We start from the raw sequence: 57,671 nt of genomic DNA on the forward strand, positions 1-57,671 counted from the left end.
CCGGCCGCAGAAGAGCGGGGTTCGGGCCAGACGTAACCAATCACCAGGACTTTGGTTGCGCGGGGCTGACTCATTGACGGGTATTCCTTGAAGCGGGTAGAGGGCGCAGAGAATCGGCGTGCGAGAAAATTCAGGCCTGGACGAGTATGCCTTTGACCTTGTCCCGCAACTGATCGATAGAGAATGGCTTGCCGATGAGATACATGCCGTCTGGCACCTCGATGCTTTCGGCATAGCCGCTGGCGAACAGGATCGGCAACTCGGGACGCAGCATGCGTGCCTGCTTGGCCAATTCCCGACCGTCCATGACCGGCAACCCTACATCCGTCATCATCAAGTCGATGTACTGGTCTTCATCGTTGATGAACTCCAGCGCCGCTTCACAGCCATCCGCTGCAAGCACCTTGAATTCGAGCTCCTCCAACACATCGACGATCAGCGTGCGCACGATGGCATCGTCTTCGACGACTAGAATGGTGGAGGGATCAGTGGACATAGTGGGGCTCTCAAAGGTTGAATTCGCGGTTGCCGGACGATCGAAACCGCCGGGTTCTTGCGTGAATAAGTGACGAATCACGACAGGTTCCCGACGCGCTACAAAAACAATAGCCGCACAAGAGCCACAGAGAATAACCGCTCCTTTGTCCCAGAGCAGCTAAATGCAGGTTTTTGCCGCAAAACATGTCAGAAAAATGGATGGCCCCGGCCGTTTTGGGGCAGACTCGATGCTTTTCAACAGTACGACAAGGCTTCCCCATGACCTCTGCGTCCTCGGTTGATGAGCAACGATTCCGTAAACTCCTGAGCCGCAACGTCAGCCTGCCGTTGGGTGTCGGCGTCATCAGCGCGGTTTTCTTCGTTTCGCTGATTACCTACCTGCTGTCGGTGATCCAGTGGGTCCAACACACCGACCGGGTGATCAATAATGCCAATGAAGCGATAAAGCTGACCGTCGATCTGGAAACCGGTATGCGTGGGTTCCTGCTTAGCGGCGACGAACATTTCCTTGATCCCTACGAGACGGCCAAGCCGAGAATCGCCGTCGCTCTCAATACCTTGCTCGAATTGACCGCCGACAATCCGGTCCAGACCGATCGTCTGCGCCGGCTCCAGGCCTTGCAGACAGAATGGGCCAATTACGCGCAATCGATGATCGATTTGCAGCGCGCCAGCGGTGACTACCGTGGCGCCGTCAAGGCCGGACGCGGCAAACGGCTGACCGATGAGATCCGCAAGCAATTCGAAGACGTTATCGACATGGAGCAGCAGTTGCGTGGCACACGCAACGAAGAAGTGCGCCGCACCACGATCTGGACCATCGCCCTTTATCTGCTGTTCGTAGCCGGTATCAGCGGGTTGCTGGCCTACATTGGCCGTCAGGACTTGCTCAAACTGTCCCAAAGCTACAGCGCCAACCTCGCCGGACAACAGGCCAGTGCCCACCGCCTTGAACAGCAAGCCTGGTTACGCAACGGCCAGACCGAACTGGCCGAGCAAGTCCTGGGGCAGCTATCGCTCAATCTGTTGGGGCGCAACATCCTGCAGTTCTGCGCCCAATACTTAGGGACGGCTGTCGCGGCGATCTATGTCCGTGAAGATCATGGTGGCTTGAAACGCATCGCGTCTTACGGTTTCTCCCGGGAACAGGAAGCGCTTGAACAGCAGATTTACAGTGGCGAAGGGATTGTCGGTCAGGTGGCGCAGCAGGCGCGCTTGATCCGTCTCGATGACGTCCCTGGTGGCTACTTCAAAGTCAGCTCCGGCCTGGGCGAAGGTTTACCGCACAGTGTGCTGGTGGTGCCGACCAGCGACGACGATCGGGTCAATGGTGTGATCGAACTGGGGTTCCTGCGCACGCTGACGGATCGCGATGTTGAACTGCTCGAATTGATTGCCGGCAACATCGGCACCTCGATCGAGGCCGCCCGCTATCGCCAGCGCTTGCAGGAAGTGCTGGCCGAAGCCCAGCAACTCAACGAAGAGCTGCAAGTTCAGCAAGAAGAACTCAAGACCGCCAACGAGGAGCTGGAAGAGCAGTCGCGGATTCTCAAGGAGTCCCAGACTCACCTGGAAATCCAGCAGGTAGCGCTGGAGCAAACCAATAAACAACTCGCCGAGCAGGGGCAGATCCTGGCCGCGCAACGCGATGCCATGGACCTGAAGAACACCGAGCTGAATCTGGCTCAAGTTGAGCTCGAAGCGCGCGCCGAAGAATTGCAGCGCTCAAGCAAATACAAGTCCGAATTCCTCGCCAACATGTCCCACGAGCTGCGCACGCCGCTGAACAGTTCATTGATTCTGGCCAAACTGCTGGCGGAAAACCCGCAGGAAAACCTCAGCGGCGAGCAGGTCAAGTTCGCCGAGTCGATCTATTCCGCTGGCAATGACTTGCTTAACCTGATCAACGACATTCTCGACATTTCCAAGGTCGAGGCCGGCAAGCTTGAGGTCCGTCCGGAGAACACCAGTGTTGCGCGTCTGGTGGAAGGTCTGCGAGGCATGTTCCAGCCGTTGGCTGCGCAAAAGAACCTGGATTTGCAGATCCAGTTGCAGGCCGATGCACCGCTGATGCTGTTCACTGACCGCCAGCGGCTGGAGCAAGTGATCAAGAATCTGCTGTCCAACGCGGTGAAGTTCACCGAAAAGGGCACCGTCAACCTGAGCGTCGCTGCTCAGCCGGGCAACGGCATCGCTTTTATTGTCGGCGATTCCGGCATCGGTATTGCGCCGGACCAGCAGGAAAGCATTTTCGAAGCCTTCCGTCAGGCCGATGGCACCATCAATCGTCGTTACGGCGGCACTGGCCTGGGCTTGTCGATTTCTCGTGATCTGGCCACCTTGTTGGGCGGCTCGATCAGTGTGACCAGTACGGCTGGGCAGGGCAGTGTGTTCACCCTGGTGCTGCCGCAGCACTACGTCGAGCCGGGCGACGCACCTGTCGAGACGATGAAAGCCACGCCGGTTGTCATGCCCCAAAGCACCATGGTTGCTGCGCCTGTGCCGCTGATTGGCGCCGTCGATATTCCGCGTTTCGACGATGATCGCAACAAGGCGCCATTCGCCACTCGCTGCATTCTGGTGGTGGAAGATGAGCCGAACTTTGCGCTCATTCTCTACGACCTGGCCCATGAACTGGGTTATCAATGCCTGGTGGCCCACGGCGCAGACGAAGGCTACGACTTGGCCAGACAATTCGTCCCCGATGCGATTCTGCTGGACATGCGCCTGCCGGATCATTCCGGTCTGACGGTATTGCAGCGACTGAAAGAACAGGCCGAAACCCGGCACATCCCGGTGCATGTGATTTCGGTCGAAGACCGCGTCGAGGCCGCCATGCATATGGGCGCCATCGGTTATGCGGTCAAGCCCACCACGCGTGAGGAACTCAAGGATGTATTCGCCCGTCTCGAAGCCAAACTGACGCAGAAGGTCAAACGCGTATTGCTGGTTGAAGACGACGATGTGCAACGCGACAGCATCGCCCGGCTGATCGGCGACGAGGACATTGAAATCACCGCCGTCGGCCTGGCGCAGGATGCACTCGACTTGCTGCGCACCACGATTTTCGACTGCATGATCATCGACCTGAAGCTGCCGGACATGCTCGGCAACGACTTGCTCAAACGCATGTCCACCGAGGATATCTGCTCGTTCCCGCCGGTGATCGTCTATACCGGACGTAACCTGACCCGGGACGAAGAGGCCGAGCTGCGCAAGTATTCGCGCTCGATCATCATCAAGGGCGCGCGCTCGCCCGAGCGGTTGCTGGACGAAGTGACACTCTTTCTGCACAAGGTCGAATCGCGCTTGTCCCATGAGCGCCAGACGATGCTCAAGACCGCCCGCAGCCGCGACAAGGTTTTCGAGGGGCGTAAAGTGCTGCTGGTGGACGACGATGTACGCAACATCTTCGCCCTCACCAGCGCGCTGGAGCAAAAAGGCGCAATCGTGGTCATTGGTCGCAACGGCCGTGAAGCGATCGAGAGATTGAATGAAGTCGAGGACATTGACCTGGTGCTGATGGACGTGATGATGCCGGAAATGGACGGTTTCGAAGCCACCCTCGAAATCCGCAAGGACTCGCGCTGGCGCAAGTTGCCGATCATTGCGGTGACGGCCAAGGCCATGAAGGACGATCAGGAGCGCTGCTTGCACGCCGGCGCCAACGACTACCTGGCCAAGCCCATCGACCTGGATCGCCTGTTTTCGTTGATCCGTGTGTGGTTACCGAAGATGGAACGCATTTAGTGGAGCTCAGTACCGAAATCGAGTTGCGCTTGTTGATAGAGGCGATCTACCTCAAGTACAGCTACGATTTTCGCGATTACTCCGGCGCGTCGATCAAGCGCCGGGTTAATCACGCCTTGAATCAGTTCGAGTGCAAGACCGTCTCGGCGCTGCAAGAGAAGGTTCTGCACGATCCGGTCGCGTTCATGCAACTGCTGCAATTGCTGACGATCCCGGTCAGCGAAATGTTCCGCGACCCTTCGCACTTCCTGGCGCTGCGTCGGGAAGTGGTGCCATTGCTCAAGACCTATCCGTCGATCAAGGTCTGGATCGCTGGTTGCAGCACCGGCGAAGAGGTCTATTCGATGGCGATTCTGCTGCGCGAAGAAGGCCTGCTGGATCGCACCATCCTCTATGCCACCGACATCAATCCGCGCTCGCTGGATAAAGCCAGGCAGGGGATTTTCTCCCTGGAGAATGTCCGGGCCTACACTCACAACTACCAGCAGGCTGGTGGTCAGCGTTCATTTGCCGATTACTACACGGCGGCCTATGGTTACGCCATTTTCGACAAGAGCCTGTGCGACAACGTGACCTTCGCCGATCACAGCCTGGCCACCGACAGCGTGTTCTCGGAAACTCAGTTGATTTCGTGCCGTAATGTATTGATTTATTTCAATAAAAAACTACAGGGTCGCGCGTTTGGCTTGTTTCACGAATCCCTGTGTCATCGGGGCTTTCTGGCACTGGGCAGTAAGGAAACCCTGGATTTTTCGGCCTATGGCAATCAGTTTGAAGCATTGGTCAAATCAGAACGGATATACCGCAAATCATGAACAGGGCAATGCTGGAAGGAGTCGCATGTTAGGAAACATCCAGGCCAAACTGCTGATCGTCGACGACCTGCCGGAAAACCTTCTGGCGCTGGAAGCATTGATCAGGCGTGAAGATCGTATTGTCTACAAGGCCCTGTCCGCCGACGAAGCCTTATCGCTGTTGCTGCAACACGAATTCGCCATGGCCATTCTCGATGTGCAGATGCCCGGCATGAACGGCTTCGAGCTGGCCGAGTTGATGCGCGGCACGGAAAAAACCAAAAACATCCCGATTGTGTTCGTCAGTGCCGCCGGGCGTGAGCTTAATTACGCGTTCAAGGGCTACGAAAGCGGTGCGGTAGACTTCCTGCACAAGCCGCTGGATGTTCACGCCGTCAAGAGCAAGGTCAATGTCTTCGTCGACCTGTATCGCCAGAGCAAAGCGATGAAGCATCAGGTCGAAGCGCTGGAGCAAAGTCGCCGGGAGCAGGAGGCGCTGCTCAAACAGTTGCAGAACACCCAGAATGAGCTGGAGCAAGCGGTGCGCATGCGTGATGACTTCATGTCCATCGTTGCTCACGAAGTCCGTACGCCGCTCAATGGCCTGATTCTCGAAACCCAATTGCGCAAAATGCACCTGGCCCGCAATAACGCCGCGGCATTCACGCTGGACAAGATGCACGCCATGGTCGATCGCGACGAGCGGCAGATCAAAAGCCTGATCCGCCTGATCGAAGACATGCTCGATGTGTCGCGGATCCGCACTGGCAAACTGTCGATCCGCCCCAGTCGGCTTGACCTTGTACAACTGGTGAACAACCTTCTGCAAAACTTCGCGCCGCAGGTCGAGGCCGCCGAGTCGTCGGTGACCTTGACGGCCTTGCAGCCCGTGGTGGGCCACTGGGACGAATTCCGTATCGAACAAGTGATTTCCAATTTGTTGACCAATGCGCTGCGTTATGGCGCCAAGAGCCAGATCGACGTACGCGTGTACAATCAGGACGGGCAAGCGCAGGTTGAGATTCAGGATCGCGGTATCGGGATCAGTGAAGAGGATCAGCAGCGCATTTTTCAGCAGTTCGAACGGGTTTCCGCCAAGGCCGTTGTAGCGGGGCTGGGCCTGGGGCTGTTTATTTCGGAGCAGATTGTCGCCGCCCATGGTGGCTCCATCACCGTCGAGAGCCGGATTGGCGAAGGCGCCTTGTTTCGCGTTTGTCTGCCGCTGCAGGAAAACAGCCCGATAAACGCAACCTCTGAGTGACCGCACGGTCGTATCAGCAGCTATTGACCGAACAAAGGCTTTCCATGAGTGAAGATGCACAAGATGTGGTACTGATCGTCGAGGATGACCCTTCGATCTTGATGGTGCTGTCTGCTTACTTGTCGGGTGAGGGTTACCGGGTGCTGCAAGCCGAAAACGGCGAGCAGGCCTTTGAAATTCTGGCGAGCAAACCGCATCTGGACATGATGATCACCGACTTCCGCTTACCGGGGGGAATCTCTGGCGTGCAGATCGCCGAACCCGCCGTGAAGCTGCGACCGGAGCTCAAGGTGATTTTCATCAGCGGCTATCCGCAGGAAATTCGCGAGACCGACAGCCCGATCACCCGCAAAGCACCGATCCTGGGCAAGCCGTTCGATCTGGATGTTTTGCAACAGATCATGCAGGACATGTTGTCCTGAAGTTGCGTCGGCAAATGTGCCGACGCACTGCAAAGTCACCGCGAGGGGCGTTACTTGACCTGATCCGCCACGCTGTAGATGAACTGCGCGTCTGCCGAAGTGGTACGCGGCAAGATGATTTTGATGATGGGGATCCGCCGTCCACCCGTCTTGTTGTAGAAGTCCCGTTGATCATGTTGCGCACTCGACAAACCGTCATCGAGGTAAAAGAACGCTTCAATGGGCAGTTCATTGGGAATATTTTGTGGCCAGGTTTTAAGGATCAGCTCGATGTAGTCATAAGCGCGCTGAGGGTCGTTATTGCGGGGAAAGAAGCCCGCTTCGTTGTGGGAAAGAATAGTCCGGTGAAACGACGGAGCCCCCAGATGGTTCATGGCATCGCTGACGTCGTAGCCGCACATTCTGTAGCCCATCTTGTATTGATTCCAGCGCGTTACCCATTGAGCGGAAAAGTTTATTCCCACCGTATGGCAAGGGCCGCTGCCTGCGGGGTCCAGATAGTGTGCGCCGCAGCCGGCCTTGTCACGGTTACCGGTGCCGCCATCCATGGGAAAGGCACAAAGCACTTCGATTTGCCGGGTGCCAACAGGCCGATTCAGAACTGGATAAAGGATAAAACCGTTCTTCTGTCCATAAACAAGTTCGGAAAATTTCGCGTCACGGCTTAGATACGAAAAAGATACGCCCCCACTTCTGACTGAGCCCGGGCTTGGGTTCCAGCTGGAATAGGCGTCCGATGCCACGGTGGACCGCAACATTACCCCGCGGCACAAAAAGGCCGGCATTGAGTCCGTACCGCATGTGAGACGAGTATCGTTGTATTGCGCGGTCAGATTGGCCGCCACCGTTGCGCCACTCTGCGCCGTGCTGTTGGTTGTGCTGGCGATACCGGACTCAGCTTGCACGGCCATGGGTGCCTGTTCCACCGGGGCCGATTGTTGTTGTTGTTGTTGTTGTTGTTGTTGTTGTTGTTGTTCGCGAACCTGACAGCCCGCCAAAACAACCATCAACATTAGCGCGATGATTTTTTTCATTGCCTGTTCATCCCTTGATGTGACCTGCGCGTGGCAGGCGAGCGCAGAGCGACCGATCAGAGGCCATGCCGCGGACTTCAGAGGAGAGTTAATCAAGGAGGAAGCGCACTGAATAGCTGTCAGAGTTGGCAGGTGACAGCCCTCGAACTGTCATATACCGTTGTCGGTTGGTTCGATGCGGAAAAAGCGTTTTGAGCGGTCTGCCAGCTATCGCGGTCAGACACGGGGCGAAGTTGATGACAGCACCTGTTAGTTCTGACAGTTGACCGAAGAGGCTGAAAAGCGAATAAATGTCTCTCGCATTTCTCTGGCTTGCTTGCGCACAGCCGATGCCGAGACTGAACGCCATGCACCGAGACACACCGACACTTGCAGTGATTGAACCGCGTGGCGTTTTGGTGCGGAGTGTCGCTTATCATCGGCGGTCGAGCACGCAGACTCCCCGGGCCCACATCACTCAGCACACTCTCGACCTCGCGGGACGTACCAGCCACAGCCGTGATCCACGGCTGTTTGCTCTCCATCAAGACGACGAATCGACACGCGCCAATCAAACCACGCTCACCAGCCTGTCGGGCCGCGCGTTGCTGTCCAACAATGTGGATGCCGGTTGGCGACTGAGCCTGACCGGTGCAGCCGATCAGGCGCTGGAGAGTTGGGATGAGCAACTCAACCACCAGCGGTTTGTCTACGATTCACTGATGCGTCCGCTGTTCGGTTTCGAGCAGGTGGTGGGTGAAGAGCAACGACGCACCCTTTGTTTTACCTACGCCGACGCCAGCACCGAATCCGCCCGGCATAACCGCTGCGGCCAGTTGATCCGCCATGACGACAGCGCCGGCACTCAGCACTTCAGCGAGTTCAGTGTCCTCGGCGTGTCGCTTGAGCAGTCCCGCCGCTTTCTTGAAAGTCCCGAAATCCCCGATTGGCCAGCGCCCGAAGCTGAACGCGATCAACTGCTGGAACTTCAGGAGGCGGTCACGCGCGCAGGCTGCAACGCCGTCGGCGAGTTGATCGAACACATCGATGCCTTGGGCAGCGTGCAGTCCTTGCGTCAGACCGTGGCCGGAGAGTTGTACGAAACCTGCGTGACACTGGCCGGTGACGTGACGCCAACCACTCTGGTCAGTCAGATTCAATACAACGCCTTCGGACAAATCGAGCATCAAACAGCCGGCAACGGTGTGGTCACCTTCGCGACATTCGATCCGGCTGACGGGCGCTTGAAAACCCTGCTTGCACAAGTGCCGGGGGCGGCGCCGCTGCAGAATCTGAACTACACCTACGATCCGGTGGGCAATCCGGTGCGCATCAGTGACGATGCCCAGCCCATTCGCTATTTCCGTAATCAACGGATCGCCGCCATCAACACCTACGGGTATGACACCCTCTATCGACTCATCGAGGCTCGCGGCCGGCAGCGGATCAACGCATCAAGCGGGCCTGGGTTGCCCGAGTTCGTCTCGTTGCCCGATGCGAATCAGGTGGAAAACTACCGGCAGACTTTTGACTACGACCCCGGTGGCAACCTGGAAATCCTGTATCACAGCGCCGACAGCGGCAGCCGCACCGAATGCACCGCAGTGGCGGCGTTGAGCAATCGCAGCCTGCCTTGGATCGACGGTAGCGAACGTCCAACCGACGCTGAAATCGAAGCCGGTTACGACGCCAACGGCAACCTCAAGACGCTGCAACGCGGCCAGGCATTGCAGTGGGATGCGCTCAACTGCCTGCGCCAGGTCGATCAGGTCGTCCGTGACGACGGGCCCAATGATGCAGAGTGCTACGTGTATGACGGCAGTGGCCAACGCCTGCGAAAAATCCGTACCGCCTATACCGGAACCCTGACCCGAACCCACGAAACCCGCTACCTGCCGGGCGTGGAGATTCGCACAAGTCCTGAGGAAACCCTGCATGTGATCAGTGTCCAGGCCGGACGCTGCCGCGTGCAGATCCTGCATTGGGCAAAGGGTCAGCCAACGGGTATCGCAGCCAATCAGCAGCGCTACACCCTGACCGACCATTTGGGCTCGAGCACGCTGGAACTGGACAAATACGCCGATTTCATCAGCGAGGAAAGTTATTACCCCTATGGCGGTACGGCGTGGTGGGCCGGTCGGGACAAAGTGGAGGCGAGCTACAAGACCATTCGTTACTCGGGGCAGGAGCGCGATGCGACGGGGCTGTATTACTACGGATTTCGGTACTACATGCCATGGCGCCAGCGTTGGTTGAGTACGGACCCAGCGGGGGTGGCGGAAGGATTGAATTTGTATGGGATGGTCGCCTGCAATCCGATGAAGTACGTGGACTCTGCAGGACTCTCGCGAGAGGAAAGTGGCAAGGCGATGCTCGCAGCGGCGACGCAGGATTTTGGGGCAAAGCTTGTGGGGGCGGGAATGAGATATGGACTGTCACTCGCATTGGGCAGTTTTAACCCGGTGAACTGGCTTGTAACAGGTGTGGGTGGAGCGTCGGCCGCTGCGAATGGCGCAATCGTGGGCATTTCATGGGTTCGATCTCTTCAAGATGATGACATCGGTGATTTTCGTCGGTATGCCGAGCTGGCAGCCGGAGCCGCTGGAGGAGCCTTATTTACCGCTGCACCCGTCATCATTGGACATTTCACAAATCCGGGAATGAATCTTGAGGCGCTGAAAGAAGTGCCCTCACTGATCGGCAATCTAGGGTTTGAGGTCACTGCTCAAAGTATTGAGAAGGCGTTTCCAGGTAACTCCTGGGCAGGAAAGCCTCCGAAGTCGGGAATTGTTGCCGAAACCGCCGCCACCATCACGGTCAAAGGGGCGATGGCAATCGCAGCCTACAATCTGTTCGAAACACCTGAATTGTTAAGTGCTGAAGGGTTTACCCAAGAAGTTGTCTTTTCCGCGGCGACCAAGGGATCGGTCGTGGCGACCAATAGCGGCGTGCGGACTTTTTATCCCGAACTGGCTCCCTATCAAACGGCTCAAGGGGGAGAGCCCGAGATAGCTGGGGTAAAACTGGCCAGTGACGTGGCGACGCGGGCCTTCTTTAATACCATTCCGAGGCTGGTTGATCTGGCGTTGCAATCAAACCCGGTAACTGCCGTCGTGGGTGATGGAAAACTGAGCAGCACTCTGAGTTTTGCGGCTAAGTCGACCTTTCAGGTGGCACGCAATCAATACAAGCGTGATATCAAATCCGGCCTCGACAGGTTGGTAGCCAACCCTCAGCGACTGTTGGAAACAAAGGGTAAAAATTACGGCAGCACAGGGGTCTAGACCTTTCTGCTTCGAAACTATTGCGCAATCATCTCCCGCACCTTCTCCGTCAACAAATCGAAGGTGAACGGCTTGGTGATCATCTGCATGCCAGGGTCAAGAAAGCCACCTCGCACGGCGGCGTGTTCGGCATACCCGGTGATGAACAATACCTTGAGGTCAGGCCGATACTGCCGGCCGATTTCCGCCAGTTGCCGGCCGTTCATGCCCGGCAGCCCCACGTCGCTGATCAACAGGTCGATTCGCTGGCCGGAGTCGAGAATCGGCACGGCGCTGTCGGCGTCGCCCGCTTCAACGAAGGCGTAGCCCAATTCACTCAATACGGCGCTGACCAGGACTCGCACGGCGGGATCGTCCTCGACGATCAGCACGGTTTCGCCGTCCCGGGCGTAAGGAGCGTGTTGGGTATCGACTCGGGTGTCCTGGAGCAGTTCTCCGCTGAAACGCGGCAGAAACAGACTGACCGTGGTGCCTTTTCCGACTTCACTGTGAATGCTGACGTGTCCGCCGGACTGTTTGCTGAAACCGTAAATCATCGACAACCCCAGGCCCGTGCCCTGGCCGATGGGTTTGGTTGTGAAAAATGGATCGAAGGCCCGGTTGATGGTGCTTTGCGGCATGCCGTAACCGGTATCGGTGACGCTCAGGACGATGTAATCGCCCGGTTGCAGATTGCTGTGTGCCTCGGTGAACCCCGTATCCAGATGCTGATTGGAGGTTTTGACCAGCAGCTTTCCGCCGTCGGGCATGGCATCCCGGGCGTTGAGCACCAGGTTGAGCAGGGCGCTTTCGAGTTGGTTGGGGTCGGCCTCGGCCACCCACAGTTGCTCGTCCAGCTGCATTTCCAGGTGAATGCTTTCGTTGATGCTGCGCTGTAACAGTTCACCCATGGACACCACAAGAGTGTTCATCTGCACGGGTTTTGAATCCAGCGACTGACGCCGAGAGAACGCCAGCAGACGATGCGTCAGGCCCGCGGCGCGGTTGGCTGAGGTCACCCCAAGATCGATCAAACTGTCCAGGTCTTCGGTGCGTCCCCGGGCCAGGCGACGACGCAGCAGCTCCAGGCTGCCGATGATGCCGGTCAGCATGTTGTTGAAGTCGTGGGCAATACCGCCGGTGAGTTGGCCGACCGCTTCCATTTTCTGCGACTGCCTGAGAACCTCTTCGTTGTGGCGCAATTGCGCGGTGCGTTCCTCGACCTGTTGCTCGAGGGTTTCCAGGGTATTTTGCAGGCGCAGTTCGCTTTGGCTCAGATCAATCAACCGGTCCCTGGCTTCATACTGCCGTCGTCGCCCGCGCAAGGCGGTGGTGACCAGGCTGATCAGCGTGACCGGATGAAACGGCCGCTCGAGAAAGGTCACGTTGCCCAGTAGCAAACCGAGTCGCGACGCAGGGTTTTGCTCGGGGCCACCGTGGTGGGTCAGCAGTACGATCGGCAGATCCGACCACGCCGGTTGCTGTTCGATCTGACCCAGCAGCGGTTCAAGGTCGGCGCCCAATAAAGCCTCGGAAGCAATCACCAGCAGGCCGGCACCTAGCGACAGCTCATTGCACAACGCGCCCAGATCCCGGGTGATGACCCCGTCGACCCCTGCCTCGTTGAGCATCATCAGCGCGATCTGGCTGTCGCGTCCCAACGGCGCAAGAATGATCGCACGCTCGGACATCGCCTCCATGGCCGTCACTGGACGTCTTCCTCAAGCAACGGCGTGCTCGCGCCCAGGTAAGTTGGCACCCCACGCAATACACCCTGAAATGCATCCAGTGGTTCACCGATGGTCATGCCCAGGCTGCTGATGCGGTATTCGCGGATGGTCGATTCGTGGCTGCCGGTACGTTTCTTGATGATCGAGATTGCCCGGCGAACCTTGCCCAGGGCTTCGAAGTAGCGCAACAGGATGACGGTGTCGGCCAGATAGGTAATGTCGACGGGGGCCTGCATGTCACCGACCAGCCCATGTTGGGCGACGGTCATGAATGTCGCGGCGCCTTGGCGATTGAGGTACAGCAGCAACTCGTGCATGTGCAGCACCAGCGCATTTTCCTCGGGCATCGCCGCCTGATAGCCGTTGATACTGTCGATCACCACGGTTTTGATATTGCGTTCATCAACACAACGACGAACCCGGTAGGAGAATTCGCCCGGGGACAACTCGGCGGCATCCACTTGCTCGATCAGCAGGTTGCCGGTGTCTTCCAGAGCCTTCAGGTCGATGCCGATGTTTTTCATCCGCTCGAACAGCAGCCCCAGTTCTTCATCGAAGATGAACAACGCGGCTTTTTCGCCACGGGCCACCGCTGCAGCGGCGAAGACCATCGAGATCAGCGATTTGCCGGTCCCGGCCGGACCGAGGATCAGGGTGCTTGAGCCCGTCTCGATCCCGCCACCGAGCAGGGCATCCATTTCCGGGATGCCACTGGTCAATTGCTGGCGGATATAACGGCCGCGATGTTCGGCCGCCACCAGGCGCGGGAACACATGCACGCCGTCACCCATGATGGTGAAGTCATGGAAACCACCCCGGTACTTCTGACCGCGATACTTCACCACGCGAATGCGCCGGCGTTCGGCGCCGTAATTGGGCGTCAATTCTTCGAGGCGAATCACCCCGTGGGCCACACTGTGCACGGTTTTGTCGAGGGCTTCGGTGGTCAGGTCATCCAGCAGCAGTACCGTGGCCTCGTAGCGCACGAAGTAATGCTTGATGGCCAGAATCTGTCGGCGGTAGCGCAAAGAGCTTTGAGCCAACAGGCGGATTTCGGACAGGCTGTCGACCACTACGCGGGTCGGCTTGACCCGTTCGACCGCCTCGAAAATCTGTTTGGTGGCTTCGCCCAGCTCCAGGTCCGAGGAATACAGCAGACTCTGCTGTTGCTCGGCATTGAGCAGGCTTTCCGGCGGCGTCAGCTCGAAGATGTGGATGTTCTCATCCAGCTCCCAGCCGTGGGACAACGCCCCTTGGCGTAGCTCGCGCTCGGTTTCCGACAGGGTGATGTACAACGAGCGCTCGCCGGCACGGGCGCCAGCCAACAGAAAATGCAAAGCGACGGTGGTTTTGCCGGTTCCGGGTTCACCCTCCAGCAAGAACACGTGGCCGCGGGACAATCCACCGGCCAGGATGTCATCCAGACCTTCAATGCCGGTGGCGGCTTTTGCACTGATCAACTCGTTAGACGTAGACAAGAAATGCCCTCTCATGACTAGGGGAAGCGAGGCAGCAGGCTGCAAGCGCCTGAGTGGACTGCCTGATCACTTGACCTTTCGCCGAGACGGCGGTTCACCTTTTATTGCTCTGATTTGTAGCAGAGGCGATCTTTTAAAGCCCTTGCTGCAACGCCGGATCATCCGGATTGAGCTGCTCCAGCTGTGCCAGCAGGATCTGCACGTTCTGCAGCTGTCCGCTTTCCTTCCAATAGTTGATCAGCAGCACGCGCGCCTTGCGATCGGCCGGGTGGCGCTGGACGATTTCCTGCAGCTGGTTCTGCGCCGCTTCCAACTCCTGCTCACCATGCAGCGTGGTGGCCAGGTCGTAGCGGTAATCCTTGTTGTCCGGCTCAAGCTCCACGGCTTTGGACAGGCCGAGCAGGGCGAATTCACTTTGCCCGTGATGCAGCAACCAAAGCCCCAGCGCATGTTGCAGGTAGGCCGAGTCAGGCTGCGCCTTTAACTGTTTCGCCAACAATTGCCTGGCGGCATCGCTTTGGCCCTGTTTATCCAGCACTTCGATCTGCATCACCAGGGCCGGCAGGTTACCGGGCTCCAGTTGTAACGTGCGCTCCAAGGCCTGCTGCGCTTCCTTCAGCTCGGCATTGTGCAAGTGCAGGCGCGCCAGTTGGTACTGGGTTTCGGCGCTTTCCGGCTGACCCTTGAGGAGTTGCTCCCAGGCATCGATGGCTTGCTCCAAGGGGCCGAAGTACAACCCCAGTTCATCCGGCGTCAGGCCCAGCAAGGCATTGACCGCCGCAAACCGGACGCTCGGATCGCTGTCATCGAGCAAAGGCCCCAGCAACAGGCTGCGCTGCCCACTGGGCACCAACCCATTGATGCTTTTGATCGCTGCGATGCGCACATCCGCCGATGGATGTTGCAGGTCCGCATCCGCCAGCTTCAGGGCTTGCGGACTTGGGTAGTTGGGCAGTTCGGCATGCAGCCAGACACGGCGCTTGGTCGACAGGTCAGGACGACCCAATTGCTGATAAAGCACCCGCGCCGCGCCCGGTTGACCCGTGCGTGCCTGGGCCAGTGCTTCGCTGTAGCCATGTTTGATCGCCGCCGGCACCACAGGCGTCGTGCTACGCAGGAAAAACCAGGCGAGGACGAGGGCAAACAATACACAGAGGCTGATGAGCAAGTAGCGGCGGGACTGAGGCATGCAGGAATCCGGGAGCTGGCAGGCTTTTGCAAAGCCACCAGCTTCGGTCAGGCCGGGCTGTGAGTCAAACCCAAGCTTAGTTCAACACGTAGTCGACGGGCTCAAGGGCGGGTGGCAACGCGGTTTGCCCCAGTGCTGCCAGCACTTCGCGCTCCAGCATGCGCACAATCGCATTGCAAGGCAGATCGTTCTCATCGAAGCCGAACGGGTCTTCCAGATCGTCGCCGATTTCGTCGAGACCAAAAAAGGTGTAGCTGACAATGGCGGTGATCACCGGTGTCAGCCAGCCAAGGGGTTCGGCCATGGCAAATGGCAACAGGATGCAGAACAGATAAATGGTGCGGTGCAGCAACAGGGTGTAAGGGAAGGGCAATGGCGTGCTTTTGATTCGCTCACAACTGGCCTGGACCTGGCTGAGGCTGACCAGTCGGGTTTCCAGTTGGGTATAGCGCCATTCACTGATCTGGTCGCGCCCGGCCAGCGCTGAACACCGAGCGCCGATTCGCTGCAAAAGTGCGTCGGTGATGTTCGGGTGCTTTGCGTCTACCGCTTCTTGCGTCCACGGTTTGATCGCGCTCATCTCGTTTTCAAAGCGCAGGCGGGCGATCAAGCCATGGGCGAAGCCGCAGAGTTCACGCAGCAGAAGTTCACGTTCGGCCGCCGCCATCAATCCTTGGGTTTCGCGAATCAACGAGCGTACTTCGATGATCAGTTGCCCCAGTTGCTTGCGACCCTCCCACCAGCGGTCGTAGCAAGCGTTGTTGCGAAAGCTCATGAAGATCGACAGCGCCAAGCCCAGCAGGGTGAAGGGGGTGGCATTGACCTTGGAAAAATAGGCCGGGTGCCAAGTCTCCACCAACACAATGACCGACGCGAGCAGGGTTACCAATAGACTGCGCAAGGCAATACGCTTGGCAATCGAGCCTTTAAGGGAAAACAGCATGCCGATCAGATTCGGCTTGGGACGCACAATCATGGGCAGCAACTTTATATAGAGAGTGGCGCTTTCGCAGCAGTGTCAGCCTAAGGGGCGGAGGAAGGGCCGTCCAATTGCTATGGCTGACGAGCTAATCGACAGGCTCTATCAAGGTAAGCGTATTCATCGGTGAATTTACCTACAGGTTTTGTCGACACCGAAACCTGTCGAGGCACTGAAGCAATGACTACGCTTGCTGGAGATGACTCAATGAGCGCTCTCATGCAACCACTGCTTCAATATTTCAAGGCGATACTCAACCCCGGACGAGAGGTGCTGCTGTTCGCCCTGAGGACCATTGTGGCCGGACTGCTGACATTGTATCTGGCCTTCCTGTTCGACCTTGAACAGCCCAAGTGGTCGATCATGGCGGTGGTCATCGTCAGCCAGCCATTGGGCGGCATGGCCTTGGCCCGAAGTTTCGGCCAGGTCATCGGCACTACGCTCGGAGCAGTCGTGGCGGTGTTGATCATGGCGATCTTTCCCCAGGCGCCCCTGCCTTTCATCCTAACCCTGGCCTTGTGGTTGGCATTCTGTACCGCCGGCGGCACCTTGTTGCGCTACACCAGTTCCCAGGCATTTGTTCTGAGCGGGTATACGGCGGTGGTCGTGGCGCTGCTGGCGGTGCCCGATCAGGACGGCACGTTCCTGCTGGCTGTCACTCGTGTGACCGAGACGCTGTTGGCGGTGGCTTGCGTGTGCGTGGTCAGCCTTTTCACGGCGCGGCCGGAAGCTGTTGCGCGGGATTACTTCGCCAAGATCGACCAGGTTATCAAGCTGCTCGCGACCCACGCTGCTGCCGTCATCCGAACCGAAGAAAGCGAGGCCGATTTCCATCGGCGGCAAATGCAACTGCTCGGCGCAATCAGTGCTCTGGAGGGGGTACGTCGGCATTTATATTACGATGCGCCACGGTTGCGCAGCGCCAATAGTCTGGTGCAGTTGCTTGGTAATCAACTGGTGCTGCTGACTTCGCGGTTGACGGCCCTGCGTCACCAGAGGCTACTGCTCACTGAACGCTGGGAAGGCGCGTTGCCGGAAGATATACAGCGTTTGCGCGCCGAAGAACTGGCGTTTCTCGATGAGTTGGCCCTGCAAGGGCGTTCACTGTCGACCGAGGCGCGGCACCATTTCGCCGCACTGCAACAGCGTTTCGATGACCAGGCCTACAAGGCCGAACAACTCACCGAGACGATGCCTGCCACGCTGCGCTCATTGGCCTGGGCACTGCGCTGGGAGCAGGCACGGATGCTGGAGCAACTGGCGCAGATTCTGGAACTGAGCGACGCGATTCAGGAAGGGCGTGAAGCCAGTTGCGTGTTCCGTGGCCAGGAAAATCCACTGCATTTGGACTTCACTTTGGCGGCAATGAATGCAATCCGGGCATTTGCCGCGTTGCTGGTGGCCGGTCTGATCTGGATCGAGACCGCTTGGGACGGAGCCCGTGGCGGGATGATTGTGGTGGGGATTCTCTGTTCGCTGATGGCGACTTTTCCGCGCCCGTTGCTGGCCGCGCAAAGCTTTGCCAGGGGGCAGGGTCTGGCTTTGGTGGTGTCAGCGCTCTATCTGTTCATGCTGATACCGATGATCAGTGACTTCGAGTTACTCGCCTTGTTGCTTGCCCCATTGCTGTATGCCGTTGCGGTGGGGCTGGCCAGTCCGTCAACCACGGGTACAGGCATTGGTCTTGGGCTGACGACCATTCTGTTGCTGGGTCCGCAAAACACCGAAATCGGCCAAAACAGTGCTATTCAGTGGTTCGAATTTGCCGGTGCGTATGTCAGCGCCTCCGCGCTGGCGCTCAGTGTCTACGCCTTGATCTTCCCGTTCAGGCCAGTTTTGCGGATACGCCGGCTGTTCAATGAAAACTGCGAGCAGGTTTACGCTTTGCTGAAGACGCCGGCCACCGATGAACAGCAATTTACGTTTGAAAGCCGTATGGTCGATCGCCTGACCATGATGCTGGGACTATTGCCGGCGACCAACGACAAGCACTCCAGCGAGCTGTTCGAAGTCAGCCTTGGGTGCATGGCACTGGGTGTGGCCTTGAATCAGCTCAGGCAACAGGGGCAAAGCAACACGTTGCTGAGTACAGAACAGCAAAACCGTTTGCTGGCTGCCGTGCGTGAGACAGGACGATTGATCTCTGGGCGGCCCGGGATTGACCTTGAGCAGTTGCTCGCAAACTTGCGTGTCTTGGGCGATGAAATGGACGACTTGCATTTAGACGTTCATGAACACCTGTGGTCGGTATTCAGGATGCGCGTGGCGTTGTTGATCGTGGTGTCGTTTCTGGAGCGACATCGCAAATACTTTCAACCCGCCCAAACGGAAGGAGAGCCAGCCCTTGCCCATTGATTTTGAATTGGGTGGCGTCTACTTGCCGCCGATTGCCCAGGCGTTACTGCTGGCCCTGCCGATTTTCCTGCTGCTGGACTGGGTCTTGCGTCGCTTTGGCGTGCTGCGTTTTGTCTGGCATGAAGCCTTGTTCGAAGGCGCGTTGTACGCGTGTGTTTGCGCGACGCTGATTCTGGTGATGGGAGCTTGATGCCTTGAAGAAGATCCTTGCCCGACTCGTGACTGTGGCGCTGGTATTGCTGGCTTTCGTGCTCGGCTGGTTCGCCTGGGAACATTACACCCGCGCACCCTGGACTCGGGATGCGCGGGTTCGCGCCGATGTGGTGACATTGTCCGCCGATGTCTCGGGGCGCATCGTCAGCCTGAGCGTTCAAGACAACCAGCATGTTACGAAAGGCCAGTTGCTGCTGGAGATCGACCCGGCGCGTTATACGCTGGCGGTGGAGCATGCCAAGCGTGCGGTGGAAGTCGCAAAAGCCACGCTGGGCCAATCCGAAGCGACGATTGTCTCCAGCGAAGCGCTGCTCAGGCAGCGCCAAAGCGAAGAGCGTCGCCGTCGAACCCTCAAACAGGGTTTCGCGATCTCCGGCGAAGAATGGGAAAAATCCAGTACCGAAGTGGCAGTGGCGCAGGCGGAGCTGTTGCGCAATCAGGCGAATCTGGGCCTGGCACAAGCCAATGTGCAGCTGGCGATCGCCGCATTGACCCAAGCCGAACTGGACTTGCAGCGCACACGGGTCGTAGCGCCTGTCAGTGGTTATGTAACCAACCTGCTGACTCGTCAGGGAGATTACGCCACTGCTGGAGGGGCGTTATTGGCACTGGTGGACAGCGACTCGTTTTATATCAGCGGCTACTTTGAAGAAACAAAACTGCCACGAATCGAGGAGGGCGACCGGGTAAAGGTCGAGTTGATGAGTGGCGAGACCTTCGGCGGCACCGTGCAGAGCATCGCTTTTGCTATCGCCGACCGCGAGAACTCCCCCGGCAGTCGCCTGCTGGCCAACATAAACCCCAGTTACACCTGGGTGAAGCTGGCGCAACGGGTGCCGGTGCGGATTCAGATCGACGCCGACTATGTCGCCAAAAACCGCCTGCGTGCCGGGACCACGGCCACCGTGACAGTGGAAGAACACCGAGATAACAAGGCAACCCACTAACCCTGTAGGAGCGAGGCTTGCCCGCGAAGAGCGATGACGCGTAATACCTGAAAAACCGCAGTGCATTCTTCGCGGGCAAGCCTCGCTCCTACAGGGATATGTGTTGAATTAAAGACCGGCAAAAAAAAGCCCCGCGACCGAATGGGGCGCGGGGCAAAGGAATTGGTTGGTTGCGGCCAACCAAAGGAGCTCTTTAAAACGTTACTTGCTAGCGACCGTCTCTGGCTGCCAGCCGCCGCCAAGGGCTTTGTAGATCGCGACAATGCCGCGATACAAATCGACTTCGGCCTGGGCCTGGGTGTCTTCCGCTGCCAGGCGCTCACGCTGGGCATCGAGCAGCACTAGGAAGTCCACGGTGCCTTCGCGGTAGCGAATGTCGGCGAGATCGGCAGCGGCGCGGCTTGATTCGCTTTGACGAATCAGCGAGATCAGGCGCTGCTGACGTTTGCCGTAATCGCTGAAGGCGTTTTCCGACTCTTCAAGCGCCAGCAGCACTTGCTGCTCGTAGGTCGCCAGGGCGCCTTCGGCTTCAGCATCGGCGCCGCGCAAACGGGCCCGCACACTGCCCAGATCGAACGCCGCCCAGGTAATGCTTGGGCCCAGTGCCCAGGCGTTGGCCGCCGAGGAACCGATCTGCGATCCGCGCCCGGCGGTGAAACCGAGGAAGCCGCTGAGGCTGACCCGTGGGAACAAATCAGCCTTGGCCACGCCGATACGGGCGGTGGCGGCCGCCAGTTGGCGTTCGGCGCTGCGGATGTCCGGACGCCGTTGCAGCAGTTCGCCCGGATCACCGATGGGCAGTGCCTTGGCGATCGCCGGCAAGTCTTTTGGACTCAGGTCGACGGTCAGCTTGTCCGGACGCTCACCCAGCAGGGTGGCGATGCGGTTGCGCTGACGCACCTGTTCGGCCTGCAGTTGCGGCACGCTGGCTTCGACAGAGGCCAGGCGTGCATCGGCGCGAACCACGTCCAGCTGATCGCCGACACCGGCATCACGCAGGCTTTCGGTGATCTTGCGCGATTCCTGCTGGTTGTTCAGGTTGGCCAGGGCGATCTTTTCTCGCAGTTGTGCTCCGCGCAGTTGGCCATAGGCATCCACCAGTTCGGCAATCATGGTGACTTGCAGTTGGTAAAGATCGGCTTCGGCGGCTTGCTGTTCAGCGTCGCTGGATTCCAGGTTGCGCTGGATGCGACCGAACAAGTCCAGTTCCCAGGCCATGTCCAGGCCCAGGTCATAGCGTTCACTGCTGACGCGTTTAGTGGTCTGGCCGGGAATCTGTCCTTTGGCCAGATCACTGCTCGCGCGGCTGGTGATGGTCGGCATGGCGTCATTGCTGGCGTCATCGCGAATCGCCCGGGCCGCTTTCCAGCGAGCGAAGGCCACGCGCAAATCGCGGTTGCCTTGCAAGGATTGCGTCACCAACTGGTTGAGGGTCGGATCGTCGAACTGCTGCCACCAGATGCCTTCGAAACGGGCGCGGTCGAAGTTCTTCTGACCGGCGCTGCCATCGGTGGCGGCCGTGATGTTGGCCGCCTCCGTCGCTGGGGTTTTGTAGTCCGGGCCAACGGCGCAGGCACTCAGGGCCAGCACCAGAAGGCTCGGCAGGAAGGCTTTCAGGCTCATTGTTGCGCCTCCAGTTGCTTTTCCAATTTCAGCGCCTTGGCCGCTTTGCGCGCTTCACCGCGCTCCACAAAGTTGCGAATCAGTACGTAGAACACCGGCGTCAGCAACAGACCGAAGAAGGTCACCCCGAGCATCCCGGAGAACACCGCCACACCCATGGCATGACGCATTTCAGCACCGGCACCGCTGGAGAAAACCAGAGGCACCACACCCATGATGAACGCGAAGGAGGTCATCAGGATCGGCCGCAGACGCAGACGGCAAGCTTCCAGCACCGCCGCCAGCGGGCCGAGGCCTTCTTCCTGTTTGTCCTTGGCAAACTCGACGATCAGAATCGCGTTCTTACACGCAAGTCCCACCAGTACGATCAGGCCGATCTGGGTGAAGATGTTGTTGTCACCGCCCGAGGTAATCACACCGGTAATGGCCGACAGCAGGGTCATCGGTACGATCAGGATCACCGCCAGTGGCAGGCTCCAGCTTTCGTATTGAGCCGCGAGTACCAGGAACGCCAGCAGTACGCAGAGCGGGAACACGAACAGCGCCGTGTTGCCGGACAGGATCTGCTGGTAGGTCAGGTCGGTCCACTCGTAGGTCATGCCGTTGGGCAATTCGTCCTTGAGCAGTTTCTCGATGGCTTTCTCGGCCTGGCCGGAGCTGTAGCCGGGGGCTGCGGCACCGTTGATTTCAGCGGTGATGAAGCCGTTGTAGTGCATCACGCGGTCCGGCCCCGAGGTGTCGCTGACCTTGATGAAGGTCGCCAGCGGAATCATCTCGCCCCGGTTGTTACGCACTTTCAGCTGACCGATCTGGTCCGATTCGAGACGGAACTGCTGCTCAGCCTGAACGTTGACCTGATAGGTGCGACCGAAGCGGTTGAAGTCGTTGGCATACAGCGAGCCCAGATAGATCTGCAGGGTGTCGAAGATGTCGCTGACGGCCACGCCGTGGGTCTTGGCTTTTTCCCGGTCGATGGCGGCATCGACCTGCGGCACGTTCACGGTGTAGCTGGTGAACAGGCCGGCCAGTTCCGGCACGCTGTGGCTTTTGGTAATGATGTTCATGGTTTCTTTGTACAGCTCGTCATAGCCCAGGTTGCCCCGGTCTTCGATCTGCAGGCGGAAACCGCCAATGGTGCCCAAGCCTTGTACCGGCGGCGGCGGGAAGATCGCCATGTAGGCTTCCTGAATCCCGGCGTACTGGCCGTTCAATGCACCGGCAATCGCACCGGCGGACATGCTCGGATCCTTGCGCTCGTCGAAAGGCTTCAGGGTGACGAACACGATGCCGGAGTTAGGGCTGTTGGTGAACCCGTTGATCGACAGACCCGGGAAGGCCACCGCGCTTTCCACGCCAGGCTGTTTCAGGGCCAGGTCGGACATGCGCTTGATCACGTCTTCGGTACGGTCCAGGCTCGCGGCATCCGGCAGTTGCGCGAAGGCCACCAGGTATTGCTTATCCTGGCCGGGTACGAAACCGGTCGGCGTGTTGGCGAAACCGAAGAACGTCAACACCATCAGGCCGGCGTACAGCAGCAGGGCGATACCGCTGCTGCGGATAACCCGGCCTACAGTGCCGACATAACCGTGGCTGGCCTTGTCAAAGAAGCGGTTGAACGGACGGAACAACCAGCCACCGAAGATCTTGTCCAGAACCTTGGAGAAACGGTCCTTCGGCGCGTCATGACTTTTGAGCAACACGGCGGCCAGCGCCGGCGACAAGGTCAGTGAGTTGAAGGCCGAGATCACTGTCGAAATCGCAATCGTCAGGGCGAACTGTTTATAGAACTGCCCGGTCAAGCCGGAGATGAACGCAGCCGGGATAAACACCGCGCACAACACCAGCGCCGTCGCGATGATCGGGCCGGTCACTTCACGCATCGCACGCTTGGTGGCTTCTACAGGGGTTAATCCGAGCCCGATGTTTCGCTCGACGTTCTCCACCACCACAATCGCATCGTCGACCACGATACCGATGGCCAGTACCAGTCCGAACAGCGACAGGGCGTTCAACGAGAAGCCGAACAGGTGCATCACGGCAAACGTACCGATCAGCGAAACCGGCACCGCCACCAACGGGATGATCGAGGCACGCCAGGTTTGCAGGAACAGGATCACCACGAGTACAACGAGGATCAGCGCTTCGAAGAGGGTGTGAACCACCGCCTCGATGGAACCGCGCACGAAGATCGTCGGGTCATAGACGATGCTGAAGTCCATGCCTTCCGGGAAGTTCTTCTTCAGCTCGGCCATTTTCTCCCGAACGTCGTTGGAGATCTGGATCGCGTTGGAACCAGGGCGCTGGAAGATCGGGATCGCCACCGCCGGCTGGTTGTCGAGCAAGGAGCGCAGGGCGTACTGGCTGGAGCCGAGTTCGACGCGAGCAATGTCTTTAAGGCGAGTGATTTCACCATTTTCGCCGGAGCGAATGATGATGTTCTCGAACTCTTCCTCGGAAACCAGACGGCCTTGCGTGTTGACCGACAGCTGGAACGCCGTGGCATTCGGTGCAGGCGGAGCACCCAGGGCACCGGCCGCCACTTGACGGTTTTGCTCTCGAATCGCGGTGACCACATCAGTCGCGGTCAGGTTGCGCGAAGCGGTTTTGTTCGGATCGAGCCATACCCGCAGCGAGTAATCGCCCATACCGAACAGCTGCACATCACCGACACCGCCCAGACGCGCCAGCTCATCCTTGATGTTGAGCAAGGCGTAGTTGGACAGGTAGAGCATGTCGTAGCGTTTGTCCGGCGAGGTCAAGTGCACAACCATGGTCAGGTCGGGCGAGGCCTTGTCGACGGTGATACCGATGCGCGTCACTTCCTCGGGAAGCTTGGGCTCGGTCCGGGTCACGCGGTTCTGAACCTGCACCTGCGCGTTGTCCAGGTCGGTACCCAGCGCAAAGGTGATGGTCAGGGTGATCTTGCCGTCGGCGGTGGACTGCGAGGACATGTACAGCATGTTCTCGACGCCGGTGATGGCTTGCTCCAACGGAGCGGCCACGGTTTCACCGATGACTTTAGGGTTGGCGCCCGGGAAGTTGGCACGGACCACAACGGTCGGCGGCACGACTTCCGGGTATTCGCTGATCGGCAACTGGAACAGCGAGATGGCGCCGGCGATCAGGATCAGCAGCGATAGCACCGCTGCGAAGATCGGCCGTGAAATGAAGAATTGGGAAAAATTCATCGTAGAGATCCCTTAACCGCGTGGAGTCGCAGCAGCCACTTTCACAACCGTACCCGGCGCGACCTTGGCAGGTGCGACTTGGGGCAGGTTGCTGGCTTCCAGCGCTTGTCGTTGTTGAGCCAGAGCCGCGAGGGTTTCCTGGCTGGCCATCGGGATCACTTCAGGGGTGACCGGTGAACCAGGGCGAACCCGTTGCAAGCCCTTGACGATGATGGTGTCGTCCTTGTTCAGGCCGCTGCGCACGATGCGCAGACCTTCGATCTTCGGACCCAGTTCGACGGGGCGGTAAGCCGTTTTGTTGTCGGCATCCATCACCAGCACGAACTTTTTACCCAGGTCGGTACCGACCGCTTCGTCGTTGATCAACACCGCGGAGTAAGTGCCGCTGCCCACCAGTTTCAGGCGTGCATAAAGACCTGGGGTGTAGGTGCCGTCGCTGTTGTCGAACACCGCGCGACCGCGGATGGTGCCGGTCTTCGGGTTGACCTGGTTGTCGACGAAGTTCATCTGGCCCTGGTGCGGGTTGCCGTCTTCATTGGACAGGCCGAGGTAAACCGGCGTGGTTGCGCCGCGTTGGCCCTGGCGGGCGAGCTGGGTGTATTTAAGGAAGACACGCTCGTCGGCGTCGAAGTAGGCGTAGACCTTGTCGGTGGACACTACGCTGGTCAGCGCGGTGGTATCGGCGGTCACCAGGTTACCGGCGGTGATTTCCGCACGGCTGACACGGCCGCTGATAGGCGCAGTGACGCGGGTGAAGCTCAGGTTCAGTTTGGCCAGGTCCAATTGGGCCTGGAGAGCGCCGACGGCGGCGCGGGCTTCTTGAGCCGCGCTGGTGCGCGAGTCGGCGAGTTCGGCGGAAATCGCGTTGCTGGTGCGCAGGCGTTCGCCGCGCTGGGATTCGTTTTCGCTGCGGGTGGCCGTGGCGCGAGCTTGGGCAACCAAGGCTTCGAGGCGGCGGACCTCAGCCTGGAATGGACGTGGGTCGATCTGGAACAACAGATCGCCTTTCTTGACCAGCGCGCCTTCGGTGAAGGCCACGTCATCGATCTGGCCGGAAACCCGTGGACGAATCTCTACCGTTTCCGGCGCTTCAAGGCGCCCGGTGAATTCGTCCCACTCGTTGACCGGTTGTTCCAGCACCTTGGCCACGCTGACTTTGGCCGCGGGCATGGTGGCGGCAGCGTCCGGGGTCTTGCCGCAAGCGCTCATCACCAGCACGGCCAACAGGGCCAAGGGGAAGCGCAAATGTTTGAGTGACTGTTCCATGGATGCATCCGCCAATGTATTGAGATGGACGGATGATGCTTGGCGGGGTTGTATGGCACGAATCGAATGAACCGAAGGTAACTATCATTCGGAATGATATAAGTTCATAGCGAGCCCTCTAGCATGCACCTCCCATTGGCGGGCTTTCAAATGAAATGATGAAAAATCAGTGTTGCAGGGAGTGTAAGGATTGGCATCAACCGCGTCATGGCCATCGCGAGCAGGCTCGCTCCCACATTGGACCAGCGGCGTACACAAATCCCCGTAGGAGCGAGGCTTGCCCGCGAAGAGGCCATGAGCCTCAACAAAAGAACCGGGATCAGGCCAGGATGCTGTCCAGCTCAAACACTTTCATCTGTTCTTCACGGATGACCGGCATGCCGCCCCCTCACTTGCTGTTATGGCCTACCGAAATTGGGGACACGCCTGTTTCGGCTGCTTCGGCAGGTCGATAGGCTGGAATACGATGGTCGAAAAACCAGCCGACGTGAGGCTACCGCTCATTACGAGGTGTCGGCCCCAGAAATTCAGTAATCAGCGACGTCACTTGCTGATGAATCACCTCACGCGATCGCCCACCGTCGCCATCCAGGCAAATCATGCCGTCCCCCGGCGCCTGCTTCGAGCAATACCACCGCGCCCGATTTGCACCGCGACAAGAAACTGAAGTGGCTGGCGTCGCTGATCTCGACGTAGCGCGTCGAGACTTGCGGCAGCCGTTTGGCCAAGTCGGCGGACTCCAGCTGCGCGGGAAGGTCTTCAGAGGGCAAGCCCGCCGCGATCACCAGTGCCGGAACCGGCAGCGCCGCGAGGCTCGCATCGGTCAAGCCGCGTGACAGGCCCAAGTCGTGGTGACGCGTTTATCGCCCAGGTCAGAGCCTAATCGAGTCTTTGGCTCTGGGGTGCTGCCGGGGTTGATCTGTTGGTAAACGCTGCAACTGGCCAACTGCGGATGCGCCTTGCAGTCTTGGGCAAACCGCTCGGGATCGAAGCGTGCTCCGGCGATTTCCAGCGCGGTCCAGCCGCCGAGGGAATGACCGACCACTGCAATTCGATGCTTCGCGACCGCGCCGAATTGTTCCGGCTGAGCCATGACCGCATCGATGGGACTAGGCTAGCGGAGCAGGAAAATTCAGAGCAGGGTAAAAGCATTGCTTAATTGTTATTCATTTTAGGAATAAGCATAATTAAATATATTCCTTGATCGTATTAGTCATCATGCTACCTTGCTGTCACCGGACTGCCGGATATGTTCAATCCTATTCTTTTGGTACGACTATGTCCGGCGCCCGAATCTTCCAAATCAGCCTTGAGGCTCTGTCGCATGACGGAGCCAATGCAGTGATTTCTCACTCAGGCAATATCCGCGTTAGTCCTTGCGCCTCCATTGCCACTCCATTCGTTATCGGCAAACCTCTCCCTTGTCAGGCCAACAGCGAAGCCTGCAGTGCAATCAGCGAAGGCTTGGCGTTTCTTCTCTACGCCATGTGAATCATCGCTGTTGGGAGTTTCCATACCGTTAGTCCAGCCAATCATCTTCAGGTAATGCCCGGTGTAGGGGGTTGCAGCTTGAAGTGTGACTGATTGGGCGCCTGTTCCGAGCAAGATCTATCACGACTAACAACAATGCCAAACTATTTGGATGAAGCTCATCGAGCTGAAATCGTTAAGCTGAGCACTACCGTAACGAGTAAAACTGAATGGCCCACCTGGCTTTTGTTAGTCGGGTTCTATATGGCCTGGGCATTTATTGTTTTTTATGGGGACGTACTTGGCAAAGTATTCAGCCTTGTCCTGTTGGTTCCACTGGTTGTGCTCTGGATGTCGATTCAGCATGAGCTTATCCACGGTCATCCAACGCGTTGGCCTGGCATAAATAAAGCCTTGGGATTTCTGCCATTTGCCCTGTGGTACCCCTACGACATTTATAGGGAGACACATTTGGCGCATCACCGCGACGAGGTGTTGACGGTGCCGGGTCAAGATCCGGAAAGTCGTTATGTCACCGGTGCTTTTTGGTTGCGCTCGCCTCGGTATATCAGAACGTTGTTATGGGTAAACAAGACCTTGGGTGGTCGTTTGCTTATGGGCGCGCCGTTGGCGGTAATAGCTCTCGTGGGCGGTGAGATTGGAGGACTATTTCACACCGGGCGAATCGCTTGGCGGATGTGGGCTGCTCATATACTAAGTGTTGGCGTAGTGCTGGTCCTGGTTGAGCAATACAGCGCCATCAGTGCCATACAGTACATATTCTTAGTTTCGCTGCCGGCCTTGTCGATTGCCATGATCAGGTCGTTTTACGAACATCGTCCGTCAACGCTTCCGGAACACCGCACAGTTATCAATGAATCATCAGGGCTGTTGAGTTGGCTGTTTCTTAACCTCAATCTTCACTTGGTTCATCACGATCTTCCCGGTTTGCCCTGGTTTTACTTACCTCGGGTGTATAGAGCCAGGCATAAACAATGGATCGCGCGAAACAATGGCTATGTCATTCATGGCTACTTCCAGTTATTGCAGAAACATCTGGTCAGTCCCGTGGATTGTCCTTGCCATCCTGCTGAGCACTAAAAATATGCAAGCTAATTTGGGCGTCGGAAAATGATACGTTTTGAAGCCATCAAGAAAACTCATAAAGGCAGCCCGCGAATGGCCGTGAGCGATTTGACGCTTCACGTCCGGGAGGGTGAGATCTGTGTATTTGTCGGGCCCAGTGGGTGTGGCAAAACCACCATTTTGCGCATGATCAACAGGCTGGATACCCAGGACAGTGGCCGCATCTGTGTCAATGGAGTAGCAACCGATGAGCTTGACGTCGTTACGCTACGCCGCGGCATTGGTTTCATGATGCAGAGCGCAGCCTTATTTCCCCACCAGACGGTTGCAGAAAATATTGGCGCAGTACCGCGACTCCTGGGCTGGAGCAAACATAAAATCCGCCAGCGCGTGAGCGAACTCATTTCCCTGGTTGGACTTCAGCCGGAATTTCTTGAGCGCTACCCTAATCAGCTGTCGGGCGGGCAGCAAAGTCGCGTCGCTCTGGCGAGGGCATTGGCCTCGGACCCGCCGGTTGTATTGATGGACGAACCCTTTGCCGCGCTTGATCCGGTGATACGCGAGCGACTGCAGGATGAACTGGTTGCGCTTCAGAGACGCTTGCATAAAACCATTATTTTGGTGACCCACGATATGGAGGAGGCCATCAAGATTGGTGACCGGATTGCCATCTTCGAGGGCGAAGGAAAGCTTGTTCAGTTCGATACGCCTCACAATATCCTTGCCCATCCAACCAGCGAGTTTGTGAAGAACTTTATCGGCAAAGATCCGCTGTTAAAGAGACTTTCGCTGATGAAGGTTTCTGATCTTCCAGCGGATGAAGTCAATTGCGAATTCAAACTTCTGCTGGATGATAAGTCCAACCCGTTGAAGTGGGTCAGTGAATCGGACGTGCCTGTTCCCGAGCTGACAACGGTGTCGAGTAACGACTCGTTGCATCACGCATTGGTTAAAATTCTAACGGCTCCTATCGGTGTGGTTGTTCGCGTGGACGAGGCGGGCGGTTACGAAGGTTGCCTCTCGATTGCCAGCCTTCACAGCGCACTCAATGAGCGCCGCTTCGGAAGTGCGCAATGATTGACTGGTCCTGGATCGTTGAAAACTGGCAGCAGATCGGCCAGCTGTTATTTGATCATATTCAGCTGGTGACCTTGGGCCTGTGTATAGGGATGCTATTAGCGGGCGCAATGGTGCTCTTGACGTTGTGGCGGCCAGGATTGGCGCGCCCCATGATTTATGTCAGCGGCATACTCTTTACCATTCCGTCCCTGGCGCTGTTTATTTTGATAATGCCTTTTACCGGTTTATCCAAGACGACGGCGGTCATTGGTTTGAGCCTGTATTCCTTGCTTATTGTGTTGCAGAACACCTTGGCGGGGCTTGCGAGTAATCCCCCGGACGTATTGGAAGAAGCCCGTGCGCTAGGGTATACGCGCATGCAGAGATTCCTCGGGGTTGAACTTCCGCTGGCGCTGCCTTCGTTATTGGCAGGCTTGCGAACGACCTCGGTTACCTTGGTGGGGCTGGTGACCGTTACTGCCTTGATTGGTCAAGGCGGATTAGGCCAGATGTTCATTACCGGGCTGGCTCAAAGTTTCACTACGCCTGTGGCGGTCAGCCTGGTCCTGACGGTGATGTTGGCGTTATGTTCTGATTTTCTGTTTTATTCAATAAATAAATGGCTGGTCCCTTGGGTGCGCTGATGAACATGATCGCAGGTGTCTACCTTTGGTTTTCTCTTCCTGACAATTGGTTGGGTGAAAACGGAATACTGACTCGGCTGGCAGAGCATCTTTATTATGTGTCTTTGAGCCTGGCGATTGCTTGTGCAATAGCGTTGCCGCTCGGCGTACTTCTGGCTAACTACCGCAAAGGCGCGCAGGTGGCGATAGGGCTGTTCAATATTGGGCGAGCATTACCTTCTCTGGGTATTGTGATACTTGCAATCATGCTCATTGGTTATGAAACCAGCACGGTGATTATCGCTTTGGTGACCATGAGCATCCCGCCGATATTAACCAATACCTATGTTGGAATCGATCAGGTGGATTCGTCTCTGAAGCAGGCTGCCAGATCGATGGGGATGCGCAGAGGGCAGATGTTTATTCAGCTCGAGTTGCCGCTGGCTTTTCCGCTGATCTTTTCTGGATTCCGATCAGCCCTGGTGCAACTTATCGCCACGGCCACCATCGCTGCGTATGCAGGGTTCGGCGGGCTGGGCAGGTTTCTTATTGATGGACTGGGCCGAAATGATACGCCGCAAATTATTGGCGGCGCACTGATGGTGTCGGCACTTGCGATTGTCAGCGAGTGGGTGTGCTCGATGATAGAAACACTCATGGTTAGAAAATGGCGGGCGGGGAATGTTGAACTAAGCGCTACATGACCAGGGGCATTTGAAAGTGCGTATCAACTTTGCAGAGGTGCAGACCCAAATGAAAAACAAACAACGTTCGAAGGCTCGCTCAGTGCACTCGGTTTCATTGTTGCTGGGGCTAGGCTTGCTGGTTGGCAGCACGTTTGCCAGTGCTCAGTCCATCACCATTGGAGGGGCCAATTTTTCCGAGCAGACGATTCTCGCCAACATCTATGCGTCGGCCTTGAAAAATCAAGGGATAGACGTCAAGACCCGACTCAATCTGGGGAACCGCCAGATCATCGCCCAGGCGCTGGAAAACGGGGATATAGACGTCGTACCCGAATACATAGGATCACTGTTGAGTTTCTATGACGACAAGACCGCCCTGACCACCCAAAAGGAGATCCTCAGCGCTCTGCAACAGAAGTTGCCGGCGGACCTCCAGCTGCTTGAGCCTTCGTCCGCGGGGTCTATTACCGCTTGGGCTGTTACCAAGAAAACCGCAGAAAAGTACAACTTGCACACCTTGTCCGACCTGGCGCCCGTCTCGGGTGATTTCACGTTGGGCGGGCCTCCCGAAGTCGCCACTGCTGCCTTAGGCCTGCCCGGGTTGAAGGCGGTCTACGGCATCAACTTCAAGAGCATCAAATCGCTGGACATGGGCGGGCCCTTGTCGCGGCTGGCGTTGAACTCAGGCGCTATCGACGTCGCCACGGTGGTCTCCACGCAAGGCATCCTGGCTAAGGAGCCTTGGGTTGTCCTCGAGGACGACAAGCACCAACAGCCCCTGCAAAACATCACACCACTGGGTCGCAAGGCGTTGCTAACCCCGGAAGTCACCCAGGTGCTCAACGCGGTCTCTGCAAAACTGACCGATGACGACCTCAAGCAACTCAATCGTCTTGTTGATATCGATCACAAGGATCCCGCAAAAGTCGCGGCGCAGTGGGTCGCCGAACATACCGTCAAGACGGCCCAGTAAAAATGAATGCGACGTTGGTAAGGTCGCGGAGGCGTTATGTCCAATAAAAGTATGATTTTGAATTTGTTCTTTTTTAACCCCCAAGGAGATCATCGTTTTTCCTGGCGCCACCCGCTGTCACCGACCCAGGAAATATTCACGCTCAAGTACTACGTAAAACTGGTGCAGGCGGCCGAGGCGGCGAAGTTCGATGCGGTTTTTGTCGCGGATCACGTCGCGGTCTGGGATTCCGTGGCCAGCGGGTTGAGGCACTATGCCAACGCCCGTCTTGAACCGATTACGCTGTTGTCCGCACTGGCTGCCGTGACTGATCACATTGGTCTGATGGGCACCGCTTCAACTTCCTATAACGAGCCGTTCAACCTCGCGCGATATTTTGCTTCGTTGGACTATCTCAGCGCAGGGCGAGCCAGCTGGAATATCGTGACTTCCTGGCTGGAAGAAGAGGCTTCGAATTACGGATTGTCAGGCGTGACGAAGCACGGCGATCGTTATCTGCGGGCCGAGGAATTCATCCAAGTCGTCAAGCAGCTTTGGGACTCTTGGGAGGAGGGTGCGCTTGAATTTGACAAGGGCACCGGCGATTTTGCCGACCCATCGAAAATTCACCCGATCAATCACAAAGGGGCACATTTCAGCGTGCGTGGGCCGCTTAACGTGCCGCGTCCACCTCAGGGCCATCCGGTCCTTGCCCAGGCGGGGTCTTCTGAAGCCGGCAAGAACCTGGCCGCTGCGCATGCGGACGTGCACTTCTGTTTCATCAATACGGTCGAAGAGGGATTGGCGTATAGGGCCGATTTGAATCGCCGACTCGAGTTGAAGGGCAGGCATTCCAGTGACCTGAAAATCATTACCGGCGTGCTTCCGGTGGTGCTCGGGGATGAGACTGAAGAGGAGCGACGTCGGCAACTGGAGGACAGCCTCATTATCGATGCGGTGGCGATTGACCTCGTCTCCAGCTACACCCGCCTGGACTTGACAGGTCTATCGCCGGACAGCCCATTGCCGGCGTTGCCGGATGAGTCTGAGTTCGATGGCATTCGAACTGAGCTGGCCCTGCTCAAGAAGTACGATACTTCCTTGTCTATCCGCGAAATAGGGCGCCGGTTGGTCAAGAGTTCCAGCACCTGGCTACTGATCGGAACAGCGGAGCATATTGCCGACAAGCTTTCAGCGTTATACGAGTCGAATGCCGTCGATGGCTACAACCTCATGTTTCCGTTTTTGCCGACGGACTTCGAAGCCTTCACCCGCGGCGTGGTGCCTTTGCTGCAAGCCAAAGGTGTCTTCCGCAAGGAATATGAACCTGGGACGCTGAGGGACCGCTTGGGCTTGAAAAAGCCTGTTAATAGCTTCTTGCTGTGATCTGGGGCCAAGCGCTAATCACAATCACCTTGACTGGATTTTCATATGGCCAGCGATCTATCCATGTACCTCGCTCCTGCCAGGGTTTTACAGGTACAAGAGGCCTGGCTCCAATGCGTCCTGGAGATCTTGGGCGAGCGCCGTGAGCAAAAGCCGATCGTTGATCCAACGCCCCATTGGCTTTCCCCGGATCTCTTGTTATCCCAGACCTGTGGTTATCCATTCATCACGTCACTGCGGGGAAGGTGAGACTGGTAGGGCGCCCGAGTTATGAGCTTACCCATAGCTCGGGTGGTGACCATTGCAGTTTGCTGCTCTGCAGAGCTGATTCGGCCGTGACTGATCTGGTGGGTTTCCAGGGCAGCCATGGGCTGATCAATGCGTCCCTGGCTCCCCACCTCAAACAAGCTAGAACGGGCCGATGCCTGAGACTGCTGACAGGAACATTGGGCGCGCGCAATGCCGTATCAAAGACTCTCAGGGTCCCCAAAGAACATTTTGACTGGGCTCTAGGACAATGGTTTCTGGCAAAAAAATTGAGATTTGCCCCCATATTTGCCCCCGCTCGCATCGGGTGTCCGAGTGATCGCTAATGGCGATTTCTGACAGAACACCAAGACGGTACATACGCGATAAACCAAGAGTCAATTAGGCACTTAATGTAGCGTTGGTAGGTTTAGGGATACCGTGAGTAAACCTACGAAGTAATGCGTTTCAGATGGGCAGTGGCGGCGAGTCAATAAAAAATCACTTCGTCAGGCTTACCTGCGCGGCCTCGTCAAACTTCAACCGGGCCGTTTCAACCTCAGGCAATTTGTCGAGCGTCCATTTATGCAATTCGCGGAATGGCTGCTGCAGTGTTCGACCAAGTTGGGTGATCTCATACTGGACTGCCACGGGCGAAAACGAGATGACCTGGCGCGAGACGAGTCCATTTCGTTCCAGTCGACGCAGGCACTGTGTCAGTGCTTTCTGAGTGACGCCCTCCAGGCGACGCCTGATGGCGTTAAAACGGTGCGGCCCGTCATCAAGTACCGCCAGAACCATCATCGACCACTTGTCTGCGATTTGGTCGAACAGCGCCCGGCTTGGGCACTCCGACGAAAAACACTGCGGTTTTAATTCCAGCATCGAAGTTTCCTCACATATACCTAGGCGACTTTAGGTGCCTAATTGACATTTGGTTTACAAAATATACTTATATGGCTTCCAAAAGCAAATGGAGTCCATCTGATGTCAAACCCTGAAACCAGCATTTTATTTCGTCCTTTTTCCATCCGGTCGCTTGAACTGAAAAACCGAATTGTCATGGCGCCAATGACGCGTCTGTTCTCACCCGAAGGCATTCCGGGTGAAGCGAGCACTGCCTACTACCGGCGGCGGGCAGAGGGACGTGTCGGGCTGATTTTGTCGGAAGGCACCGTGGTTGATCGCCCAGCATCGCGCAATGACTCCGGCATACCTTTTTTTCACGGCGAAGCGGCGCTGGCTGGGTGGAAAAACGTGATCGATGCGGTCCACAACGCTGGCGGGCGCATGGCACCGCAGATCTGGCATACCGGTGCCACGCGTTACATCAACGACTGGGAGCCTGATGCGCCAGTGGAAAGCCCGTCGGGCCTTGATTCGCCAGGTGACCTGCGTGGCGTGGCGATGAGTGAAGAGGACATTGCCGACACGGTAGCAGCGTTCGCCAAGGCCGCAGCGGATGCCAAACGACTGGGCTTCGATACCGTTGAGATCCACGGAGCCCATGGTTATTTGATCGATCAGTTTTTCTGGTCTGGTACCAATCTGCGCACCGACCGCTACGGCGGCCCGACAATCAAGGAACGCTCGCGTTTTGCCAGTGAGATCGTATCTGCTGTTCGTCATGCTGTTGGCCCTGAGTTCCCGATCATCATGCGCGTCAGCCAGTGGAAGCAACAGGACTACGGCGTACGCGTCGCTGAAACACCAGCTGTGATGGAAGACTGGCTGCTGCCATTGGTCGAGGCCGGTGTCGACGTCCTGCACTGCTCGCAGCGACGTTTCTGGGAACCTGAATTTCCCGAAATTGACGGTGAGAACGGCCTGAACTGCGCGGGCTGGGCGAAGAAAGTAACCGGGGCCGCGACCATCAGTGTTGGTTCGGTTGGGCTAGAAAATGATGTTACGAATGCCTTTGCCGGCAAGGGATCAACCCCTGCGAGTTTGGATCGGCTCGTCGAGCGCATGGAGCGCGAAGAGTTTGATCTGATCGCAGTAGGGCGTGTTCTACTGAGTGACAAGGATTGGGCCGCCAAAGTGGAAAAAGGCGATTACGCAGACCTGAAGGGCTTCAATCCGGCATCTTTAGCCGAATTGGTTTGAGCCTTGTTGCGGAGTGGAGAGTGCGATACCGCAAAGGTTTAGTCTGAAAAAATCAGAGGTCTAGCCTCGGTTACAGCCACTCAACATCCGTCAGAGCTGGATTGAATTACAGTGGATCCCGGGCATCTACGTGCGAGTCGTAGATGTCCGTAGGCTAGGTGATGCCGACGTTTTCACACGAAAGCGTCCACTGGTACGCCCGTATTGATCAATGGTCAGTTGAGCCAATTGCTAAGGTTTACTACTACGCTCAGGGCCGCGCCATAGATGACGTGCCGATCTGGCAAGGGGTGGCGACCGGCCAGGGGAAGGTGTGTTCAAGTATACCTAGTTGGGATTTGGTGCCTAATTGAAACCAGGTATACAGCGTATATCATTGGTTTCTTTAGCCATCGCCTCTACTTGAAGTTTGGGGGTACGGAACAGGACTGAGCATGACGCCTATAAGCAAATCAGTGACGCTCATAAAAAACAACGTCACGAGGTTTACCTGCAACGGGTGCGGAACTTGCTGTAAAGAACGTCTTATCCCTCTGACTCTTCAAGAGGCCGAGGAATGGTTAAATCGCGGTGGTAACATCGCAGTCATACTTGAAGCTTTCGACACGTCAGTCTTCCCCCTGCCAGAGCATTACGCCCACAGCGTGCAACGCGCGGTAGACGTCGTCAGTGGAGATGCACGTATTCAGGTAATAGCCATTTTTGCGGGCAACGCACTGACACAGTGTCCAAGTTTAGGGGAGGATAACCACTGCGAGATCTATGAAGATCGACCGCTGGTCTGTCGAATCTATCCGATGGAAATCAATCCATTTCTAACCGTGCGCCCCGCAGAAAAGGTCTGCCCGCCGGAAGTCTGGGAGGCGGGAGAGGTGTTATGTTCTGACCGTATAGTTGATCCTGTCTTGGAGGATCAGATTCAACGCTCCCGGCAGGCTGACCGTGACGACGCCAAGGCTAAAGTTTTAGTATGCGCGGCGATGGGGATGAGTGTTGCCGCTTGGAAAGGCAACGCGCTGGCTGTTTACTTAGCCGACCGTACGCAATTGCAGCAGGCCATCAGTCTCGTTCGCGCGGGGGGCGATGTACCGGCAAATGTGTCTTGGAAAGTACGTGTCGATGATGCTGACCTTCACACTCGTCTGCATGGGGCAGGTGTTGAACTGGATCTTCGCGCACAGACTGAATATATCTTTCACTCGATTTAATCGGAGAGCTTAATGATTTGCCTGGCTTATTAGTCACCTAATGACAGCTTCGTGCCGATTACTGGCCTATGTCGGCCTTGAGCCAAACTCGCGGCGAATCAACTTTGCCAGCGTTCGAATATAAACTTCGCCATATCTCGCGCAGGCTTAGCCCGCAGGATATGGCGATGCTGGAAACAGGGCTAATCGACCGCTTTAACCATGTATTCAATGACCTTCTTGGCATCACCAAAGACCATCATGGTCTTGTCCAGGTAGAACAGCTCGTTGTCCAGACCGGCATAGCCGCTGGCCATCGAGCGCTTGTTGACGATGATGGTCTTGGCTTTGAATGCTTCGAGGATCGGCATGCCGGCAATCGGCGATTTCGGATCGTTCTTGGCCGCCGCTTTGCACGGTGCTGCCCCCCTACATCAATAAAATGCGAGACGCAGTGCCTGTCGAAATCAGACTCAAAAATGGCGTGCTCAGACCATTTTCTTTCAAGAGAGAACGCGTAAGGTGACGCGTCACTTCATGGCCGTGTGCAGCCGTGATGCCTGATTTAGAAACTCGGGAGCGTTTGAGGTGCGCCGCGTTCGAGACGCGGCAACAGGGAGAAATGATGATCGCCTGACCCTCAGTCAGTACGCCCTAACGTCGATCACCAGAGAACAAAAAAAACAATGAATAGCCTGAACTCCAAAGATTCGAACGGTCAGTTGGCGCAGGGTTTCAAGCCGCGTCACGTCACCATGCTTTCTATCGCGGGGATTATCGGCGCCGGTTTGTTTGTGGGCTCCGGACATGCCATCGCTGCCGCGGGGCCGGCGGTACTGCTGGCTTATCTGTTCTCCGGCCTTTTGGTCGTTCTGGTCATGCGCATGCTGGGCGAAATGGCGGTTGCCAATCCAGACACCGGATCTTTTTCCACCTACGCTGACCAGGCAATCGGGCGTTGGGCGGGCTTCACCATCGGCTGGCTCTATTGGTGGTTCTGGGTGCTGGTGATACCGATCGAGGCGCTCGCGGCCGGGCATGTATTGAACCAATGGTTTCCACAGATCGATACCTGGTTGTTTGCCTTGCTGTCGATCATCCTGTTGGTCGTGACCAATCTGTTCAGCGTGTCCAAATACGGGGAGTTCGAATTCTGGTTTGCGATGGCCAAGGTCGTGGCGATCATCGGCTTTATCGGCCTTGGTTTTGCGGTGTTGATGGGTTGGATTCCCGAGCGCGAAGCCAGCGGGTTGAGTCAACTCATGGAGGACCATGGTGGTTTTGCGCCCAACGGCTTGTCAGCGGTCGTGGGGGCATTTATCACCATCATGTTCAGCTTCATCGGTACGGAAGCGGTGACCATTGCTGCGGCCGAATCCAACAACCCGGCGCAGAACATCGCCAAAGCTACACGCTCGGTGATCTGGCGCATCGGGGTGTTCTACTTGCTGTCCATTTTCGTGGTCATTTCCGTGGTGCCCTGGAATGATCCGTTGCTGGCGTCGGTGGGCTCTTACCAGCGAGCGCTGGAACTGATGAACATTCCCCACGCCAAGTTAATGGTAGATGTGGTGGTGTTGATTGCCGTGGCCAGCTGCATGAACTCGTCGATCTATATTGCCTCGCGCATGTTGTTTTCGCTGGGCAAGCGCGGTGATGCACCGAAGCCGCTGAAGGTGACGTCGTCGGATGGCGTGCCGAGGGCTGCGGTGATCGCCAGCACCGTACTGGGTGCCGGCGTGACTTTGTTCAGCTACTTCATGCCCGCCGGACTGTTTCAATTTCTGCTCGCCAGCTCCGGCGCCATTGCCTTGCTGGTGTATCTGGTTATCGCAGTGTCGCAACTGCGCATGCGCAAGATTCTGCTTCGGCAGAATGTCACGCTGACCTTCAAGATGTGGTTGTTCCCCTGGCTTACCTGGTTGGTCATCGCCTTCATCTGCGCAGCGTTGGCGGTGATGATGGTGACGCCCGAGCACCGTATGGAAGTTTCTTCGACCATAGGCCTGGCGCTGGTGATTTCCTTTATCGGCCTTGTGACCGCGCGTCAGCATGGGCAGCCGCGGAGTGCGGTGTCGGCGGAAAGTGCATAGCAGCCATATTCGGCGTAAACCTGCTTGCGATCTTTTCAGTGCGCCAGCAGTGGCGGGGCGGTTAATACCGCCAGCGCCACGGGCCATTACCGCTCACTGCGAGAAAAAACTTCGATGGCATACGACACCTCCAAGGCCGTTCCTCCCCAAACCATTGGTTTCTTGCTGCTGGACCAACTCACTTTGATCTCTTTGGCATCTGCCATAGAGCCGCTACGAATGGCCAATCAGTTGACCGGTCAAGAGCTGTACCGATGGCACACCTTCAGCCTGGGGGGCGAGCGGGTATGGGCAAGCGATGGCATGCCAATCACTCCGGATGCGGCGATCAATAACGCACCGATACTGGACACCGTGATCGTCTGCGGTGGCATTGGCATTCAAAGCGCGGTGACCCGTGAGCACGTTACCTGGTTGCGAGCCCAGGCGCGGCGCGCGAAGCGGATAGGGGGCGTGTGCACAGGGAGTTGGGCCTTGGCTCAGGCAGGCTTGCTCGATGGCTTCGACTGCAGCGTGCACTGGGAATTTCTGGCGGCCATGCAGGAAGCTTTTCCGCGAGTGAATCTCAGCTCCAGTCTATTCACCCTTGACCGAGACCGCTTCACCAGCTCTGGTGGAACCGCGCCGATGGACATGATGCTGCACCTGATCAGTCGCGATCATGGTCATGAACTGTCAGCGGCCATTTCCGACATGTTTGTCTACGAGCGAATCCGCAACGAACAGGATCACCAACGAGTGCCTCTCAAGCACATGCTCGGTACCCATCAACCGAAGTTGCAGGAAATCGTCGCCTTGATGGAGGCCAATCTGGAAGAGCCGATCGACCTCGACGAACTGGCGAATTATGTTGGCTTGTCCCGTCGACAGCTTGAGCGGTTATTCCAGAAATACCTGCATTCCTCGCCTTCGCGGTATTACCTCAAACTGCGCCTGATCCGCGCGCGTCAGTTACTCAAGCAAACGCCGATTTCGATTGTAGAGTTGTCGGTGGTGTGTGGGTTTGTGTCCACCCCTCATTTTTCAAAGTGCTATCGCGAGTGCTTCGGCATTCCACCCAGCGATGAACGCTTGGCGACGCAAACGCAATTTCAATCGCAAGTAACAGCAAGACCGATTGCGCAGGCATTGCCATTGGCAAGGCCGATGAGTTTGCTGGATCAGGCACGCGATGAGTCAACATTCGCAAGTATCAAAATTTTGAAGCCCTGAACAATCTGGTTGATAAATTCATTACTCCAGATAATCAGCGAAAAAATCCATAAACATATCTGTTCCCGGAGTTTCCATTGTTATGACGTTTTGTTGTAGCCGGCATTGCATTGTTCAAAAGAACGATCTGTGCCAGTCGGTAACAAGCAAGTTCTCGTTTTCAAGTATCCTCCATGACTGCTACCAAATTGCTCGCAGATTATAAGCAAGTTTACCAGGTCGATCCGTTTCGCTTTTGACCTTCGTTCTTGCGACCCTCCATATAGAAGCATCGACATGTCGTTTTTCGAATTGATTGGAAGTCTATTCCAACTGCGGCGTGATTTTTGCACTAAAATTATAAATAGTCCGGCCTGTTTTGGACGGGCAATAAAAAGAGCCTGCGCCTGAGGCCGATACCTGTTTGGGGTGAGGAGTTACTGTAATGACGACCTTCAACTCCGGGGCGAAGCCCCAGAACCGTGCGCCTCAATCCATCGGCTTTTTGCTGTTGGACAATTTCACACTGATTTCTCTGGCTTCCGCGGTGGAACCTCTGCGCATGGCTAACCAATTGTCCGGTCGCGAACTGTATCGCTGGACGACCCTCACTGCCGACGGAAACAAGGTCTTGGCCAGCGACGGCTTGCAGATCATCCCAGACACCTCGATACACAATGCGCCTGCCATGGACACCATCTTTGTTTGCGGTGGTGTCGGTATTCAACGCTCCGTAACCCGCGCGCATGTATCGTGGCTACAGAGTCAGGCGCGTCAGTCCAAGCGCCTGGGCGCCGTGTGCACCGGCAGCTGGGCCCTTGCTGGTGCCGGTTTGCTCGACGGTTACGATTGCAGTGTTCACTGGGAGTTTCTGGCGTCCATGCAGGAAGCCTTCCCGCGAGTAGTCATGAGTACACGACTGTTCACCCTGGACCGTAACCGTTTCACCAGCTCCGGTGGCACCGCGCCACTGGACATGATGCTGCACCTGATCAGCCGCGATCACGGCCGTGAACTGTCGGCGGCGATTTCGGAGATGTTCGTCTACGAGCGCATCCGCAACGAGCAGGATCACCAGCGTGTTCCGCTCAAGCACATGCTTGGCACCAACCAGCCAAAGTTGCAGGAAATCGTGGCGCTGATGGACGCCAACCTCGAAGAACCGATCGACCTCGACGAACTGGCAGTCTTTGTCTCCGTGTCGCGGCGTCAGCTGGAGCGGTTGTTTCAGAAATACCTGCACTGCTCACCGTCCCGCTATTACTTGAAACTGCGCCTGATTCGCGCCCGACAACTGCTCAAGCAAACCCCCATGTCGATCATCGAAGTGGCGTCGGTGTGTGGCTTCGTGTCCACACCGCACTTCTCCAAGTGCTACCGCGAGTACTACGGCATTCCACCACGCGACGAGCGTGTGGGTTCCAACACCACGCAACAAGTGGCAATGATACCGCTGCCACAAGCGCAGGGGCTGTCACCGTTGTCCGACCCGTCGTCGGCGCTCGGCCAAGCTCGCAACGAATCAACTTTTGCCAGCGTTCGGGTATAAAACTATATCGCGATGGACTTTTGAGCTCATTACTCAGGATTTTCCGGCCTTTCAAAGCCTATACGATGAGAGGCTTTATGAGGCTATTGCATCACTGATGTACCTGGCCACGTTGATCATAGGAGTTAATCTCGCAACTTGTTCACTACTCTGGCGAGATAAAAGAGTACCGGCTGAGAATGGGAATTGATATTATTCGCCGTCAATTCTCGCCGAGCTCCTGAAGTGCCCGGCATCTTCTCAAGGTTGTATGTCGATGCGTCGAACTCTCGTTTCTCTGTGTGTGATCCAAGCCATTTCCCAGACCACTTGGGCTGACCAGGCACCGACTGATCCTGCGTCAATAGAGTTACAAGCGATCGACATCAACGGCACATTCGAAGAGCCGGCCCAAGGCCCGGTCCAGGGGTATCGGGCGACCCGTTCGGCCAGTGCGACGCGCACAGACACTCCGATTCATGAAACCCCACAATCGATCAGCGTGGTCACTCGGGAGGTCGTGGAAGACCTCGGCGCCACCCGCTTGCAAGACGCTCTCGATTACGCCGGAGGCGTGGGCCGCGCGAATAATTTCGGTGGCCAGGGCCTGACCACTTTCACCGTGCGTGGCTTTACCACCGGTGAGTTCTACCGCAATGGTTTCCCGATCAACCGCGGTTATCCGAACATGCCCGATGCCAATACCATCGAGCGCCTGGAGGTCCTGCGCGGGCCAGCCACCACGCTCTATGGCCGTGGCGACCCGGGCGGCACCTTCAACGTGGTGTCCAAACTACCCCTGACCGAGCGCACTGTGACCCTGGGCAGTCAGCTCAATGATCAGGGCATGCGTCGCGCAACGCTGGATGCCTCAGGGCCGCTGGATGATGAAGGGCGACTGGCCTATCGGCTCAACGTGATAGGCGAGGGTGGCGACACCTTTCGTGATCACGTCGAAAACGAGCGTTACGGTGTGGCGCCGGTCCTCGGTTGGCAGGTCAACGACACCACCCGTATCACCTTCGAAGGCGATTTCATGCGCAACAACGCGCCGCTCGATCGGGGTGTGACCCGATATCGCAATCAGATCGGTGTCGCGTCGCGGGATACTTTTTTCGGTGAGAAGGATATCGGCAAGCTGCACAACGACAACAACATGGCGCAACTGCGTTTCGAGCATTTCCTGAACGACAACTGGACTTTGGGCGGCGGCACGCAATTTCTCGACGGCAGTCTGCAAGGCAATGCCATTGAAGGCAACGGGGTCGCTGCCGACGGCCGAACGTTGGGACGCAACTTCAATTACCGCAAACTGGAATGGCGTGACCGGGATGTGCAGTTGAACCTGACCGGGCATTTATCCACGGCCGGATTCGACCACACGTTGCTCACGGGCATCGAGTATGAGGATTACGATTACAAGTCGATCATCCGTCGTTCCGGTGGGGCGGTGAGTGCCTACCCTATCGATATTTTTGATCCGGTCTATGGCCAGCCGCGTCCAGCGCTGACCCGCACCACCACCAATGATCAGGAAAACCTCAAGACCTATGCCGCTTTCGTGCAAGATCAGGTAACGCTGACCGAGCGCTTGAAAGTCTTGGCAGGCGTACGTTTCGAACGCTTCGAACATGATTACGACAACAACCTCGTCAACGGTGTGAGCTGGACCAACAGCGACAACGCCGTCACCCCGCGTCTGGGGCTGATCTACGATCTGACCCCGACCGTGGCGATCTATGCCGACACGGCGCGGTCCTTCAAGCCCAACAGCGGTGCCAGTCGAACGGGCGGCGGCTTCAAACCTGAAGAAGGCAAATCCTACGAGGTGGGCGTCAAGTGGCAGGCCCTTGATCGTCAGTTAAGCGTGGATGCCGCGGTGTATCAGATCGAAAAACGCAATGTCCTGACGACAGACCCGGTGGACTCGACCTTCAGTGTTGCGGCGGGTGAAGTTCGTAGCCGTGGCTTTGATCTGAACGTGGCCGGCAACCTCACCCCGGAGTGGCGCATGATCGGTGGCTACGCCTACGTGGATGCTGAAGTCACCCAGGACAACGTGCTGAAGTCAGGCACCCGCCTGGTGAACATTCCGCGCAACAGTTTCAGCCTGCTGAACGTCTACGAGTTTCAGGACGGTGGCCTCAAAGGACTGGGCCTGGGACTGGGCGCCAAGTATGTCGACGAGCGCGCCGGCCAGACCGCGGCCAATGCCTTCTCCATGGATAGCTACGAGGTATTCGACCTGCTCAGCTTTTACAAAGTCAACGAACACCTGCGGCTTAACCTCGACCTGAAGAATGTGTTCGACAGCCACTATGATGAAGGCGCCTTTGGCAACGTTTACGCCTATCCGGGCGCGCCGAGAACCGTGCAAATGGGTTTCTCGTACACGTTGTAACTGGTAGGCAGGTAGCGCCCGCACGATCAATCGGCCTGTGCGGGTCTGGACTTGAAGACGCCACTGAGGACAAAGGCATAACGTTCCGGGCGGATGTAAAAGGTCGTACGGTCGCAGCAGCGGCCGTCGGCAAAATAAGAGGTGCGCTCCATGACCAACAGTGCCGCGCCACGTTTGACGTGCAGGGCACTGGCCAGGCTTTTGTCGGCTTCTTGCGCACGGATTGCCAGGTCGGCGCGAGTGACCGCCAAGCCGGTGATCGACTCGAGAATGGAATAGATCGGCTGATGTTCGACTTCAGTCCAGACCACGCTCGCCAATTCGGCAGGTAAATGGCTGCGTCCCAACGCAATGGGTTCATCATCGACGAAGTGCAGTCGCTCCAGCAGCAGGCAATCGTCCGCTGCTTCAAACAAGCCACGCAAGGGCTCAGGAACGGGCTGCAACGTATGGCTGATGACCTGCATGCTCGGTTTGAGCCCTTGCAACAATAAGGCTTCATGAAAACTACGCAATGCATCCAGGCCATGCCGAACCTGTTTGGCCGCCACGAAGGTGCCTTTGCCTTGCTTGCGTTCCACCACGCCGTCGTCGCTGAGCTTGCCCACCGCCAGGCGAACCGTGACGCGGCTCACTGCAAAGCGTTTGCCCAGCTCCGCTTCTGACGGCAGCTTGCCGCTGGGCTCAAAGTCGCCGCGTTGAATCTCTTCCAATAGCTGATGGGCGATCTGTTCGTAGAGCGAGGTGGTGCTGTCGCGAAGAATGGACGTAGACACTGTCGGTTTCCATGGCCTTGGAGGAGGGCGGTGCGCCTTCACTTCTAAGGTTATAAAAATAGGTTATTGGGACTACTTGTATTAATACGTATTATGTCAGGCATTCCCATTGTAAACGACCTGACGACACTTGCCATGCTCGAAACCACTTCTTACATACAGCCGCAAGCCGATGCGCTGACGGTCGATGACATCAGCTTCAGCTACCCCAATGGGCATCGGGTGTTCACCTCTTTCAGTCTGAACGCCAAGCCCGGCGAGTTCGTCGCGATCCTGGGGCCCTCCGGCTGCGGGAAAACCACCTTGCTGAATTTGTTGTCAGGCTTCCAGCAACCTCAGAGCGGTCAGATCAGTATCAATCAGACGGCGGTGCGTCCGGAGCGTTCGGAGTTGGGTTATGTGTTTCAGGCGCCGCAGTTGTTTCCCTGGCTGAGCGCTTTGGAAAACGTCCGTTTCGGTCTACGGATGACGGCTCAGGCCAACGAATCGCAGCAGCGGGCTCAAGCACTGCAGTACCTGCGCCTGGTCGGTCTGGAGAATGCGGCACATCGATTGCCGCATCAGCTCTCTGGCGGAATGCAGCAGCGCGTCTCCCTGGCCAGAACCCTGGCACTCGAGCCCAGTGTGTTGCTGATGGACGAACCATTTGCCGCGTTGGATGCCATCAGCCGCAACAGCATGAACGAAGAGACCTTGCGCATCTGGGCCGAACTGGGCCAGACGGTGTTGTTCATTACCCACGATATCGACGAAGCGGTGTTCCTGGCGGATCGGGTCATCGTGCTCAACATCGCCCCAGGCGGTATCCATAGCGAACTGCGTATTCATCTGCCGCGCCCTCGCTCCAACCTGAAAACCCGCTGCTTGCCGGCCTTTCTCGATTACCGCAATGAGCTGATGGAACGCATTTCCCAGGTCATGGAAGTGTCTGCAGCCACCGCTTATCCAACCCGCCAACCTGAGTTGACAGCATGATCAAACGTACGCTGCTTGCCCTTTCATTGTCTGTTGCCGCAGTGGCAAGCAGCACATTCGCCGTGGCAGGTGAGGAGAAACCCTTGCGTGTGGGTTATGTCTTCGCCATGGCCAATGCGCCGGCGTTGATCGCCGACAAACAGGGGTACTACCGCGAGGAAGGCTTGAATGTCGATCTCAAGGCATTGGGCGATGGCCCGGTGATCCAGCAGGCACTGGCCGCCGGTGAACTGGATGTCGCTTATGTCGGTACGCCTCCGGTGTACCAATGGTTTTCCCGGGGGCTGCAAAGTCGGATTCTGGCCAAGGTCAATTACGGCCAGGCGGCGGTGATTGTCGACGCCAAGAGTCCGATTACCAGCCTGGATGATCTCAAGGGGAAAAAACTGGCCGGGGTCAAGAAGGGCAGTGGCATGGATGTGTTGCTGCGCGGTTACGTCCTGAAAGAAAAGGCCGGGCTCAATCCTGACAAGGACCTGGACATCATCGATATGCCACCCGGCAATATGAACGCCGCACTGGAACGCGGCATCGTCGACGCAGCGTTTTCCTGGGAGCCCTTTGTCAGCCAGTCGTTGTTGCGCGGATCGAGCCGGATTCTGCTGGATGTCAACCAGGCGTTGCCTGAATACCCGTGGTACGTGGTGATCGCGTTACCGAAAACCTTGCAGGAGCGACCGGACGATGTGGTGAAGCTGCTGCGCGCTCATCGCAAGGCCATCGCTTTCCTCAACGAACATCCTGCCGAGTCGAATCGAGTTATCGCAGAGGCGTTCAAACTCGAGCCGGTGCAAGGCGTTGACGGCAAAACCATTGCTCCAGAAACCATCGTTGCCCAAGCGCGGACTCGACTGGGCTGGTCCGCGGACTTGCAGGTTTCGGACATTCAGTTCATCCAGCGCCTGATGAATTACTCCCACGACCTGGGCTTTATCGATACCACGCTCAAGACCGACCAGATCGTGGATACCTCCTACCTGGAAAAAGCCTCGCGCTGAGTTCGCCATGTCCTTGCCAAAAGCCAATTGGGGATGGGCCTCACTGCCATTCCTGCTGTTGATCTGGATCGCCCTGGCCAGCCGCTTTCCCACTTACATCCTGCCGCAGCCATGGGACGTCGCCCGCGAGGCTGTGCGCTGGCTGGGCGACAGTTCGCTGTGGCAGCACCTCAGGGCCAGTGTCCTCGAAGAGGTGGGTGGTTTCTGTGCGGCGGTGATCGTTGCGATTCTGCTGGGTACGGCCGGGGGGCTGTCCTCGCGGTTTCGCGATTTCATCTCGCCGCTCAACAGCCTGTTCATGGCCATCCCGCCGATTGCCTGGGCGCCGTTGATCATGATCATTTTCGGCCTGGGTTATGTCTCCATCGTGTTGGTGATTTTCATTGCCGCGATGTTCCCCATGGCGGTGACCATTCAGGAAGGTGTGCAGAGTATTCGCGGCGGTGAAGTCCGCGCGGCACGCACTCTGGGCGCCAATTCCTGGCAATTGCTGGCCCACGTTTACCTGCCGGCCTCATTGCCCTTCGTGACGGCGGCCTTGCGCATCGGTTTCAGCCAGGGCTGGCGGGCATTGGTCGCGGCGGAAATGATCGGCGCGTCCCAAGGCATTGGCTGGATGGTGTCAACAGGCGGGCAGATCGGCAACAGCAGTCAGGTGCTGCTAGGTATTGTCCTGATCGGCCTGATTGCCTGGCTGATGGAGAGTTTTGTGTTCCGGCGTATCGAGCGTCACTACCAGAAATGGCGCGTGCAATAAGCATTGTTTTCGAACCCTTCAAATCTTTAGTGGACCACTGCACGAGGTGTCATGTGAGTAACGTTTTCGATCCCCGCGAAGCCGGGCATTACATTGCCCCGCAAGGCCTCTACGAACGCAACAAGAAACGCCCGTTCCTGGGCAGCATCAGCTGTGATCGTGACACGCTGATTGCCGGTCAATGGGATGAAATCACTCTGGTCTACGAGGTCGGTGGCAGCGGTCTGGCGGACGGCGCGTGGCTGAAACTGGCCTTCAAGTTCTACTCTGACTGGGCCTTGTTCCAGACCTCGAATCCGGCCGGCCCAAACTATGTCAGCGCCGAGTATCAAGCCGGTGAGCTGGTCCCTGGACAGAGCCAGGCCACGGTGCAGCACTTGAAAGTGCGCTTCGATCAGAAGGGGCATGAACGGCCATTTCAGAAAGCGATCATCATCGACATCATCGACGGTTACCTGAACCCGGGGGACAAGATCACCATTCGCCTGGGCGATCGTCGTCAGGGCGGCGCGGGGACGCGGGTGCAGAGTTTTGTCGAGAAAGACTTCCGTTTTCGTCTGTTCATCGACCCACTGGGCAGCTCGAAGTTTGCCGAGGTGCCGGGCGATCCATTGCTGAACATCGTGCCGGGACCGGCGCAAAGCGTGCAGCTGATTGTCCCTCGCCTGGTCAGTGCGGGTGAGGCGTTCGACGTTTTGCTCAGGGTGGATGATGCCTGGGGTAACACCTGCCGCAACTTGCCGCTCCAGGGCGTGCTGACCCTCGTTGACCCTGAAGGGGGCGAACGACAACAACCGTTCACCCTGGCAACTGAAGGTTGGGCGACTGCCCGGCTTGAAGGTTTTGACCTTGGTGCAGTGGGCGAGTGGCGTTTGGCGGCCGAGGTGTCGGCACCTTTTGTACGCGCGGCCCAGGCGTTTGTCACGGTCGATCCGGGCGGCACGGCATTGCGCCCGCTGTACGCCGATCTGCATGTGCACTCCGATGACACCGTGGGTACCAACGACACGCTCTACAACCTCAGCTACGGTCGCGATGTCGCCGGTCTCGACGTACTCGGCTACACCGCCAACGACTTCAACATTACCGAGCAACGCTGGGACCAGGCGGTCCAGTTGATTCACGAGCTCAATGAACCGGGTCGATTTGTTTGTTATCCCGGCACCGAATGGTGCGGCAATTCTTGCGCGGGCGGCGACCGTAATGTGGTATTCCTGCATGACCGCAAACCTGAGTTTCCCTTCGACAATCAAGGGCGGCTGGTGCGTTCCTTCGAATGGAACGAGTTCACCGCCGGCACCATCAAGCCGGGCGCCTGGCCGGTGGACGAGTTGTACGCGGCTTATGCCAAGGATCCTGAAGGCCATCTGATGATGCCCCATGTCGGTGGTCGCCGTTGCAACCTCGACTGGCATCACCCGGAGTTGGAACGCCTGATCGAAGTTGGTTCGGCCTGGGGGCAATTCCATTGGGTCTACGCCGAAGCGCTTCAGCGTGGTTATCGGGTCGGTGCCGCTGCCAACAGCGATGAGCACCAGGGGCGTTGCGGCGGAGGTGTCCCGGCCACGGCGGTGTTCGGCTCCCGTGGCGGGCTGACCGGTGTTGTCGCTGAGGCTTTCGACCGAGCCAGTGTCGGCAAGGCACTTCGCGCCCGTCGCACCTTTGCCACCACTGGCGAGCGTTCATTTGCCAGCCTGCGCCAGGGCCAGCACTTTATGGGTGAAGTGTTCACGGCCGATTCGAATGCCACGCTGGACTATCGACTGCTGGGCGAGGCGGGTTGGGAGCAGGTCGATCTGTTCGATGGCGACAAGTTGATCTGGTCGCGCAATCTGCATCAGGAACTGGGGTTTTCCGCCCAACGTATTCGGCTGCGTCTGGGGGGCGCACGAATCAAGGACCGCTATCGCGGCGCTTACTGGACCGGCGAGATTCGCGTGTCGGGCGCGGTCATCAATGGTTTTCGCGCCCTGGGACTCGATCACCCCGAGCAAACCGTATGGCGCAAGGATGCAACGGTTCTGGCCTTTCGCACCGACACCAACGGCGACACCGACAGTATTGAAATCGACCTGTCGCAGCTGGCCGGCGCGACGCTGCAGATCCACAGCCGCATCGACAACTACATCAAGGTCGGCGATCCGTCTGAACCGCAACCTTACGTACACGCGCCGACTGTGCTGATGGAGTTGTCCGGTGAGGAGTTACTGGCGCAATCACAAGTGATCGAGGAGCTGCCAGGAGCGGAACTGAAAGTGTCCCTTGAAAGAACAACCTCTGCGCCGCTGCCCCGTGAGCTGCAAGGGCAGATCGAGCTGACGCAGCTGAATCTGCAGCCGGGCCGTGAACATCCATTGTTCATCTGCGCCCGGCAGCGCGATCAATCCCGAGTCTGGACCTCGGCGCTGTTTCTTACGCTGTAAACGCTGATGCCCGGCGACGTTTTCCTCGAACGTTCGGCGACTGCTTGATAACGCTTGAGCAGTCGCCTTCGGGCTATAGAGCCTGCTTGGCGGCGAACTCGCGACCCGACGATGGCGCTTGCCAGTTTGCAAGCATTGAAGGTTTTAGGTTTTGTCATGAATAATCAGATCCTTGATTAACGTGAGTGCGTAACGCGCAATTTCTCAGCGTTTCTCGAGCGACGTCCTTGTCGCCATTGCCGCGAATCGAACGTCCGCTGCATGCGAAATACCATCATTTGAGCTGATGCGTTGTCGTACAACTGAATGAGCTATGATGCGCAATCATTCGAAAAACCGAGATTTTTGTTTTTGATGGACAAACTGAATATCCAACCCAGTGTTCGCCGCAGGCACCGAAGTCTGGCGGAGGAGTTGGTGACCGAACTTTCCCGGCGTATTTGCAGCGGTGAGCTCGCCCGTGCGACAAAGCTGCCCACTGAATCTCAGGTCATGGAGGAACATGGTGTCAGTCGCACGGTGGTGCGTGAGGCTATATCGCGCCTTCAAGCGGCAGGCCTGGTGGAAACCCGGCATGGCATCGGTACGTTTGTTCGGGACATCCCGAGCCCGAGCGGTTTTCGAATCGACCCGGCCAGCATTGTCACGTTGCAGGATGTGTTGGCGGTGCTTGAGCTGCGCATCAGCCTGGAAGTGGAGGCGGCCGGCCTGGCCTGCGTACGCCGTACCGACCAGCAACTGCAACTGATGCGTGACTCGCTGGACGCCCTGAACTCCAGGGCGGTCAGTGTCGAATATGCGGTGTCCGCGGATTTCCAGTTTCACCAGCAGATCGCGTTGGCCACGGGTAACCGCTATTTCACCGACATCATGTTGCATCTTGGGGTCAGCATCCTCCCGCGCGCGCGCCTGCATTCCACACGAGTGGTCAATGACAACAAGGAACCCTATCTGGAACGTCTGAGCCGCGAGCATGAAGACATCTATAAGGCGATTGTCCGGCGGGATGCCGACGCCGCTCGGGCGGCGATGCGCCTGCACTTGTCCAACAGCCGCGAGCGAATGCGGCGCGCGTATGAGGCCGCAGAAGCCGAGGCGTTGAACGACTGAACGCAGGCTTCAGGCTCGTGCCATGGGTTCGGGCAGGCCTTTGATGCCTGGATTCAAGGCGAACACACCGCCCGCTAGTGGCTGGTCACTGAGGTCGATGCCTTGCGGGCGAATCGAGGTGACAAATAGCGTGTCGAGTCGGGCGCCGCCAAAGGCACACATCGTCGGTTTCTTCACCGGCAGTGGCAGCGAGCGATCCAGTTTTCCTTCGGGCGTAAAGCGCAGCACCAGGCCGGCATCAATCGCACAGATCCAATAGCAGCCCTCCGAATCCACGACCGCGCCATCCGGTCGACCCGGGTGGGCGTTCATGTCGACGAAATGGCGGCGGTTGTGTGGCGTGCCGCTGTCGATGTCGTAGTCAAACGCCCAGATCTGCTGCCGGGTTGGGTGCGAGTCAGACAGGTACAGGGTTCTGCCATCGGGGCTGAAGGCCAGACCGTTGGGCACCACCAGACCTTCCACTTGCGCAGTAAGCTGACGGGTATCCGGATCGTAGCGATAGAGCGCCCCGACCGCGTCGACGCCCATGTTGGTTTGCATCGTGCTGGCCCAGAAGCGTCCCTGGCGGTCGCAGCGTCCATCGTTGAAGCGCATCTGCGGCCGGGCATGCTCGACGCCGGCGAGTTTTTCGGCGCGCAGGCGTCCGTCAGTCCGAGGCACCAGTTTGAACACTCCACTTTCCTGCGCCCCCAACCAATGACCCGCCGGACTACGGGCGATGCAGGCGAGCATTTCGTCCGCCTGCCAACAGTCAGTCTTGCCATCTGGCTGCCAGCGGTGCAAGCGGCCCGCGGGAATATCCACCCAATACAACGCATTCTCCTGAGCTTGCCAGACCGGACTTTCGCCGGTTGCGTTGCGTGCGTCGACGATGAGTTCGGCATTCATTGGTGTGTTTCCGGCAGGTCACCGAACGGCCCGGCAGCCGTGAATGCTCCCCCTTGGAACAGGCTGTTGGGATCGTCAGCGGCAGGTTTGGGTTGTTGCTCAATTTGCGTGCGAAAGACCTCCGAACTGTCCTGCGGGGCAAAGCACAGGTGGGCGGCATGGCGATTACTCCACCACTGATCACGATTGTTGGAAACACCGTAAACCACGCTGTGTCCGACATTGCTGGCCAGCAGGGCTCGAGCTACCAGGTGCTCCAGGTCCGGATAGCTGAGCCATGTCGAGAGCATTCGCAGGTTGCGCGGCTCCGGAAAGGATGAACCGATCCGCAAACTTACCGTTTCGATGCCATAGCGGTGAAAGTAGAACGTCGCCATGTCCTCGCCGTAAGCCTTGGACAAACCGTAATAGCCATCCGGTCGGCGCTGAGAGTGAGCATCCAGTTCGACGTCCTGCGGGTAGAAACCGGTGACGTGGTTGGAGCTGGCAAAAACAATTCGCTTGACCCCGTGTTGCCGCGCCGCCTCATAAATATGAAAGGTGCCGCGGATGTTGGCCTCCATGATTTCCTCGAAGGGCCGCTCCACTGAAATCCCGCCCTGATGGACGATGGCATCGACGTCTTTGACCAGCGCCGCGACTGCGGCCTTGTCGGCCAGGTTGCAGTTGATCACTTCGTCATACTGACCACGGCTGGGTGCCATGGGGCTGATGTCCGAGGCGCGGACAATTTCGGCGTGAGCCTGCAGGGTTTCTCTGAGGATCTGGCCCAGGCCGCCGGCGGCGCCTGTCAGCAGAATGCGGTTGAAGGGTCTAGGCGAGGCGGGTTGTGTGGTCATGGTCAGATCTTCCATTGAACGGTAGTGACGTGTTGGTTCGGGGGTGGGGCGCTTGCCTGGCGAGCGATGCGCGATCGTCAGGCAATACCTGGTCTTACATGAAGTTGTACTGGACGCCCAGACGCCAGCGCGCCTGGCGATCGGGGGACGTGGAGTCGACTTTTACGTCGCCGATTTCCATGAACGGCGCCCATTCCTTGGTGAGTTTGTATTTGACGATCAGGTTCTGTTCGTAATCGCTCTTCTTGTTGTCGTAGCGGATGTAGTCGGTCTTGAAATAGATGAACTGATATTCGTAGGCCCACTTGTTGGCAGGCGTATAGCCGAGCCAGCCTTCAAAGCGGTTGGTGGTCTGGTCATCCTTGATGTGGTCGGGCATGTCTTCATTGACCTGGTCACGATCCAGTTTCTTGGCGTCCAGGCGATAGCGCGTGGCGACGTAGAAGGCATCGTTGATTTTGTAGTTGTACTTGAGGCCGAACTTGTAAGTGGTCGAGTCCTTCGAACTGTCCATCTGGAAGGCCGGGGTCAGCGTCGATTGCGCGCTGAGCTTGTAGTTGTAGCTGACTGTGAACTCATGGCCGTTGTTGACCATGTTGTCGTAGGCGACATCTTCACGGTCGCCGGCCGTGCGGTATTTCATTTCCGCTTCAAAGCCCAGTCCACTGTCCAGACGGTAGTTGAACTTGATTCGGTCAGCGTGGGCGCTGTCGTCCTCGGTGTACTGGTGGCGGTAGTTGATGCTGGCAGAGTCAGCGCTGACGCAGAAGGGCAGGCTGAGGGTCGCGACAGTAACGAGCGTGCGTAGGGTGGTGTTCATACGGTCTTCTTTTTTGTTTTTGTTAGGGTCGTTTGACGTGTACTACGAGCAGCATGGTGTTGCGTATGGATCTCATTTGTGGTGCTGATATACGTTATCGTACGACAAGACGACTCGTCTATGGGTTATTGCTCGTTTTGAAACATGTTGTTACACATGTGCCGTGTGAACAGGGCTTTTAAGCAATGCGTGTTATTCCTTGGTTGTCTTTAAATACGGGCGTTTTGATTGGGTATTGAGGAAAAAGGCAGGGGGTGTAGGTTATTTATTGGGTCTTTTCATGTGTTGTACGATGACATATGATCGGCGACAACAGACGACACTCCTGTCACAAATCCAATAAGAAGGCTAAAGACGTCCATGAGAATCACAGCAGTCAACGTCCAGGTATTTGCCTACCCGACCCGCCGCGCAGTGGATAGCGCTGGCCACGCTCACCCAGGTGATGTCACCCAAGCCCAAATGGCTTTGCTGCGCATCCAGACCGAAGACGGCAGTGAAGGCTATGCCTTTGGTGCGCCGGAACTGATTCGTCCTTATGTGCTGGACGGTTTTGTACGCAAAGTGCTGGTCGGGCAGAACGCGTTTGATCGCGAGAAAGTCTGGCACGACCTGGCGCACTGGCAGCGTGGCAGTGCCAGCCAGTTGACCGATCGTGCCTTGGCCTTGGTGGAACAAGCGTTATGGGACTGGGCGGGGCGCAAGCTTGGCGTGCCGGTACACAAGTTGATTGGCGGCTTTCGCGACAAGGTCCCGGCTTACGGCTCAACCATGTGCGGCGATGAGCTGCCCGGCGGGCTGGCGACACCGGAAGACTACGGGCGTTTCGCTGAAACGCTGGTCAAGCGCGGCTACAAGGCGATTAAGTTGCACACTTGGATGCCGCCCGTGTCCTTCGCCCCAAGCCCGCGCATCGACATTAAAGCGTGCGCCGCCGTGCGCGAAGCGGTGGGGCCGGACATCGCCCTGATGCTCGATGGTTATCACTGGTACAGCCGCACCGATGCCCTCTACATCGGGCGTGAGTTGGAAAAACTCGACTTTGCCTGGTTCGAAGAACCGATGATGGAAGAGTCTGCTGAGTCCTATGCCTGGCTGGCGGGCCAACTGGAGATCCCGGTACTGGGACCGGAAACCCTGTCGGGCAAACACTTGAGCCGGGCCAGCTGGGTCAAGAATGACGTCTGCGACATCCTGCGTGCCGGTGTGGCTGGCGTCGGTGGTATCGCACCGTGTCTGAAGGTCGCGCACATGGCCGAATCCTTCGGCATGGATTGTGAAATCCATGGCAATGGCGCGGCGAACCTGGCGGTGGTTGGGGCGATCAAGAATTGCACCTGGTATGAGCGTGGATTGCTGCATCCGTACCTGGATTACGACGAGGTGCCGGCGTACCTCAAGCGCCTTGTCGATCCGATGGACAACGATGGTTTTGTGCGCCTGTCCGATTTGCCGGGCCTGGGTGAAGAGATCGATTTCGAGTTTATCGAGACCCATACGCTTAACAGCTTCTGACCTGTACACGGGCTGCCCGGTGCACGCCGGGCCGTCCGAGAGCCCTATAAATATAAGAAAGGCACTCTCGCTATGAACATTCTTCCTTCGCTGTGGGCGCGGGTATTGGCGGCCACCCTGGCGGTCGCCGTTTTACCTGTGGCTTATGCCAAGACGCCGGCCGATCAACTGATTGTCGGCATGAGCATGATCAACCTGCTGTCCCTCGACCCGGCGGCAGCCACCGGGCTGGATGTGTCGGAGATCAATGCCAATCTCTATGACATGTTGCTGGTGCAAGACGTCGCCCAGCCTGATCGCCTGCTGCCGGCCTTGGCTGAACGTTGGCAGGTCAGCGATGACCGCAAGACCCTGACCTTCACCCTGCGCACCGGTGTGCAGTTCCAGTCCGGTAACCCCTTGACTGCCGAAGACGTCGCCTGGTCGCTGCAACGGGTACTCAAGCTCAACCTGGCGTTGGCCTCGACCTGGAAGGCGTACGGTTTCAGTGCCGAGAACGTCGAGCGCTCTATGCGCGCCACGGATGCCAATACCTTTGTCATTGAGTTGCCACGGCCGACCGATCCGCTGCTGGTGCTCAACACCCTGGCGACCTCGCCAAGTGCGTTCATTCTCGACCGCAAGAAAGTCCTCGAACATCAGAAGAACAACGACATGGGCGCCGCCTGGCTGGTGACCCATGCGGCCGGCAGTGGGGCCTTCGTGCTCAATGACTGGCGTGCCAACGACGTGATTCTGATGAGCCGCTTCGACGGATACTGGGGTGGTCCGGCCAAACTCAAACGCATCGTGATGCGCAACATGACCGAGTCGCAGTCGTTGCGCTTGATGATCGAACGCGGCGATCTGGATATCGCTAAAGGCATGTCCGCGCCGGATATCGAAGCCCTGCAAAAAAGCGACAAGGTGCGCACTCAAACCTTGCAGCGCGGCACGCTCTATTACGTAGCGCTGAGTGTGAAGCAACCGATGTTTGCCGACGCACGAGTACGTAAGGCAGTGCGCTCCCTGATCGACTACCAAGGCATCAACCAGACCGTCATGCCGCACTATGGCGTGATCAATCAACGGCCGTTGCCACTGGGCCTCGCCGCACGCTTGCCCGATCCCGGTTATCGGCTGAATGTCGATGAAGCGAAAAAACTGTTAGCTGACGCGGGCTACCCCAACGGCTTCAAGACCACCATCCGCGTGCTGGCCGAGCCCCCCTTTATCAACATCGCTTCCAACTTGCAGTCGACGCTGGCTCAGGCCGGGATCGAAGCCAGCATCATCACGGGCACCGGTAACCAGATTTACGGTGCCATGCGTGAACGCAGCTTCGACATCATCGTCGGGCGCGGCGGTGGCGGGGCAGAGCGGCATCCCCACTCCAGCTTGCGCACCCTGGTGTACAACCCGGATAACCGCGATGAAGCCAAGTTGAGTAACTTCCAGGGCTGGCGCACCTCCTTCTACAACCTTGAGTTGAACCAACTGATCGAGAGCGCTGAAGTCGAGCCTGACGCCAACAAACAACTGGCCCAGTACCGGGAAATCCAGAAGCAACTCGATCAACAGGTGGGCGCGATTTTGCCGGTTTCGCAGATGACCGACACGGTGCTGATCTACGCCGACGTTGCCGACTTTCAAGGCCACACGGCAGCGACCACGCGCTACAAGGATGTCTACAAGAAGCGCTGAAAACCGCGCGGGGTGAGCCTCGCGTCGTGGCTACAGCGGTGACCGATTTATCAGGAGCTCACTATGTTTGTTATGACTGCCTCTGTCATGGGCGCTCGCGCTTCCAATACCGTCCGGCGCGCCAGTACGGTGCTGGTGACGTTGCTCGGCCTGTTGGCCCTGACTTTTGTCATCGGCCGAGTCATGCCGCTGGACCCGGTACTGGCGGTGGTCGGGCCGGACGCGGACAGTTCCACTTACGACCAGGTCTACCGGGCGATGGGGCTGGATAAACCGATCTGGACCCAGTTCGGCCTGTACCTCAATGACCTGCTCCATGGCGATTTCGGCAACGCGCTGTTGACCGGTCACCCGGTACTCGACGACATCCTGCGGGTATTTCCGGCGACCATTGAACTGGCCACCCTGGCCATCCTGTTTGGCGTGCTGATCGGCTTGCCGCTGGGCGTGTGCGCGGCCAGTAATCAGGGACGTCTTGGGGATCATGTGGCGCGGGTGATCACTCTGTTCGGTTACTCCACGCCAATTTTCTGGTTGGGCATGATGGGCCTGCTGGTCTTCTACGCCTGGCTCGGCTGGGCCGGTGGTGCCGGGCGGATTGATCTGGCGTATGACGGCATGGTGCCCGAGGTTACCGGCCTGTTGCTGATCGATTCGACTCTGGCGCGGGACTGGGAAGCCTTTGCCAGCGCTTTGCGCCACATCGTGTTGCCGGCGCTGATTCTCGGCCTGAACTCGGTGGCCTACATCAGCCGGATGACGCGCAGCTTCATGCTCGAACAGTTATCTCAGGAGTACATCATCACCGCCCGGGTCAAGGGACTGTCACGCCGCCAAGTGGTGTGGGGGCATGCCTTTCGCAACATCCTCGTGCAGTTGCTGACGGTCGTGGCGCTGGCGT

At 57.6% G+C, this 57,671-nt stretch carries 43 protein-coding genes and 2 pseudogenes (2 of these 45 only partly in view); 28 read left to right on the top strand and 17 right to left on the bottom strand.

The genetic code is table 11. The features are described 5' to 3' along the window. Nucleotides 1-74 carry the 5' end (the start) of a glycosyltransferase gene (locus AB7M22_RS10840; protein ID WP_454186265.1) on the bottom strand. 1,219 nt of this gene lie to the left of the window's left edge, so the window shows 74 of its 1,293 coding nt (coding positions 1-74); its start codon is at nt 72-74; its stop codon lies off the left edge, out of view. A 56-nt stretch (nt 75-130) separates the two neighbouring features. After that, a complete protein-coding gene (locus AB7M22_RS10845; RefSeq protein ID WP_008011577.1) occupies nt 131-496 on the bottom strand; it encodes a response regulator in 366 nt (121 codons plus the stop codon). Between the two features lie 260 nt (nt 497-756). On the opposite strand from AB7M22_RS10845, the gene AB7M22_RS10850 reads away from it, so the two are divergent. Genes AB7M22_RS10850 through AB7M22_RS10865 form a run of 4 tightly spaced genes read left to right on the top strand, consistent with a single transcriptional unit; the run spans nt 757 to nt 6,725 of the window. After that, entirely contained in the window at nt 757-4,248 is a 3,492-nt protein-coding gene (locus AB7M22_RS10850) for a response regulator (protein WP_454186266.1), read from the top strand. Further along, nucleotides 4,248-5,063, top strand: coding sequence for a CheR family methyltransferase (locus AB7M22_RS10855; RefSeq protein WP_454186267.1), 816 nt, complete (start codon nt 4,248-4,250; stop codon nt 5,061-5,063). Before AB7M22_RS10850 ends, AB7M22_RS10855 begins: the two co-directional genes overlap by 1 nt. Nucleotides 5,064-5,088: 25 nt before the next feature. Beyond that, nucleotides 5,089-6,303, top strand: a complete 1,215-nt coding sequence (locus AB7M22_RS10860; protein WP_454186268.1) for a hybrid sensor histidine kinase/response regulator — start codon at nt 5,089-5,091, stop codon at nt 6,301-6,303. Nucleotides 6,304-6,347: 44 nt separating this feature from the next. Then, nucleotides 6,348-6,725, top strand: coding sequence for a response regulator (locus tag AB7M22_RS10865; RefSeq protein WP_007905602.1), 378 nt, complete (start codon nt 6,348-6,350; stop codon nt 6,723-6,725). Nucleotides 6,726-6,775: 50 nt separating this feature from the next. Here AB7M22_RS10865 and AB7M22_RS10870 read toward each other — a convergent pair whose 3' ends face one another. Continuing rightward, entirely contained in the window at nt 6,776-7,759 is a 984-nt protein-coding gene (locus tag AB7M22_RS10870) for a halovibrin HvnA (RefSeq protein WP_454186269.1), read from the bottom strand. A 290-nt stretch (nt 7,760-8,049) separates the two neighbouring features. Between AB7M22_RS10870 and AB7M22_RS10875 the strand changes: the two genes are divergently transcribed. Then, on the top strand, nt 8,050-11,022 hold the full coding sequence (locus tag AB7M22_RS10875; RefSeq protein WP_454186270.1) for an RHS repeat-associated core domain-containing protein: 2,973 nt from the start codon (nt 8,050-8,052) through the stop codon (nt 11,020-11,022). A gap of 17 nt (nt 11,023-11,039) precedes the next feature. Here the strand turns inward: AB7M22_RS10875 and AB7M22_RS10880 are convergent, their stop codons facing one another. From AB7M22_RS10880 to AB7M22_RS10895, 4 genes are all read right to left on the bottom strand, one after another. Next, complete coding sequence (locus tag AB7M22_RS10880; protein WP_454188787.1) at nt 11,040-12,701, bottom strand: ATP-binding protein; 1,662 nt, start codon at nt 12,699-12,701, stop codon at nt 11,040-11,042. 5 nt (nt 12,702-12,706) lie between these two features. Beyond that, nucleotides 12,707-14,209, bottom strand: a complete 1,503-nt coding sequence (locus AB7M22_RS10885; protein WP_454186271.1) for an ATPase domain-containing protein — start codon at nt 14,207-14,209, stop codon at nt 12,707-12,709. Between the two features lie 133 nt (nt 14,210-14,342). After that, nucleotides 14,343-15,398 carry a tetratricopeptide repeat protein gene (locus tag AB7M22_RS10890; protein WP_454186272.1) on the bottom strand — a complete coding sequence of 352 codons (1,056 nt, stop codon included), beginning with the start codon at nt 15,396-15,398 and terminating at the stop codon, nt 14,343-14,345. Between the two features lie 76 nt (nt 15,399-15,474). After that, nucleotides 15,475-16,374, bottom strand: coding sequence for a bestrophin family protein (locus AB7M22_RS10895; RefSeq protein WP_454186273.1), 900 nt, complete (start codon nt 16,372-16,374; stop codon nt 15,475-15,477). A 210-nt stretch (nt 16,375-16,584) separates the two neighbouring features. On the opposite strand from AB7M22_RS10895, the gene AB7M22_RS10900 reads away from it, so the two are divergent. The 3 genes from AB7M22_RS10900 to AB7M22_RS10910 are packed head-to-tail and all read left to right on the top strand — an operon-like array spanning nt 16,585 to nt 19,892. Continuing rightward, complete coding sequence (locus tag AB7M22_RS10900; protein WP_454186274.1) at nt 16,585-18,732, top strand: FUSC family protein; 2,148 nt, start codon at nt 16,585-16,587, stop codon at nt 18,730-18,732. Next, nucleotides 18,722-18,922 carry a DUF1656 domain-containing protein gene (locus tag AB7M22_RS10905; RefSeq protein ID WP_007905582.1) on the top strand — a complete coding sequence of 67 codons (201 nt, stop codon included), beginning with the start codon at nt 18,722-18,724 and terminating at the stop codon, nt 18,920-18,922. Before AB7M22_RS10900 ends, AB7M22_RS10905 begins: the two co-directional genes overlap by 11 nt. A gap of 4 nt (nt 18,923-18,926) precedes the next feature. Next, nucleotides 18,927-19,892 (top strand): HlyD family efflux transporter periplasmic adaptor subunit, encoded by a 966-nt coding sequence (locus AB7M22_RS10910; RefSeq protein WP_454186275.1) that lies wholly within the window; start codon nt 18,927-18,929, stop codon nt 19,890-19,892. 201 nt (nt 19,893-20,093) lie between these two features. Here AB7M22_RS10910 and AB7M22_RS10915 read toward each other — a convergent pair whose 3' ends face one another. The 4 genes and pseudogenes from AB7M22_RS10915 to AB7M22_RS10930 all read right to left on the bottom strand — a co-directional run. Beyond that, complete coding sequence (locus AB7M22_RS10915; RefSeq protein WP_427624561.1) at nt 20,094-21,515, bottom strand: efflux transporter outer membrane subunit; 1,422 nt, start codon at nt 21,513-21,515, stop codon at nt 20,094-20,096. Next, a complete protein-coding gene (locus AB7M22_RS10920) occupies nt 21,512-24,703 on the bottom strand; it encodes an efflux RND transporter permease subunit (protein ID WP_454186276.1) in 3,192 nt (1,063 codons plus the stop codon). The genes AB7M22_RS10915 and AB7M22_RS10920 overlap by 4 nt, the downstream gene beginning before the upstream one ends. A gap of 12 nt (nt 24,704-24,715) precedes the next feature. After that, the gene (mexE, locus tag AB7M22_RS10925; protein WP_007905572.1) at nt 24,716-25,969 is read right to left on the bottom strand and encodes a multidrug efflux RND transporter periplasmic adaptor subunit MexE; all 1,254 of its coding nucleotides are present in this window, start codon (nt 25,967-25,969) and stop codon (nt 24,716-24,718) included. A 493-nt stretch (nt 25,970-26,462) separates the two neighbouring features. Continuing rightward, nucleotides 26,463-27,074: pseudogene (locus AB7M22_RS10930) on the bottom strand (alpha/beta hydrolase family protein); the annotation flags it as partial. A gap of 521 nt (nt 27,075-27,595) precedes the next feature. Here AB7M22_RS10930 and AB7M22_RS10935 point away from each other — a divergent pair. Genes AB7M22_RS10935 through AB7M22_RS10960 form a run of 6 tightly spaced genes read left to right on the top strand, consistent with a single transcriptional unit; the run spans nt 27,596 to nt 33,231 of the window. After that, nucleotides 27,596-28,540, top strand: a complete 945-nt coding sequence (locus AB7M22_RS10935; RefSeq protein WP_454186277.1) for a fatty acid desaturase — start codon at nt 27,596-27,598, stop codon at nt 28,538-28,540. A 30-nt stretch (nt 28,541-28,570) separates the two neighbouring features. After that, nucleotides 28,571-29,602 (top strand): ABC transporter ATP-binding protein, encoded by a 1,032-nt coding sequence (locus AB7M22_RS10940; RefSeq protein WP_454186278.1) that lies wholly within the window; start codon nt 28,571-28,573, stop codon nt 29,600-29,602. Next, nucleotides 29,599-30,228: an ABC transporter permease gene (locus AB7M22_RS10945; RefSeq protein WP_454186279.1), complete on the top strand. Its 630-nt coding sequence runs from the start codon at nt 29,599-29,601 to the stop codon at nt 30,226-30,228. Before AB7M22_RS10940 ends, AB7M22_RS10945 begins: the two co-directional genes overlap by 4 nt. Beyond that, nucleotides 30,228-30,911, top strand: a complete 684-nt coding sequence (locus tag AB7M22_RS10950) for an ABC transporter permease (protein ID WP_454186280.1) — start codon at nt 30,228-30,230, stop codon at nt 30,909-30,911. Before AB7M22_RS10945 ends, AB7M22_RS10950 begins: the two co-directional genes overlap by 1 nt. A 49-nt stretch (nt 30,912-30,960) precedes the next feature. Beyond that, on the top strand, nt 30,961-31,866 hold the full coding sequence (locus AB7M22_RS10955) for an ABC transporter substrate-binding protein (protein ID WP_454186281.1): 906 nt from the start codon (nt 30,961-30,963) through the stop codon (nt 31,864-31,866). Between the two features lie 36 nt (nt 31,867-31,902). Continuing rightward, a complete protein-coding gene (locus tag AB7M22_RS10960) occupies nt 31,903-33,231 on the top strand; it encodes an LLM class flavin-dependent oxidoreductase (protein WP_454186282.1) in 1,329 nt (442 codons plus the stop codon). 747 nt (nt 33,232-33,978) lie between these two features. Here the strand turns inward: AB7M22_RS10960 and AB7M22_RS10965 are convergent. After that, complete coding sequence (locus AB7M22_RS10965) at nt 33,979-34,362, bottom strand: winged helix-turn-helix transcriptional regulator (protein ID WP_253424666.1); 384 nt, start codon at nt 34,360-34,362, stop codon at nt 33,979-33,981. A 102-nt stretch (nt 34,363-34,464) separates the two neighbouring features. On the opposite strand from AB7M22_RS10965, the gene AB7M22_RS10970 reads away from it, so the two are divergent. Both AB7M22_RS10970 and AB7M22_RS10975 read left to right on the top strand, forming a co-directional pair. Continuing rightward, the gene (locus AB7M22_RS10970; RefSeq protein ID WP_454186283.1) at nt 34,465-35,583 is read left to right on the top strand and encodes an NADH:flavin oxidoreductase; all 1,119 of its coding nucleotides are present in this window, start codon (nt 34,465-34,467) and stop codon (nt 35,581-35,583) included. Nucleotides 35,584-36,017: 434 nt separating this feature from the next. Next, nucleotides 36,018-36,791, top strand: a complete 774-nt coding sequence (locus tag AB7M22_RS10975; RefSeq protein WP_454186284.1) for a YkgJ family cysteine cluster protein — start codon at nt 36,018-36,020, stop codon at nt 36,789-36,791. A 182-nt stretch (nt 36,792-36,973) separates the two neighbouring features. Here AB7M22_RS10975 and AB7M22_RS10980 read toward each other — a convergent pair. Beyond that, a pseudogene (locus tag AB7M22_RS10980) lies at nt 36,974-37,177 on the bottom strand (NAD(P)(+) transhydrogenase (Re/Si-specific) subunit beta); the annotation flags it as partial. A 279-nt stretch (nt 37,178-37,456) separates the two neighbouring features. Here AB7M22_RS10980 and gabP point away from each other — a divergent pair. The 4 genes from gabP (at nt 37,457) to AB7M22_RS11000 (ending at nt 43,983) form a co-directional block, all read left to right on the top strand. Then, a complete protein-coding gene (gene gabP, locus AB7M22_RS10985; RefSeq protein ID WP_454186285.1) occupies nt 37,457-38,863 on the top strand; it encodes a GABA permease in 1,407 nt (468 codons plus the stop codon). A gap of 114 nt (nt 38,864-38,977) precedes the next feature. Continuing rightward, a complete protein-coding gene (gene gbdR / locus AB7M22_RS10990) occupies nt 38,978-40,075 on the top strand; it encodes a choline metabolism transcriptional regulator GbdR (protein ID WP_454186286.1) in 1,098 nt (365 codons plus the stop codon). A gap of 424 nt (nt 40,076-40,499) precedes the next feature. Continuing rightward, nucleotides 40,500-41,603 (top strand): choline metabolism transcriptional regulator GbdR, encoded by a 1,104-nt coding sequence (gene gbdR, locus AB7M22_RS10995; protein WP_454186287.1) that lies wholly within the window; start codon nt 40,500-40,502, stop codon nt 41,601-41,603. A 256-nt stretch (nt 41,604-41,859) separates the two neighbouring features. Then, nucleotides 41,860-43,983, top strand: a complete 2,124-nt coding sequence (locus AB7M22_RS11000) for a TonB-dependent siderophore receptor (RefSeq protein WP_454186288.1) — start codon at nt 41,860-41,862, stop codon at nt 43,981-43,983. 26 nt (nt 43,984-44,009) lie between these two features. Here AB7M22_RS11000 and AB7M22_RS11005 read toward each other — a convergent pair whose 3' ends face one another. Then, nucleotides 44,010-44,759 (bottom strand): GntR family transcriptional regulator, encoded by a 750-nt coding sequence (locus tag AB7M22_RS11005; protein WP_454186289.1) that lies wholly within the window; start codon nt 44,757-44,759, stop codon nt 44,010-44,012. Between the two features lie 135 nt (nt 44,760-44,894). Between AB7M22_RS11005 and AB7M22_RS11010 the strand changes: the two genes are divergently transcribed. From AB7M22_RS11010 to AB7M22_RS11030, 5 genes are all read left to right on the top strand, one after another. Continuing rightward, a complete protein-coding gene (locus AB7M22_RS11010; protein WP_454186290.1) occupies nt 44,895-45,734 on the top strand; it encodes an ABC transporter ATP-binding protein in 840 nt (279 codons plus the stop codon). Beyond that, nucleotides 45,731-46,732 (top strand): ABC transporter substrate-binding protein, encoded by a 1,002-nt coding sequence (locus AB7M22_RS11015; RefSeq protein WP_454186291.1) that lies wholly within the window; start codon nt 45,731-45,733, stop codon nt 46,730-46,732. The genes AB7M22_RS11010 and AB7M22_RS11015 overlap by 4 nt, the downstream gene beginning before the upstream one ends. A 7-nt stretch (nt 46,733-46,739) precedes the next feature. Further along, nucleotides 46,740-47,489 carry an ABC transporter permease gene (locus AB7M22_RS11020; RefSeq protein ID WP_454186292.1) on the top strand — a complete coding sequence of 250 codons (750 nt, stop codon included), beginning with the start codon at nt 46,740-46,742 and terminating at the stop codon, nt 47,487-47,489. Nucleotides 47,490-47,542: 53 nt separating this feature from the next. Beyond that, the gene (locus tag AB7M22_RS11025) at nt 47,543-49,912 is read left to right on the top strand and encodes a hypothetical protein (RefSeq protein ID WP_454186293.1); all 2,370 of its coding nucleotides are present in this window, start codon (nt 47,543-47,545) and stop codon (nt 49,910-49,912) included. Nucleotides 49,913-50,266: 354 nt separating this feature from the next. Beyond that, entirely contained in the window at nt 50,267-51,022 is a 756-nt protein-coding gene (locus AB7M22_RS11030; protein WP_454186294.1) for a FadR/GntR family transcriptional regulator, read from the top strand. A gap of 9 nt (nt 51,023-51,031) precedes the next feature. On the opposite strand, the gene AB7M22_RS11035 is transcribed toward AB7M22_RS11030, so the two are convergent. The 3 genes from AB7M22_RS11035 to AB7M22_RS11045 all read right to left on the bottom strand — a co-directional run bounded on the left by AB7M22_RS11035 (nt 51,032) and on the right by AB7M22_RS11045 (nt 53,572). Then, entirely contained in the window at nt 51,032-51,913 is an 882-nt protein-coding gene (locus tag AB7M22_RS11035) for an SMP-30/gluconolactonase/LRE family protein (RefSeq protein ID WP_454186295.1), read from the bottom strand. Further along, a complete protein-coding gene (locus AB7M22_RS11040) occupies nt 51,910-52,752 on the bottom strand; it encodes an NAD-dependent epimerase/dehydratase family protein (protein WP_454186296.1) in 843 nt (280 codons plus the stop codon). Before AB7M22_RS11040 ends, AB7M22_RS11035 begins: the two co-directional genes overlap by 4 nt. Before the next feature lie 94 nt (nt 52,753-52,846). Continuing rightward, nucleotides 52,847-53,572: an oligogalacturonate-specific porin KdgM family protein gene (locus tag AB7M22_RS11045; protein WP_454186297.1), complete on the bottom strand. Its 726-nt coding sequence runs from the start codon at nt 53,570-53,572 to the stop codon at nt 52,847-52,849. A gap of 360 nt (nt 53,573-53,932) precedes the next feature. Between AB7M22_RS11045 and AB7M22_RS11050 the strand changes: the two genes are divergently transcribed. The 3 genes from AB7M22_RS11050 to AB7M22_RS11060 all read left to right on the top strand — a co-directional run. Next, on the top strand, nt 53,933-55,087 hold the full coding sequence (locus AB7M22_RS11050) for a mandelate racemase family protein (protein ID WP_454186298.1): 1,155 nt from the start codon (nt 53,933-53,935) through the stop codon (nt 55,085-55,087). Between the two features lie 72 nt (nt 55,088-55,159). Next, the gene (locus tag AB7M22_RS11055) at nt 55,160-56,770 is read left to right on the top strand and encodes an ABC transporter substrate-binding protein (RefSeq protein WP_008006401.1); all 1,611 of its coding nucleotides are present in this window, start codon (nt 55,160-55,162) and stop codon (nt 56,768-56,770) included. Nucleotides 56,771-56,857: 87 nt separating this feature from the next. Continuing rightward, nucleotides 56,858-57,671, top strand: the 5' portion of a protein-coding gene (locus tag AB7M22_RS11060; RefSeq protein ID WP_454188788.1) for an ABC transporter permease. It continues 200 nt past the right edge of the window; 814 of the gene's 1,014 nt are visible here — the first part of the coding sequence; its start codon is at nt 56,858-56,860; its stop codon lies beyond the right edge, outside the window.

It is taken from the genome of Pseudomonas sp. ADAK2 TE3594 (assembly GCF_053628675.1).

Coding starts and splice junctions, on each gene's coding strand:
- AB7M22_RS11035 (WP_454186295.1), bottom strand. CDS start 51,913: ATGAATGCCGAACTCATCGTCGACGCACGCAACGCAACCGGCGAAAGT.
- AB7M22_RS11045 (WP_454186297.1), bottom strand. CDS start 53,572: ATGAACACCACCCTACGCACGCTCGTTACTGTCGCGACCCTCAGCCTG.
- AB7M22_RS10950 (WP_454186280.1), top strand. CDS start 30,228: ATGAACATGATCGCAGGTGTCTACCTTTGGTTTTCTCTTCCTGACAAT.
- AB7M22_RS10890 (WP_454186272.1), bottom strand. CDS start 15,398: ATGCCTCAGTCCCGCCGCTACTTGCTCATCAGCCTCTGTGTATTGTTT.
- AB7M22_RS11010 (WP_454186290.1), top strand. CDS start 44,895: ATGCTCGAAACCACTTCTTACATACAGCCGCAAGCCGATGCGCTGACG.
- AB7M22_RS11000 (WP_454186288.1), top strand. CDS start 41,860: ATGCGTCGAACTCTCGTTTCTCTGTGTGTGATCCAAGCCATTTCCCAG.
- AB7M22_RS10875 (WP_454186270.1), top strand. CDS start 8,050: ATGTCTCTCGCATTTCTCTGGCTTGCTTGCGCACAGCCGATGCCGAGA.
- AB7M22_RS11020 (WP_454186292.1), top strand. CDS start 46,740: ATGTCCTTGCCAAAAGCCAATTGGGGATGGGCCTCACTGCCATTCCTG.
- AB7M22_RS10900 (WP_454186274.1), top strand. CDS start 16,585: ATGAGCGCTCTCATGCAACCACTGCTTCAATATTTCAAGGCGATACTC.
- AB7M22_RS10975 (WP_454186284.1), top strand. CDS start 36,018: ATGACGCCTATAAGCAAATCAGTGACGCTCATAAAAAACAACGTCACG.
- gbdR (WP_454186287.1), top strand. CDS start 40,500: ATGACGACCTTCAACTCCGGGGCGAAGCCCCAGAACCGTGCGCCTCAA.
- AB7M22_RS10920 (WP_454186276.1), bottom strand. CDS start 24,703: ATGAATTTTTCCCAATTCTTCATTTCACGGCCGATCTTCGCAGCGGTG.
- AB7M22_RS10865 (WP_007905602.1), top strand. CDS start 6,348: ATGAGTGAAGATGCACAAGATGTGGTACTGATCGTCGAGGATGACCCT.
- AB7M22_RS10850 (WP_454186266.1), top strand. CDS start 757: ATGACCTCTGCGTCCTCGGTTGATGAGCAACGATTCCGTAAACTCCTG.
- AB7M22_RS10860 (WP_454186268.1), top strand. CDS start 5,089: ATGTTAGGAAACATCCAGGCCAAACTGCTGATCGTCGACGACCTGCCG.
- AB7M22_RS10915 (WP_427624561.1), bottom strand. CDS start 21,515: ATGAGCCTGAAAGCCTTCCTGCCGAGCCTTCTGGTGCTGGCCCTGAGT.
- gbdR (WP_454186286.1), top strand. CDS start 38,978: ATGGCATACGACACCTCCAAGGCCGTTCCTCCCCAAACCATTGGTTTC.
- AB7M22_RS11040 (WP_454186296.1), bottom strand. CDS start 52,752: ATGACCACACAACCCGCCTCGCCTAGACCCTTCAACCGCATTCTGCTG.
- AB7M22_RS11055 (WP_008006401.1), top strand. CDS start 55,160: ATGAACATTCTTCCTTCGCTGTGGGCGCGGGTATTGGCGGCCACCCTG.
- AB7M22_RS11030 (WP_454186294.1), top strand. CDS start 50,267: ATGGACAAACTGAATATCCAACCCAGTGTTCGCCGCAGGCACCGAAGT.
- AB7M22_RS10945 (WP_454186279.1), top strand. CDS start 29,599: ATGATTGACTGGTCCTGGATCGTTGAAAACTGGCAGCAGATCGGCCAG.
- AB7M22_RS10965 (WP_253424666.1), bottom strand. CDS start 34,362: ATGCTGGAATTAAAACCGCAGTGTTTTTCGTCGGAGTGCCCAAGCCGG.
- AB7M22_RS10970 (WP_454186283.1), top strand. CDS start 34,465: ATGTCAAACCCTGAAACCAGCATTTTATTTCGTCCTTTTTCCATCCGG.
- AB7M22_RS10845 (WP_008011577.1), bottom strand. CDS start 496: ATGTCCACTGATCCCTCCACCATTCTAGTCGTCGAAGACGATGCCATC.
- AB7M22_RS10960 (WP_454186282.1), top strand. CDS start 31,903: ATGTCCAATAAAAGTATGATTTTGAATTTGTTCTTTTTTAACCCCCAA.
- AB7M22_RS10935 (WP_454186277.1), top strand. CDS start 27,596: ATGCCAAACTATTTGGATGAAGCTCATCGAGCTGAAATCGTTAAGCTG.
- AB7M22_RS10880 (WP_454188787.1), bottom strand. CDS start 12,701: ATGGAGGCGATGTCCGAGCGTGCGATCATTCTTGCGCCGTTGGGACGC.
- AB7M22_RS11050 (WP_454186298.1), top strand. CDS start 53,933: ATGAGAATCACAGCAGTCAACGTCCAGGTATTTGCCTACCCGACCCGC.
- AB7M22_RS11015 (WP_454186291.1), top strand. CDS start 45,731: ATGATCAAACGTACGCTGCTTGCCCTTTCATTGTCTGTTGCCGCAGTG.
- mexE (WP_007905572.1), bottom strand. CDS start 25,969: ATGGAACAGTCACTCAAACATTTGCGCTTCCCCTTGGCCCTGTTGGCC.
- AB7M22_RS10955 (WP_454186281.1), top strand. CDS start 30,961: ATGAAAAACAAACAACGTTCGAAGGCTCGCTCAGTGCACTCGGTTTCA.
- AB7M22_RS10940 (WP_454186278.1), top strand. CDS start 28,571: ATGATACGTTTTGAAGCCATCAAGAAAACTCATAAAGGCAGCCCGCGA.
- gabP (WP_454186285.1), top strand. CDS start 37,457: ATGAATAGCCTGAACTCCAAAGATTCGAACGGTCAGTTGGCGCAGGGT.
- AB7M22_RS10870 (WP_454186269.1), bottom strand. CDS start 7,759: ATGAAAAAAATCATCGCGCTAATGTTGATGGTTGTTTTGGCGGGCTGT.
- AB7M22_RS10895 (WP_454186273.1), bottom strand. CDS start 16,374: ATGATTGTGCGTCCCAAGCCGAATCTGATCGGCATGCTGTTTTCCCTT.